At 74.4% G+C, this 54,882-nt stretch carries 56 protein-coding genes (1 of these 56 only partly in view); 29 read left to right on the top strand and 27 right to left on the bottom strand.

The genetic code is table 11. The features are described 5' to 3' along the window. From IE170_RS23230 to IE170_RS23215, 4 genes are all read left to right on the top strand, one after another. On the top strand, positions 1-682 hold the 3' portion of the coding sequence (locus IE170_RS23230; protein ID WP_189811390.1) for an ABC transporter permease. It extends 32 nt beyond the left edge of the window; the window shows 682 of its 714 coding nt (coding positions 33-714); its start codon lies beyond the left edge, outside the window; the stop codon is at positions 680-682. A 2-nt stretch (positions 683-684) separates the two neighbouring features. Then, positions 685-1,350 (top strand): ABC transporter permease, encoded by a 666-nt coding sequence (locus tag IE170_RS23225; RefSeq protein WP_189811389.1) that lies wholly within the window; start codon positions 685-687, stop codon positions 1,348-1,350. A gap of 42 nt (positions 1,351-1,392) precedes the next feature. Beyond that, entirely contained in the window at positions 1,393-2,370 is a 978-nt protein-coding gene (locus tag IE170_RS23220) for an ABC transporter substrate-binding protein (RefSeq protein WP_189811388.1), read from the top strand. Between the two features lie 89 nt (positions 2,371-2,459). Next, the gene (locus IE170_RS23215) at positions 2,460-3,515 is read left to right on the top strand and encodes a hypothetical protein (RefSeq protein WP_189811387.1); all 1,056 of its coding nucleotides are present in this window, start codon (positions 2,460-2,462) and stop codon (positions 3,513-3,515) included. A gap of 94 nt (positions 3,516-3,609) precedes the next feature. On the opposite strand, the gene IE170_RS23210 is transcribed toward IE170_RS23215, so the two are convergent. The 4 genes from IE170_RS23210 to IE170_RS23195 form a co-directional block, all read right to left on the bottom strand. Continuing rightward, positions 3,610-3,936, bottom strand: a complete 327-nt coding sequence (locus IE170_RS23210) for a hypothetical protein (protein WP_189811386.1) — start codon at positions 3,934-3,936, stop codon at positions 3,610-3,612. A gap of 71 nt (positions 3,937-4,007) precedes the next feature. Continuing rightward, positions 4,008-4,223 (bottom strand): hypothetical protein, encoded by a 216-nt coding sequence (locus tag IE170_RS23205; RefSeq protein ID WP_125541766.1) that lies wholly within the window; start codon positions 4,221-4,223, stop codon positions 4,008-4,010. 44 nt (positions 4,224-4,267) lie between these two features. Then, positions 4,268-5,173 carry an arylamine N-acetyltransferase family protein gene (locus IE170_RS23200; RefSeq protein ID WP_189811385.1) on the bottom strand — a complete coding sequence of 302 codons (906 nt, stop codon included), beginning with the start codon at positions 5,171-5,173 and terminating at the stop codon, positions 4,268-4,270. Between the two features lie 30 nt (positions 5,174-5,203). Then, a complete protein-coding gene (locus tag IE170_RS23195) occupies positions 5,204-6,346 on the bottom strand; it encodes an NADH-quinone oxidoreductase subunit D (RefSeq protein WP_189811384.1) in 1,143 nt (380 codons plus the stop codon). A 31-nt stretch (positions 6,347-6,377) separates the two neighbouring features. Here IE170_RS23195 and IE170_RS23190 point away from each other — a divergent pair, with 31 nt between their 5' ends. Continuing rightward, positions 6,378-6,869 carry a PH domain-containing protein gene (locus IE170_RS23190; protein ID WP_189811383.1) on the top strand — a complete coding sequence of 164 codons (492 nt, stop codon included), beginning with the start codon at positions 6,378-6,380 and terminating at the stop codon, positions 6,867-6,869. After that, a complete protein-coding gene (locus IE170_RS23185; protein ID WP_189811382.1) occupies positions 6,866-8,266 on the top strand; it encodes a PH domain-containing protein in 1,401 nt (466 codons plus the stop codon). Before IE170_RS23190 ends, IE170_RS23185 begins: the two co-directional genes overlap by 4 nt. Positions 8,267-8,280: 14 nt before the next feature. Here the strand turns inward: IE170_RS23185 and IE170_RS23180 are convergent, their stop codons facing one another. Continuing rightward, the gene (locus tag IE170_RS23180; RefSeq protein ID WP_189811381.1) at positions 8,281-8,955 is read right to left on the bottom strand and encodes a response regulator; all 675 of its coding nucleotides are present in this window, start codon (positions 8,953-8,955) and stop codon (positions 8,281-8,283) included. Between the two features lie 23 nt (positions 8,956-8,978). Beyond that, entirely contained in the window at positions 8,979-10,178 is a 1,200-nt protein-coding gene (locus IE170_RS23175) for a sensor histidine kinase (RefSeq protein ID WP_189811380.1), read from the bottom strand. Positions 10,179-10,284: 106 nt separating this feature from the next. On the opposite strand from IE170_RS23175, the gene IE170_RS23170 reads away from it, so the two are divergent. Further along, positions 10,285-11,259: an SAM-dependent methyltransferase gene (locus tag IE170_RS23170; RefSeq protein ID WP_189811379.1), complete on the top strand. Its 975-nt coding sequence runs from the start codon at positions 10,285-10,287 to the stop codon at positions 11,257-11,259. A 105-nt stretch (positions 11,260-11,364) separates the two neighbouring features. On the opposite strand, the gene IE170_RS23165 is transcribed toward IE170_RS23170, so the two are convergent. After that, the gene (locus IE170_RS23165; protein WP_189811378.1) at positions 11,365-12,918 is read right to left on the bottom strand and encodes a M28 family metallopeptidase; all 1,554 of its coding nucleotides are present in this window, start codon (positions 12,916-12,918) and stop codon (positions 11,365-11,367) included. 173 nt (positions 12,919-13,091) lie between these two features. Then, a complete protein-coding gene (locus tag IE170_RS23160) occupies positions 13,092-14,213 on the bottom strand; it encodes a DUF5937 family protein (RefSeq protein WP_189811377.1) in 1,122 nt (373 codons plus the stop codon). A 107-nt stretch (positions 14,214-14,320) separates the two neighbouring features. Here IE170_RS23160 and IE170_RS23155 point away from each other — a divergent pair, with 107 nt between their 5' ends. Next, a complete protein-coding gene (locus IE170_RS23155; RefSeq protein ID WP_189811376.1) occupies positions 14,321-14,530 on the top strand; it encodes a hypothetical protein in 210 nt (69 codons plus the stop codon). A gap of 39 nt (positions 14,531-14,569) precedes the next feature. On the opposite strand, the gene IE170_RS23150 is transcribed toward IE170_RS23155, so the two are convergent. Genes IE170_RS23150 through IE170_RS23130 form a run of 5 tightly spaced genes read right to left on the bottom strand, consistent with a single transcriptional unit; the run spans position 14,570 to position 20,029 of the window. Then, positions 14,570-15,379, bottom strand: coding sequence for a type III pantothenate kinase (locus IE170_RS23150; protein WP_114053567.1), 810 nt, complete (start codon positions 15,377-15,379; stop codon positions 14,570-14,572). A 3-nt stretch (positions 15,380-15,382) separates the two neighbouring features. Beyond that, complete coding sequence (gene nadC, locus IE170_RS23145) at positions 15,383-16,351, bottom strand: carboxylating nicotinate-nucleotide diphosphorylase (protein ID WP_189811375.1); 969 nt, start codon at positions 16,349-16,351, stop codon at positions 15,383-15,385. Then, positions 16,348-18,081, bottom strand: coding sequence for an L-aspartate oxidase (locus IE170_RS23140; protein ID WP_189811374.1), 1,734 nt, complete (start codon positions 18,079-18,081; stop codon positions 16,348-16,350). Before IE170_RS23140 ends, nadC begins: the two co-directional genes overlap by 4 nt. Further along, a complete protein-coding gene (gene panC / locus IE170_RS23135) occupies positions 18,078-19,082 on the bottom strand; it encodes a pantoate--beta-alanine ligase (RefSeq protein ID WP_189811373.1) in 1,005 nt (334 codons plus the stop codon). Before panC ends, IE170_RS23140 begins: the two co-directional genes overlap by 4 nt. Beyond that, positions 19,079-20,029, bottom strand: a complete 951-nt coding sequence (locus IE170_RS23130) for a Rossmann-like and DUF2520 domain-containing protein (RefSeq protein ID WP_189811372.1) — start codon at positions 20,027-20,029, stop codon at positions 19,079-19,081. The genes panC and IE170_RS23130 overlap by 4 nt, the downstream gene beginning before the upstream one ends. Before the next feature lie 98 nt (positions 20,030-20,127). On the opposite strand from IE170_RS23130, the gene IE170_RS23125 reads away from it, so the two are divergent. From IE170_RS23125 to IE170_RS23095, 7 genes are all read left to right on the top strand, one after another. Beyond that, positions 20,128-21,276, top strand: a complete 1,149-nt coding sequence (locus IE170_RS23125; protein WP_189811371.1) for a threonine aldolase family protein — start codon at positions 20,128-20,130, stop codon at positions 21,274-21,276. Positions 21,277-21,349: 73 nt separating this feature from the next. Then, positions 21,350-21,535 carry a DUF397 domain-containing protein gene (locus IE170_RS23120; RefSeq protein ID WP_114053572.1) on the top strand — a complete coding sequence of 62 codons (186 nt, stop codon included), beginning with the start codon at positions 21,350-21,352 and terminating at the stop codon, positions 21,533-21,535. A gap of 100 nt (positions 21,536-21,635) precedes the next feature. After that, on the top strand, positions 21,636-22,316 hold the full coding sequence (locus IE170_RS23115) for a serine/threonine-protein kinase (protein ID WP_189811370.1): 681 nt from the start codon (positions 21,636-21,638) through the stop codon (positions 22,314-22,316). Between the two features lie 14 nt (positions 22,317-22,330). Then, positions 22,331-22,498, top strand: a complete 168-nt coding sequence (locus IE170_RS23110; RefSeq protein ID WP_185902668.1) for a hypothetical protein — start codon at positions 22,331-22,333, stop codon at positions 22,496-22,498. 110 nt (positions 22,499-22,608) lie between these two features. After that, the gene (locus tag IE170_RS23105) at positions 22,609-23,085 is read left to right on the top strand and encodes a BlaI/MecI/CopY family transcriptional regulator (RefSeq protein ID WP_229885092.1); all 477 of its coding nucleotides are present in this window, start codon (positions 22,609-22,611) and stop codon (positions 23,083-23,085) included. A 9-nt stretch (positions 23,086-23,094) separates the two neighbouring features. Further along, the gene (locus IE170_RS23100) at positions 23,095-23,625 is read left to right on the top strand and encodes an amino-acid N-acetyltransferase (RefSeq protein WP_189811369.1); all 531 of its coding nucleotides are present in this window, start codon (positions 23,095-23,097) and stop codon (positions 23,623-23,625) included. Between the two features lie 164 nt (positions 23,626-23,789). After that, positions 23,790-24,128 carry a histone-like nucleoid-structuring protein Lsr2 gene (locus IE170_RS23095; protein ID WP_114053576.1) on the top strand — a complete coding sequence of 113 codons (339 nt, stop codon included), beginning with the start codon at positions 23,790-23,792 and terminating at the stop codon, positions 24,126-24,128. Here the strand turns inward: IE170_RS23095 and IE170_RS23090 are convergent. Further along, positions 24,107-24,676 carry an SCO3374 family protein gene (locus tag IE170_RS23090; RefSeq protein ID WP_189811368.1) on the bottom strand — a complete coding sequence of 190 codons (570 nt, stop codon included), beginning with the start codon at positions 24,674-24,676 and terminating at the stop codon, positions 24,107-24,109. The two genes, IE170_RS23095 and IE170_RS23090, sit on opposite strands and share 22 nt — an antisense overlap. 450 nt (positions 24,677-25,126) lie before the next feature. Between IE170_RS23090 and IE170_RS23085 the strand changes: the two genes are divergently transcribed. Next, positions 25,127-27,652, top strand: coding sequence for an ATP-dependent Clp protease ATP-binding subunit (locus tag IE170_RS23085; protein ID WP_189811367.1), 2,526 nt, complete (start codon positions 25,127-25,129; stop codon positions 27,650-27,652). A gap of 449 nt (positions 27,653-28,101) precedes the next feature. Continuing rightward, positions 28,102-28,710 (top strand): M23 family metallopeptidase, encoded by a 609-nt coding sequence (locus IE170_RS23080; RefSeq protein ID WP_189811366.1) that lies wholly within the window; start codon positions 28,102-28,104, stop codon positions 28,708-28,710. Between the two features lie 58 nt (positions 28,711-28,768). Here IE170_RS23080 and IE170_RS23075 read toward each other — a convergent pair whose 3' ends face one another. From IE170_RS23075 to IE170_RS23045, 7 genes are all read right to left on the bottom strand, one after another. Further along, positions 28,769-30,046 (bottom strand): LamG domain-containing protein, encoded by a 1,278-nt coding sequence (locus tag IE170_RS23075; protein WP_189811365.1) that lies wholly within the window; start codon positions 30,044-30,046, stop codon positions 28,769-28,771. A 69-nt stretch (positions 30,047-30,115) separates the two neighbouring features. Beyond that, positions 30,116-31,429 (bottom strand): two-component system sensor histidine kinase CseC, encoded by a 1,314-nt coding sequence (cseC, locus tag IE170_RS23070; RefSeq protein WP_189811364.1) that lies wholly within the window; start codon positions 31,427-31,429, stop codon positions 30,116-30,118. After that, positions 31,426-32,130 (bottom strand): two-component system response regulator CseB, encoded by a 705-nt coding sequence (gene cseB / locus IE170_RS23065; protein WP_189811363.1) that lies wholly within the window; start codon positions 32,128-32,130, stop codon positions 31,426-31,428. The genes cseC and cseB overlap by 4 nt, the downstream gene beginning before the upstream one ends. 102 nt (positions 32,131-32,232) lie before the next feature. After that, positions 32,233-32,868: a hypothetical protein gene (locus IE170_RS23060; protein ID WP_189811469.1), complete on the bottom strand. Its 636-nt coding sequence runs from the start codon at positions 32,866-32,868 to the stop codon at positions 32,233-32,235. A 38-nt stretch (positions 32,869-32,906) separates the two neighbouring features. Next, positions 32,907-33,479 (bottom strand): SigE family RNA polymerase sigma factor, encoded by a 573-nt coding sequence (locus IE170_RS23055; protein ID WP_189811362.1) that lies wholly within the window; start codon positions 33,477-33,479, stop codon positions 32,907-32,909. A 171-nt stretch (positions 33,480-33,650) separates the two neighbouring features. After that, complete coding sequence (locus tag IE170_RS23050) at positions 33,651-34,604, bottom strand: iron-sulfur binding domain-containing protein (RefSeq protein ID WP_223855528.1); 954 nt, start codon at positions 34,602-34,604, stop codon at positions 33,651-33,653. A 22-nt stretch (positions 34,605-34,626) separates the two neighbouring features. Further along, on the bottom strand, positions 34,627-35,241 hold the full coding sequence (locus IE170_RS23045) for a phosphatase PAP2 family protein (protein ID WP_189811361.1): 615 nt from the start codon (positions 35,239-35,241) through the stop codon (positions 34,627-34,629). Between the two features lie 168 nt (positions 35,242-35,409). On the opposite strand from IE170_RS23045, the gene IE170_RS23040 reads away from it, so the two are divergent. After that, positions 35,410-36,204: a hypothetical protein gene (locus tag IE170_RS23040; RefSeq protein WP_223855645.1), complete on the top strand. Its 795-nt coding sequence runs from the start codon at positions 35,410-35,412 to the stop codon at positions 36,202-36,204. 314 nt (positions 36,205-36,518) lie between these two features. Here IE170_RS23040 and IE170_RS23035 read toward each other — a convergent pair whose 3' ends face one another. The 3 genes from IE170_RS23035 to radA all read right to left on the bottom strand — a co-directional run bounded on the left by IE170_RS23035 (position 36,519) and on the right by radA (position 39,679). Then, positions 36,519-36,746: a hypothetical protein gene (locus IE170_RS23035; RefSeq protein ID WP_189811359.1), complete on the bottom strand. Its 228-nt coding sequence runs from the start codon at positions 36,744-36,746 to the stop codon at positions 36,519-36,521. Positions 36,747-36,992: 246 nt separating this feature from the next. Further along, positions 36,993-38,117 carry a DNA integrity scanning diadenylate cyclase DisA gene (disA, locus tag IE170_RS23030; RefSeq protein ID WP_189811358.1) on the bottom strand — a complete coding sequence of 375 codons (1,125 nt, stop codon included), beginning with the start codon at positions 38,115-38,117 and terminating at the stop codon, positions 36,993-36,995. A gap of 128 nt (positions 38,118-38,245) precedes the next feature. Then, positions 38,246-39,679: a DNA repair protein RadA gene (gene radA / locus IE170_RS23025; protein ID WP_189811357.1), complete on the bottom strand. Its 1,434-nt coding sequence runs from the start codon at positions 39,677-39,679 to the stop codon at positions 38,246-38,248. 138 nt (positions 39,680-39,817) lie between these two features. Here radA and IE170_RS23020 point away from each other — a divergent pair, with 138 nt between their 5' ends. Both IE170_RS23020 and IE170_RS23015 read left to right on the top strand, forming a co-directional pair. Further along, complete coding sequence (locus tag IE170_RS23020; protein WP_189811356.1) at positions 39,818-41,515, top strand: BACON domain-containing protein; 1,698 nt, start codon at positions 39,818-39,820, stop codon at positions 41,513-41,515. Between the two features lie 88 nt (positions 41,516-41,603). Continuing rightward, complete coding sequence (locus IE170_RS23015; protein ID WP_189811355.1) at positions 41,604-41,816, top strand: antitoxin; 213 nt, start codon at positions 41,604-41,606, stop codon at positions 41,814-41,816. Positions 41,817-41,867: 51 nt separating this feature from the next. On the opposite strand, the gene IE170_RS23010 is transcribed toward IE170_RS23015, so the two are convergent. After that, the gene (locus IE170_RS23010) at positions 41,868-42,722 is read right to left on the bottom strand and encodes a DUF3109 family protein (protein ID WP_189811354.1); all 855 of its coding nucleotides are present in this window, start codon (positions 42,720-42,722) and stop codon (positions 41,868-41,870) included. A gap of 64 nt (positions 42,723-42,786) precedes the next feature. On the opposite strand from IE170_RS23010, the gene IE170_RS23005 reads away from it, so the two are divergent. The 4 genes from IE170_RS23005 to ilvD all read left to right on the top strand — a co-directional run bounded on the left by IE170_RS23005 (position 42,787) and on the right by ilvD (position 47,258). Beyond that, a complete protein-coding gene (locus IE170_RS23005; protein ID WP_189811353.1) occupies positions 42,787-43,716 on the top strand; it encodes a Ppx/GppA family phosphatase in 930 nt (309 codons plus the stop codon). A gap of 100 nt (positions 43,717-43,816) precedes the next feature. After that, positions 43,817-44,635, top strand: a complete 819-nt coding sequence (locus tag IE170_RS23000) for a sugar phosphate isomerase/epimerase family protein (RefSeq protein ID WP_189811352.1) — start codon at positions 43,817-43,819, stop codon at positions 44,633-44,635. Next, positions 44,632-45,279, top strand: a complete 648-nt coding sequence (locus tag IE170_RS22995; RefSeq protein ID WP_189811351.1) for a TetR/AcrR family transcriptional regulator — start codon at positions 44,632-44,634, stop codon at positions 45,277-45,279. Before IE170_RS23000 ends, IE170_RS22995 begins: the two co-directional genes overlap by 4 nt. A 125-nt stretch (positions 45,280-45,404) precedes the next feature. Further along, positions 45,405-47,258 (top strand): dihydroxy-acid dehydratase, encoded by a 1,854-nt coding sequence (gene ilvD / locus IE170_RS22990; RefSeq protein WP_189811350.1) that lies wholly within the window; start codon positions 45,405-45,407, stop codon positions 47,256-47,258. A gap of 63 nt (positions 47,259-47,321) precedes the next feature. Here the strand turns inward: ilvD and IE170_RS22985 are convergent, their stop codons facing one another. Then, a complete protein-coding gene (locus IE170_RS22985; protein ID WP_229885091.1) occupies positions 47,322-49,517 on the bottom strand; it encodes a serine/threonine-protein kinase in 2,196 nt (731 codons plus the stop codon). A 108-nt stretch (positions 49,518-49,625) separates the two neighbouring features. Here IE170_RS22985 and IE170_RS22980 point away from each other — a divergent pair, with 108 nt between their 5' ends. The 5 genes from IE170_RS22980 (at position 49,626) to proC (ending at position 53,180) form a co-directional block, all read left to right on the top strand. Then, entirely contained in the window at positions 49,626-49,928 is a 303-nt protein-coding gene (locus tag IE170_RS22980; RefSeq protein WP_189811349.1) for a peptidase, read from the top strand. A 107-nt stretch (positions 49,929-50,035) separates the two neighbouring features. Then, positions 50,036-50,572 (top strand): hypothetical protein, encoded by a 537-nt coding sequence (locus IE170_RS22975; RefSeq protein ID WP_189811348.1) that lies wholly within the window; start codon positions 50,036-50,038, stop codon positions 50,570-50,572. A gap of 64 nt (positions 50,573-50,636) precedes the next feature. Next, on the top strand, positions 50,637-51,479 hold the full coding sequence (locus IE170_RS22970) for an ABC transporter ATP-binding protein (RefSeq protein ID WP_223855529.1): 843 nt from the start codon (positions 50,637-50,639) through the stop codon (positions 51,477-51,479). Beyond that, positions 51,476-52,249: an ABC transporter permease gene (locus IE170_RS22965; RefSeq protein ID WP_189811347.1), complete on the top strand. Its 774-nt coding sequence runs from the start codon at positions 51,476-51,478 to the stop codon at positions 52,247-52,249. The genes IE170_RS22970 and IE170_RS22965 overlap by 4 nt, the downstream gene beginning before the upstream one ends. A 121-nt stretch (positions 52,250-52,370) precedes the next feature. Continuing rightward, positions 52,371-53,180, top strand: coding sequence for a pyrroline-5-carboxylate reductase (gene proC / locus IE170_RS22960; RefSeq protein WP_189811346.1), 810 nt, complete (start codon positions 52,371-52,373; stop codon positions 53,178-53,180). Between the two features lie 60 nt (positions 53,181-53,240). On the opposite strand, the gene trpS is transcribed toward proC, so the two are convergent. Beyond that, the gene (gene trpS / locus IE170_RS22955) at positions 53,241-54,239 is read right to left on the bottom strand and encodes a tryptophan--tRNA ligase (RefSeq protein ID WP_189811345.1); all 999 of its coding nucleotides are present in this window, start codon (positions 54,237-54,239) and stop codon (positions 53,241-53,243) included. Positions 54,240-54,882 lie beyond the last annotated feature (643 nt).

Here is a 54,882-nt window from a genome sequence, read left to right as displayed (position 1 = left end):
CTGGCTGTGCTGGGAGTACGTCGCCTCCCGCTCCGAGGAGCTCACCGACGCCGCCGTCCAGCACGTGTGGATCACCGCGGCCTCCGTCCTCATCGGCCTCGCCGTGGCCGTGCCGCTCGCCCTGCTCGCCCGCCGGGGCCGGCGCTGGGCCGCGCCCGTCCTCGGCCTCACCACCCTGCTCTACACGATCCCCTCGCTGGCCATGTTCTCGCTGCTGCTGCCGCTGTTCGGGCTGTCGGCCGCCCTCGTCGTCACCGGCCTCGTGCTGTACTCGCTGACGATCCTGGTCCGCAACACCCTCGCCGGGCTGGAGGCCGTCCCCGACGAGGTCCGGGAGGCCGCCCGCGGCATGGGGTACGGGCCTGCCCGGCTGCTGTGGCAGGTCGAACTGCCGCTCGCGGTGCCCGCGCTGCTCGCCGGGGTGCGGATCGCGACCGTCTCCACCGTCGCCCTGACCACCGTCGGCTCCATCGTCGGCAAGGGCGGCCTCGGCAACCTCATCGCCCCGGCCGTCAGCAGCAACTTCAAGGCCCAGGTGCTCACCGCCTCCCTGCTGTGCGTCCTGCTGGCCCTCGCCGCGGACCTGCTGCTGCTCGGCGTGCAGCGGCTGCTCACCCCGTGGGCGCGCGCGGCGGGCGCCGGCGACGGGCGGCGGCGGCGACTTCGCAACGGGGAGGTCTGAGCGTGGGCGTACCGGGCAGGGTCTTCGACTGGCTGGCCGACGGTGCCAACTGGTACGGCGAGAACGGCGTGTGGCACCGCCTCGGCGAGCACGCCCTGGTCAGCGGAACGGCACTCGTGCTGGCCTGCGCCCTCGCGCTCCCCGTCGGCCTGTGGCTCGGCCACACCGGCCGCGGCGGCGCCCTGGCCGTGAACCTCTCCAACATCGGGCGCGCCGTGCCGGTGTTCGCGGTGCTCGCGCTGTTCATGGTCTCGCCGCTGCGCAGCGCGGGCCACGTCCCGACCGTCGCCGCGCTCGTCCTCTTCGCCGTCCCGCCCCTGCTGACCAACGCCTACGTCGGCGTGCGCGGGGTGGACCGGTCCGTGGTCGAGGCCGCCCGCGGCATGGGCATGTCCGCGGGCCAGCTGCTCCTGCGCGTCGAACTGCCGCTGGCGCGGCCGCTGGTGATGACGGGGGTGCGGTCGGCCGCCGTCCAGGTCGTCGCGACGGCCACCATCGCCGCGATGGTCGGCCAGGGCGGCCTCGGCCGGATCATCACGGCCGGGTTCAACACCTACAACACCGCCCAGGTCGTGGCGGGCGCCCTCCTCGTGGCGGGCCTCGCTCTGCTGGTCGAGGGCGTCCTCGTCGCCGTCGACCGGCTGTTCCCGCGCCCGGCGGCGCGCTGACGCGGCCTTCCCGCCCGTACCCCAACCCCTGGAGGAGCACCCATGAGCAAGCCCGTCCGCACTTTCGGCGCCGCCTTCGGGGCGCTCGCCCTGGCCGCCTCGCTCACCGCCTGCGGCGGGGACAGCCTGGAAAAGAGCAGGGACGGCGCGGCGGCCTCCGGCGGGGCGGTCGGCGGGAAGGGCACCCTCGTGGTCGGGGCCGCCGGGTTCACCGAGTCGAACGTGCTCGCCGAGCTGTACGCGCAGGTGCTGCGCCACGCCGGCTACAGCACCTCGGTCACCACGGTCAACAACCGGGAGCTGTACGAGCCTTCGCTGGAGAAGGGCGAGATCGACGTCGTGCCCGAGTACGCCGCCACCCTCGCCGAGTTCCTCAACGCCAAGGTCAACGGGCCGAACGCGCCGCAGGAGAAGCCCGTCGCGTCCAGCGACGCCGCGGCGACCGTCGCCGCCCTGGAGAAGCTGGCGGGCCCCCTCGGCCTGAAGGTCCTCCCGGCGGGCGGTGCGGTCGACCAGAACGCCTTCGCCGTGTCGAAGGAATACGCGGCGAAGAACAACCTGAAGACGCTCTCCGACCTCGGCAAGTCCGGCCTGCCGGTGCGGATCGCCGCCGGCGACGAGTGCTCCGTACGGCCCTTCTGCGCGCCGGGGCTGAAGACGGCGTACGGGATCACGGTCTCCGGCATCGACCCGAAGGGCGTCGGCACCCCGCAGGCCAAGCAGGCCGTCAAGGACGGCGCGGCGCAGCTGGTGCTCACCACGACCACGGACGCCACGCTCGACAGCTACGGCCTGGTCCTGCTGGAGGACGACCGGAAGCTCCAGAACGCCGACAACGTCCTGCCCGTGGTCAATGCCCGGGACGCGGGCGCGCCGGAGGTCGCGGCGGCCCTCGACGGCCTGACCAGGACGCTCACGACCGCCGACCTCGCCGACCTCAACCGCCGGGTGGACGCCCTGCGGGAGAAGCCCGCGGACGTCGCCAGGGCCTACCTGAAGGCCAAGGGCCTGGCCGGCTGACGGGTGCGCGGGCGCGGCGGGCAACGGGCGGGGAACAGATTGCCCGCCGACACCCCCACAGGACCCCCACGCCCTGTAAATTTCTGGCCATGCCCCGTGGACGCCACCGCAACCCCGAACCCCTGCACCGGCTGCTCACCCCGACGGCCGTCGCCGGTGTGTCCCTCGCCGGCGCGGCCGCGGCCTGGCTCGTCGACCAGCTCGTGGTGCTGCGGCTGCTCGCGGCCCTCGCGGCGGCCGCGGGCATCGCGGGAGCCGTCCTCATGCGCAGCTGGGACCGCGCCGCGGGCCGGCGCGTCGCCGAGCTGGCGCGCGAGCGCGTCAAGGACGAGTGGCGGACCGAGGAGCGCATCGCCGAGCTGGAGGCCGCCCTCGAAGAGGCCCGGGTCCTGCGCGGCAAGCTCGACGCCAAACTGCGGGCCAAGCGGGTCGAACTCGCGGGCCTGCGCGGTGAGCACGCGGCGCTCCTGCGCCGCTACGCCACCGCCGAGACCGAGCGGGCCAGCGCACTGGAGGGCCGCCGCCTCCTGGCCATCGAGGCCACCGCGGCCCCGGCCGACGCCCCCAAGGAGCTCCCGGCGGTCACCGAGGAGCGCACGTCGAGCGGGGCGCCCACCTCCGTCGGGTACGCCCGCGCCCACGCGGCCCTCGCCGCCCTGGCCCGCAAGGCCGAGGAGCGCGCCGCCGGTCCGGCCGCCATCGAGGCCGGGCCCGCCCCGCAGGCGACGCCCGCGGAGGGCGCGTCCCTGCCGGCGCGCCGCCCCGCCGCGCCCGTGGCCCCGTACCAGGCCGCTCGCCGGCCGGCGCCCCGCACGATGGGCGGCTTCGACTTCTTCGGCACGAAGAACGCCGACCGGGCGCGCGCGGCGATCGAGTCGGTCCAGGACGAGGACCTCGCGGACGTGGTCGGCGCCGAGGCCCTCGAAGCGCACAAGGCGGAGTCCGAGGCCGACCGGGCGGCCGCGGCACCGCAGGCCCGCCCGGACGCCGGTGAACAGGCCGCCGGCGAACGGGCCGACGCGGGCCGGGGCGAGGCCGGCCGCGCCGAGACGGCGCAGGACGAGGCCGGCCAGGTCATCGACCTGACCGAGCACGACGAGACCGAGCCGATCGACGTCGTCCGCCTGCGCAGCGCCATCTCCTGAGCCGCCCCTCCCGGACCCGGCCGGCGACCGGCGGGCCCGGGAAGGGACGGCCCGGCCGCCGCGACCCCCGTACGCGGCGGATCCTGCGCTCCGGTCAGGGCCGGGCCAGGACGATCGAGGCGGCGAGCAGCTGCAGGCCCACCTGGGCGCCGCGGGCCGCCGAACGGAACCGGAACGGTGCGGCCACCGCCGCCGCGAAGGCGGCCGCCGCGGCGCCGCAGACCCACAGGAAGGCCTCCCACGGGAACGGCGGGCAGCCGCCGTACACCAGGCACCGGCCGCCCGAGTCCGTGGCCAGCGCCACGAGCTTCGTGGCGCACAGCAGGGGGAGGAACATCACGAAGGCGATGACCGCGCCCCGCCGGATCCGGGTGGCGCGGGCCGCCTGCGCGGTGGGGGAGGTCTGCCGGTACCAGGTCATGCGGCCATGCTGTCCGGCGCGGCGGGCCTCCGGCATCCGTCCGCCTACTCAGCCACCGGGGCCCGGCCTACTCAGAAGAGCGGCAGCTGGCCCGGGAGTTCCGGCAGGACGAAGCCGTCCAGTGTCGGTGCGGACGCGCCGAGCACCACCCGGGCCCGGGAGCCGGGGCAGGACACGAGGGTGCCCCGGTCCCGCCCGGCCGGCGGGTCGTGCCGGGCGATCCGGCCGGCGGTCACGGCGCAGTCGCGCCCGCAGGAGGGGCAGGCGCGTCGGGGTGAGTGGGACATGCCCCCAGTCTGCCCTGGGCCACCGACAGTCCGCCCGGGGCCGGCTACGAGCCGCCGGCCTCCGCCCGGGAGGCGAGCCACGCCTCGTGCGCCCGGTCGACCCGCTCCCACAGCGCCGCCCGGTCCTGCGCGGTCAGCGCGCCGAGGTCCCGGCCGAACACCCCGCCGACCACCGACCAGAACTCGCCCGGCGTTCCCAGCACCCGCTCGGTGTTCCCCTTGACCGGGTCGATGCGGTGCAGGACCCGCCCGCGCAGGGCGTCGACGCCGTCCGCGTCGCGCCGCAGCATCGCGAAGGTGCGGACGAAGCCGGAGTCCTCCGCGGTGGAAAGCCGCGCGTGGACGGCCTCGAAGTCGGCCGTCGCGGCCGGCGCCGACAGGAAGTTCACCACCGGGCACGGAGCGGCCTCGTTCGTGTAGCGCCAGCCGGGCGCGTCCCCGCCGAGCGGCTCCAGCCCGTACGCGAACGCCCCCTGCCGGTGGGTGCCGGCCCGCAGCGGCAGCGGCTCGTGGGGCCCGTCGCCGAGCCCGGCGTCGACGAAGAACTCCCCGCCGTCCACGCGGACGGTCAGCGCCAGGTGGTCGCCGCTGACGTCGCGCCGCTCGCGGTCCGCGGCCCCGAGCACGCCCCCGAGGTGCCGCGTCACGTCGAAGCCGAGCTCCTCCAGCAGCATTGCGAACGCGCCGTTCAGGTGGAAGCAGTAGCCGCCGTGCCCGGCGGCGAAGCGGCGCGCGGACAGCGCCGGGTCGATGCCGGGCGGCCGGCCCAGCTGGATGTCGATGTTCTCGTACGGGACGCGCTCCAGGTGGGCGCGCTGCAGCGCGAAGAGGGTCTCGGCGGTCGGGCGGGGCGGCCGGGCGAAGCCGAGCCGCCGCAGGTACCCGCCGATGTCCTCCGCGGGCGCGCCGCCGCTGTCGCCGGCGGGGCCGGTGCATATGCCTGAGGTCATCCCCGCACCCTAACGGGCCGCGGGCGCCCGCTACTTGTCGATATCGCCGACGACGAAGAACAGCGAGCCGAGGATCGCCACCATGTCGGCGACGAGGGTGCCGGGCAGCAGCACCGACAGCGCCTGGATGTTGTTGTAGGAGGCCGAGCGCAGCTTCAGCCGGTACGGGGTCTTCTCGCCCTTGGAGACGAGGTAGTAGCCGTTGATGCCGAGGGGGTTCTCGGTCCAGGCGTACGTGGCGCCCTCGGGGGCCTTCAGCACCTTCGGCAGCCGCTGGTTGATCGGGCCGGGAGGCAGCTCGGCCATCCGGTCCAGGCAGGCGTCCGCCAGGTCGAGCGCGTTGTGGGTCTGGTCGAGGAGGCACTCGAAGCGGGCCAGGCAGTCGCCCTCGGTCCGGGTGACCACCTCCAGGACGTCCTGGAGCTCGCCGTACGCCAGGTACGGCTCGTCGCGGCGCAGGTCGAAGTCGACGCCGGAGGCGCGGGCGATCGGGCCGGAGACGCCGTACGCGTGGACCGCCTCGGCCGACAGGACGCCGACGCCGCGGGTGCGGCCGCGGAAGATCTCGTTGCCGTGCACCAGCTTGTCGTAGACGTCCATGCGGCTGCGGACGTCGGCGACGGCGGCGCGGGTGCGGGCGGCCCACCCGGCGGGGAGGTCCTCCTTGAGGCCGCCGACCCGGTTGAACATGTAGTGCATGCGGCCGCCGGAGACCTCCTCCATGACGGCCTGGAGCTCCTCGCGCTCCCGGAACGCGTGGAAGATCGGCGTGATGCCGCCCAGCTCCAGGGGGTAGGAGCCGAGGAACATCAGGTGGTTCAGGACCCGGTTCAGCTCGGCGAGCAGGGTCCGCGTCCAGACGGCCCGCTCGGGGACCTCCATGCCGAGCATCCGCTCGACCGCCATGACCACGCCGAGTTCGTTGGAGAACGCCGACAGCCAGTCGTGGCGGTTGGCGAGCATGACGATCTGCCGGTAGTCGCGGGCCTCGAAGAGCTTCTCCGCGCCGCGGTGCATGTACCCGACGACGGGGTCGGCGCTGACGATCCGCTCGCCGTCCAGGACCAGGCGCAGCCGCAGCACGCCGTGCGTGGAGGGGTGCTGCGGCCCGATGTTGAGCACCATGTCGGTGCTCTCCGCCGCGCCGCCGATGCCGACCGTGGTCTCCGTCATGCGGGCATTGTCTCAGCCATAGGCTGGAGTCATGGAAACGGGGACGAAGGACGAGGCGGGCCGGCCCGAGTGGGTGCGGCTGCCCGGGGGGCTGCTCGGCCTGAGGCGGCTGCTGCTGGTGGTGTGGACGGTGCCTCTGGCCGTCGTGAGCGCCGTGGCGTCCGCGCTGCTCGCAGGGCCGGCGTGGGCGGTGTGCGGGGTGTTCTGGCTCGCGGTCCTGGCCTGGGGCTGGTGGCTGCTGGAGCGGAACTGGCGTTCCTGGCGGTACGCCGAGCGCGCCGACGACCTGCTGATCGGCCGCGGAGTGCTGTGGCGGGAGGAGACCGTGGTCCCGTACGGGCGGATGCAGCTCGTCGAGGTGGCCTCGGGACCGCTGGAGCGCCGCTTCGGGCTGGCCTCCCTCCAGCTGCACACGGCGGCCGCGGCGACGGACGCGAAGATCCCCGGGCTGGCGCCGGCCGAGGCCGAGCGGCTGCGGGACCGGCTCACCGAGCTGGGCGAGGCCAGGTCGGCGGGGCTGTGACCGACGGACCCGGCCCCTCCGGCCTTCCCGCCCCCGCCCCCGCCCCCGCACCCACCCCCGGCCCGGCCGCCGCCGTGCCCGCGGCGCCCCCGGTCGGCGGCGAGGGCGCCGAGCGGCGGCTGCACGTGCTGACGCCGCTGCGCCGCGCCTGGGTGCCGATCGCCGCCACCTTCGGCATCGCCGCCCAGCAGGGCGACCGCGTGGCGGAGTGGGCCGGCGGCCTCTCCCCGGTGGTGCGGGCCGCCGTGCTGGCCGCGTTCGTCGCGTTCTTCGCCGCGTACGGCTTCCTGAGCTGGTGGTTCACCCGGTACGCGGTCACCGCCACCGAGCTGCGCATCCGCAGCGGGCTGCTGTTCCGGCGCACCGCCCACATCCGGCTCGACCGCATCCAGGCCGTGGACGTCACCCGCCCGCTGCTGGCCCGCGTCGCGGGTGTGGCCAAGCTGCGGCTCGACGTCATCGGCACGGAGGCCAAGGACGAGCTGGCCTTCCTCGACGAGCGGACGGCCGTCGCGCTGCGCGCCGAGCTGCTGGCCCGCGCGGCCGGCTTCGCTCCCGAGCAGGCCGCCGGGGTGGGGGAGGCCCCGCAGCGGGAGCTGCTGCGGGTGCGGCCCCGGGACCTGGCGGTGGCGCTCGCGCTGACGCTGTCCGCCTGGGCGGCCGTGCCCGCTGCGGCGGCCGCCGCGTGGCTCGTGTCGTGGTACGCCGACGGCCCGTGGGCGTTCGCCGCGCTCCTGCCCGTCCTGGCGGCGGCCTGGGCGGGTACGTTCGGCCGCTTCCTGGAGGAGTACGACTGGCGGGTCGCCGAGTCCCCGGACGGGCTCCGCCTGGACCACGGCATGCTGGACCGCGCCCACGAGACCGTCCCGCCTGGGCGGGTGCAGTCCGTGCGGATCGTGGAGCCGCTGCTGTGGCGGCGGCGCGGCTGGGTCCGCGTCGAGCTGTCCGTCGCCGGGTCGAAGAACGGGGTGCTCGTCCCCGTGGCCACGCGGGCCGCAGCCCGTGAGCTGATCGCCCGGATCCTGCCCGGCGCCGACCCGGAGGCCCTGGAGTTCGCGCCCGCGCCGCGCGGCTCGGCGCGCTGGGTGGTGCCGGTGTGGTGGAAGGGGTACGCGCTGGCGGTCTCGCCGGAGGTCTTCGCGGCGCGCCGCGGCCGGCTGTGCCGGCGTACGGACATCGTCCCGCACGCCAAGGTGCAGAGCGTCCGCCTGACGCAGGGGCCCTGGGAGCGGGCCCGCGGCGTGGCCGACGTCCACGTCGACCACGGGGCCTCCGGCACCGTCACCGCCCGCCTGCGCGCCGCCGACGAGGCCGCGGAGCTGCTCGCCGCCCAGGCGGACCGCTCCCGGACCTCCCGGGCGGATGCCCGCCCGGACCGCTGGATGACCTCGGGCTGAGGCCGGGCCGGGGGCTACGCCGCGCCGCCCCCGGCCCGGACCAGCCCGGATTCGTATGCGAGGACGACGACCTGCACGCGGTCGCGCAGGTTCAGCTTGGTCAGGATCCGGCCCACGTGCGTCTTGACCGTCGCCTCCGACAGCACCAGCCGGGCCGCGATCTCGCCGTTCGACAGGCCCTGCGCCACCAGCAGCATGACCTCCCGCTCCCGCTCGGTCAGCCGCTCGATCTCCTTGTTCTGCGGCTCCTGCGCGCTGCTCGGCAGCATCGGGGCGAACCGGTCCAGGAGCCTGCGGGTCGTCGACGGCGCCACCACGGCGTCACCGCTGTGCACCGAGCGGATCGCGGCCAGCAGCTCCGCCGGGGGCACGTCCTTCAGCATGAAGCCGCTCGCGCCGGCCTTCAGCCCGGAGAAGGCGTACTCGTCCAGGTCGAAGGTGGTCAGGATGATGACCTTCGGGTGTTCGGGGGCCCCGCAGATGCGCCGCGTCGCCTCCACCCCGTCCAGGCGGGGCATGCGCACGTCCATCAGCACCACGTCCACCTTGGTGGAGCGCAGCACCTCCAGCGCCTCCAGGCCGTCGCCCGCCTCGGCGACGACCTCCATGTCGGGCTGGGCGGCGAGCACCATCCGGAAGCCCGTGCGCAGCAGCACCTGGTCGTCGACCAGCATCACTCGGATGGACATCAGTTACCTCGACCTCGTCCTCGTCAACTCTTCTTGAGCGGAAGCAGCGCGCTGATCCGGAAGCCGCCGCCGGGACGCGGACCCGCGTCCAGGGTTCCGCCGACCATACCGACCCGCTCGCGCATGCCGATCAGCCCGTGCCCGGCGCCGTCGGCGCCGCCGTCCTCGTACATCTCGTGGGCCGCGCCGCGGCCGTCGTCCTCGACGAGCAGGCCGAGGCCGTCGTCGAAGTAGACCAGGCGGACGCTCGCGCTCGCCTCCGGGCCGCCGTGCTTGCGCGTGTTCGTCAGCGCCTCCTGCACGATCCGGTACGCGGTGAGCTCGACGCCCGTGGGGAGCTTGCGCGGCGCGCCCTCCACCTCGAAGTCGACGTCGAGGCCGGCCGCGCGGACCTGCTCGACGAGGACCTCGATCTGCTCCACGTCCGGCTGGGGAACGTAGTCCTCGGACTCCTGCGGCTCGCCGGTGCGCAGCACGCCCAGCAGGCGGCGCATCTCGGCGAGCGCTTGGCGCCCGGTGCCGGAGATCGTCTGGAGGGCCTCCTTGGCCTGCTCCGGGGCGACGTCCATGACGTACGCCGCCCCGTCGGCCTGGACCACCATCACCGAGACGTTGTGCGCGACGACGTCGTGCAGCTCGCGGGCGATCCGGGCGCGTTCCGCCGCCACCGCGACCTTCGCCTGGGCCTCGCGCTCCTTCTCCAGCCGCTGGTTCCGCTCGACGAGCTCGGCGTAGTAGGCGCGGCGGGTGCGCAGCGAGTCGCCGAGCACCCAGGCGAGCGCGAAGGGGACCATGGCGAACAGCGTGAACAGGACGTTCGCCGTGCTGTCGCCCTTGTCGACGGGGAAGCGCAGCGAGTACAGGGGGGCCGCGGCCAGTCCCGTGCCGAAGGCGGCCCGGGACAGGGCCCGCGGGACGGCGGCCGAGGCGGCCACCGTGTAGAGGACGACGAGCATGCCGAAGTCGGCGGTGTGGATGGGGACGCCGGCCAGCAGCTGGTAGGCGCCGGCGCCGACGGCCACCGCGAACACCGACCGGGTCCACCGGCGGCGCAGGGCGACGGCCGCGCCCATGGCGACGACCGAGGGGACCGCGAGGAGTTTGGCGGCGGTGCCGGAGCCCGAGCCGGCGACCTCGAGCAGCGCGATCCCGCACAGGAGGACGGCCCAGAAGGCGTCGACCCCCGTGGGGTGTCTGCGGAAGAAGTCGTAGAGGCGCTGCACGTAATCAGGGTAGGAAGACGGGATAGGTGCTGGAGTCAACCACAGGGGCGATCCGTCCTCCGGACGTGTACTCCGCAAGGTGGAGGTCGAGCTTAGCCTGTGGGGGATGAGCACTGAGGGCGGACGCCGCGGCCCGGTCGGCTGGCGCGCGGCGATGGAGGCGGCGCTGTACGGGCCGGGCGGTTTCTACGTGCGCCCGGGCGGGCCGGGCCCCGCCGGGCACTTCCGGACCTCCGTCCACGCCTCCCCGCTCTTCGCCCGGGCCGTGGCCCGGCTGCTGTGCCGGGTCGACGGGCAGCTCGGCCGGCCGGACCGGCTGGACCTGGTCGACGTCGGCGCCGGGCGCGGGGAGCTGCTGGCCGGGGTGCTGGCGGCGCTGCCGGAGGAGACGGCCGCGCGGGTGCGCCCGTGCGCGGTGGAGAAGGCGGAGCGGCCGGCCGGGCTGGACCCGCGGATCACCTGGGCGGCCGAGCCGCCGCGGGGCGCGGTGGGGCTGCTCTTCGCCAACGAGTGGCTGGACAACGTCCCGCTGGACGTGGCCGAGGACGGGCGGTACGTGCTGGTGGGCCCGGACGGGGCGGAGACCCCGGGCGGGCCGGTGGGAGGCGCCGACCGTGAGTGGCTCGCGCGCTGGTGGCCGGGCGGCGGCCGGGCCGAAATCGGCCGGCCGCGGGACGAGGCGTGGGCGGCGGCCGTCGCCACGCTGGAGCGGGGCCTGGCGGTGGCCGTCGACTACGCCCACACCCGTGCGGGCCGGCCCCCGCACGGCACGCTGACCGGTTTCCGGGACGGCCGGCAGGTCCCGCCCGTGCCGGACGGCGGCTGCGACGTCACCGCCCACGTCGCCCTCGACTCCTGCGCCGGGCCGGGCGCGGTGCTGCTGACCCAGCGGGAGGCGCTGGCCGCGCTCGGCGTCTCGGGGGCCCGGCCGCCGCTGGCCCTGGCCTCGACCGACCCGGCCGCGTACGTACGGGCGCTCGCGGCGGCCGGGGAGGCGGCCGAGCTCACGGCGCGCGGCGGCCTCGGCGACTTCGGGTGGCTGGTCCAGCCGGTCGGCGTGGAGGCCTGGCCGCAGGACTGAGCGGCCTTTCCTCGGACGCGCGGCGGGGCCGGGCGGTGACGTGCACCGCCCGGCCCCGCCGGACCGTTTCCGCAGACCGGCCCGTTTCGGCGTTGCTGCTTCCGGCTACTCGGTGACCTCGTGCCCGTGGCCGTCGTGGAGGCCGCCGCCGCTGCCCGCGTTGCCGCCGGTCGGCTGCGAGACCACCGGGCGCGACAGCGGCGCCAGGTCGTGGGCGTAGTGGCCGACCGCGTCCGCGATCACGTCCACGTTGACGTCCAGGGCCTTCTGGTCGATGTTGGACAGGTCGTCACCCGCGGCGTGGTAGTTCGGGTCGTAGGCCTTGCCGGCCTCGCCGCCGAACTTCGCCGCCTGCGCCGCGGTCTTGATGCCCTCGGCGCCGGTGAAGGTGCCGCCCGAGGGGATGCCGACCTCGATGAACGGGCCGTAGTCGGAGCGGCCGGTGAAGTCCGTGCCCTCGTGCGGGATGTTCTTCGAGTCCAGGAAGTCCGTGATGCCCCGCTCCAGCTGGGCGGAGCCCTCCGGGCCCGGGCCGGCGCCGACGCCGTCGGAGTCGTCGCCGTCGTAGACGAAGTAGGCCGCGTTCGGCGAGCCGATCATGTCGAAGTTGAGGTACAGCTTGATCTGCTTCTTCTGCGCCTCGGTCAGGCCGCCGACGTACGCCTCGGAGCCGAGCAGGCCGAACTCCTCGGCCGACCACCAGGCGAACTTCACCTTGTTCTTGACCTTGTTCTGGCTGCTCGCCAGGCGCTGCGCCACCTGGAGGATGCCCGCGGAGCCCGAGCCGTTGTCGTTGATGCCGGGGCCGGCCGCGACCGAGTCCAGGTGCGCGCCGAGGAAGACGGTGTTGTTCTCGTCGCCGCCCTTCGTCTCCGCGATGACGTTGAACGTCTTGCGCTGCTCGCGCAGCTCGCGGATGTCCAGGGTGACCTCGACCGGGCCGGCCGCGGCCTCGGCGGCGAGCTTCTCGCCGTCCGCCTGCGTGACGCCGCCGGTCGGGATCTTCCCGGCGGCCGGGTCGCCGAGGGTGCCGTTGAGGGCCCCGTCGGTGTTGTTGTAGATGACCGCGCCGACCGCGCCGGCCGCCGCCGCGTTGGCCTGCTTCACCGCGAAGGTGCAGCCGCCGCGCTTGACCAGGGCGATCTTCCCGGTGAAGGTGCCCGCCGCGAAGTCCCCGGGCTCGCAGCCGTTGGTGCCGTCGGCGTCGACGGGCGCCGCGGCGAGCTGCGCCGTGACGCCGCCCTCGGGGCCGCTCGCGGTGTACGTCATCAGGTGGATGGGCACGTCGCGGCCGTTCGCGCCGTTCACCTTCAGGGATTCCGCGACCGTCTCGACGTACGTGAACTCGAACTCGTTGCGCGAGACGTTGTAGCCGGCGTTCCGGAGCACCGATTCCACGTACTGGGCGGACTGCACGTGGCCCTTGGAGCCGGCCACGCGGTTGCCGCTGTTGTAGTCGGCGATCGACTGGAAGACCTTCAGGTGGTTGTAGGCGCCCTTGCCGGTCGAGTCCTTGACCAGCTTCCTGGCCAGGGCGTCGGCCCGGGCGGCGTCGCTCTGCGGGCTGGTCGCCCCGGCCGGGCCGGCCAGGAGCAGGGGGGAGGCGAGGGCGGCGGCAGCCAGGGCGGCGGTCGCGGCAGCTATACGGCGTGACGGCATGAAGGTCCTTCCACGACGGGTGCGAGCGGACACACGGAAGCGAAACGCGCTACGTGGGGGGAGTGGTGGACGCACGTTATAGACGGGGAGGCGGATCTGGCCAGAGTTTTCACTGATTCCGGTTTGTGAATTCCATATATCGGTACATCCGTATGGTTCGAAACCGGCCGTCTCTACCGCAGGACGCCCTCGATGAAGTCGGGTCCGATCCGGGCAACCGCCCCCAGATCCAACTGGTGCTGGGCATAGCGCCCCTGACGGCGCGTATGCAGCAGACCCGCCTTCTTCAGGGCCGAAAGGTGGCGGGACACCTCCGGAGGGGTGATTCCGTGGACCCGCGCCAGCTCGCTCGTCGTGTACGGGGCCCGGGCCAGGCTCCGGCACAGCATCATCCGCATGGGGTGCGCCAGTGCCTCCATTCGGCGCACGAGCGTCTCGACCGAGCCGGGGGAGGGGAGTTCGGGCCGGCGCACCGGGTAGTGGACCACCGGCCGCCAGCCGGGGGCGTGCAGCACGAGCAGGTGCGGCCAGCCGAAGTGCGTGGGGACGAACACCAGTCCGGGGCCCATTCGGGGGTCGGTCGCGGTCGCGGTGCCGTGCACCATCTTGTCCGCGGTGATGACGGTCCGCCCCGGATCGACGCTCAGGGCCCCGGAGACCTCCTCCAGCGCGGCCGCCAGCCCCTTGCGGCGCAGCACCTCCGCCTTGTGCCGGGCGTCCGCGGCCTGCTCCGGCTCCACCCGGCGCCACGTCTGCGCGAAGAACGCCTCGTCGCAGTCCTCCAGCAGCCGCCGCAGCCACACCCGCACGGCCGCGGTGTCGTCCAGCAGCCGCAGCGAGAACTCCAGCCGGCCGGGCCCGCGCGCCGCGGCCGTCTCCAGCACCCTGGCCCGCGCCCCCGCGTCGGTCAGCGGGGACGGCCCGCCGCCCTCGTTGTACAGCGCCAGCCAGCAGTGCTCCAGGGCTGCCATGACGAACCGCTCGTCGTCCAGCCGGTCGAGGACGTCGAGTTCCTCGGCGAGCGTCGCCGCGGGCAGGCCGCAGCCGCCGGGGATCCCCGCGAACGCCATGAATATGTCGGAGAACGAGCTGCGCCACATGAAGTCGCCCTCCAGCAGCCGGTCCGCGATGCACGGGTCGAGGCCGGCGGTCGTGGCGGCGGTCCAGGAGGCCAGCTCCGGGTGGTGGGCGGGCTGGGACAGCGCGTGCAGGGCCATGCACAGCTCGGCGAGCGGGGACGGCGCGAACGCGATGCGGTCGTCGGGGAGGCCCGCGATGTCGATGGTGACGCTCATCGGCCCATTCTGGCCTTCAACCGCCCCTGACCAGGCAGGACCCCGGTCGATTGACGGCGCTTGCCAATCGTCGTGCGGTCCGGCCCCGGCGGGTCCAGGGTGGAGGGATGACAGCGATCGAGCAGTACCTCATCGACACGTACCGGGCGGCCAGGCACCAGGACGCCCCGCCCCCGCCGCCGGGCCGCCACGACGTGGCCGCCGTGCGCGCGGCCCGTACGTACGCACAGTTCCGGGCGGTCGTCGACGGCCGAGCGGCCGGACACCCCTGGCGCGCGGCCGTCCGCCGCCTGCTGACCCGCCCGCGGCCCTGCTGACGGCGGGGCCGCGGGCCGGGCCCGCGGTCGCCGGGCGCGTCAGCCGAAGTTCGGCGCGTTGCGCTCGTAGACCAGGCGAAGCCCCACCAGCGTGAGCCACGGCTGGTGGTCGTCGATCACCGAGGACTCGCCCAGCACCATCGGCGCCAGGCCGCCGGTCGCGATCACGCGCACGTCGTCCGGGTCGCCGTGCGGGCCGGCCAGCTCGCGGGCCATCCGGGTCACGACCCCGTCCACCTGGCCCGCGAACCCGTACACCACGCCCGACTGCATCGCCTCGACGGTGGACTTGCCGATCACGTGCCGCGGTCGGGCCAGCTCGATCTTGCGGAGCTGCGCGCCGCGCACGCCGAGCGCCTCCATCGAGATCTCAATGCCGGGGGCGATCACCCCGCCCACGTACTCGCCGCGGGCGGACACCGCGTCGAAGGTGGTCGCGGTGCCGAAGTCCACCACGATCGCGGGGCCGCCGTACAGCTCGACGGCCGCGACCGCGTTGATGATGCGGTCCGCCCCGACCTCCTTGGGGTTGTCCATCAGGATCGGCACGCCCGTCTTGATGCCGGGCTCGACCAGCACCGCCGGGACGTCGCCGTAGTAGCGGCGGGTCACCTCGCGCAGCTCGTGCAGCACCGACGGCACCGTCGAGCAGATCGCGATGCCGTGGATGCCGTCGCCGAGCTCGCTGCCCAGCATCGGATGCGTGCCCATCAGGCCCTGCATCAGGACGGCCATCTCGTCGGCCGTGCGGCGCGGGTCGGTGGAGATCCGCCAGTGCTCGACGATCTCCTCCCCGTCGAAGAGGCCGAGCACCGTGTGGGTGTTGCCCACGTCGATGGTGAGCAGCACCGGTTACACCGCCTCGCGCAGGTCGAGGCCGATGTCGAGGATGGGCGAGGAGTGGGTCAGCGCGCCCACCGCGAGGTAGTCGACGCCCGTCTCGGCGTAGGCGCGGGCGGTGTCCAGGGTGAGCCGGCCGGAGGACTCCAGGACGGCGCGGCCGGCCACGAGGGTGACGGCCTCCTCCGTCTCGGGCACCGTGAAGTTGTCCAGCAGGATCAGGTCGGCCCCCGCGTCGAGGACCTCGCGGACCTGGTGCATCGTGTCGACCTCGACCTCGATCGGCACCTCCGGGAACGCCTCGCGCACGGCCCGGAACGCCTCCGCCACGCCGCCCGCGGCGACGACGTGGTTGTCCTTGACCAGCGCGGCGTCCGACAGCGACATGCGGTGGTTGACGCCGCCGCCGCAGCGGACCGCGTACTTCTCCAGGGAGCGCAGGCCCGGCGTCGTCTTGCGGGTGTCGCGGACCTTCGCCTTCGTGCCCTGGAGGACGTCCGCCCAGCGGCGGGTGGCCGTCGCGATGCCGGACAGCCGGCACACGATGTTCAGGGCGCTGCGCTCGGCCGTCAGCAGGTCCCGGGTGCGGGCCCGCACCGACAGCAGCACGTCGCCCTTCTTCACCGCGTCGCCGTCCTCGGCGTGCCGTTCGACCTCGAAGGACTCGGTGCAGACGACGGAGAAGACCGCCTCGGCGATCCGCAGGCCGGCCACGACGCCGTCCTCGCGGGCGACGAAGTCGGCCACGGCCTCGGCGTCCTCGGGCACGGTCGCGACCGTGGTGACGTCCTCGCCGCCGTCGAGGTCCTCGGCCAGCGCCATGTGGGCGATGTCCTCGACCTCGACGGGGTCCAGCCCGGCGTCGGCCAGCAGCTGGGCGAGCGCCGGGTCCAGGCCGCTCTCCTCGCCGTCGCCGCAGCCGCAGCCGTCGCCGCAGCCGCCTTCGTTCTGCTCGATCAGGGGGAGTTCGGGGGTGCTCACGTTGACTGCTCCTGGCTCAGGGGGTGCTGTACGGACGGGAAGTCCGCGGAGTCGGTGGTGGTGACGACCAGGGCCCGCTTCTCGGTGGCGGACAGCCTGACGACGAGGTGGCGGCGCCAGGCGGCGTCGTCGCGGTCGGGGAAGTCCTCGCGCCAGTGGCAGCCGCGGGTCTCCTCGCGCCGCAGCGCGGCGGCGACCAGGACCCGGGCCACGCACAGCAGGTTCGTGGCCTCCCAGGTCTCGGTCCCCGGCACGGCGGTCTTGCCGTCGGCCTCCTGGGCCGACAGCGCGGCCGCGTACAGGTCCTCCAGGGCGGCGGCCGCCCGGCGCAGCGACGCGGCGGAGCGGAGCACGCCCGCCCCCTCGGTCATGATGCGCTGGACCTCCTGGCGCGCCTCGGCGGGCTGGAGCGGGCCGGTGGAGGGGACCGGGATGCCCGGGCCGGTGCCGGCGGGCCGCGTACGGGCGATGTCCTCGGCGATCCGCTCGGCGAAGACCAGGCCCTCCAGCAGCGAGTTCGAGGCCAGCCGGTTCGCGCCGTGGACGCCGGTGCAGGCGACCTCGCCGCACGCGTACAGGCCGGGCACCGTGGTCCGGCCGTGCAGGTCGGTGCGGACGCCGCCGGAGGCGTAGTGCGCTGCGGGCGCGACCGGGATCGGCTCCGTCACCGGGTCGATGCCGTGGGCGCGGCAGGCGGCGAGGATCGTCGGGAAGCGCTGCTCCCACATCCCTGCGCCGAAGTGCCGGGCGTCCAGGTACATGTGCTGCGCGCCCTGCTCCTGCATGCGGCGCATGATGCCCTTGGCGACGATGTCGCGGGGCGCGAGCTCGGCCAGCTCGTGCGCGCCGACCATGAAGCGGACGCCGTCGGCGTCGACGAGGTGCGCGCCCTCGCCGCGAACCGCTTCCGAGACGAGCGGCTGCTGGCCCTCGGCGTCGGGCCCGAGGAACAGCACCGTCGGGTGGAACTGGACGAACTCCAGGTCGGAGACCTCCGCCCCGGCGCGCAGTGCGAGCGCGACGCCGTCACCGGTGGACACCGACGGGTTGGTGGTCGCGGAGAACACCTGGCCCATGCCGCCGGTCGCGAGGATCACGGCGGGTGCGTGGACGGCGCCGACGCCGTCGTGCTGGCCCTCGCCCATGACGTGCAGGGTGACGCCTGCGGTGCGGCCCTCGGCGTCCTGGAGCAGGTCCAGGACCAGGGCGTTCTCGACGGTGCGGATCCCCGCGGCGTGCACGGCCTCGACGAGCGCCCGGGAGATCTCCGCCCCCGTGGCGTCGCCGCCGGCGTGCGCGATGCGGCGCCGGTGGTGGCCGCCCTCGCGGGTCAGCTCGATCTCGCCGGTCTCCGCGGACGTGTCGAAGCGGGCCCCGGAGGCGATCAGGCGCCGCACGGCGTCCGGCCCCTCGGTGACCAGCAGCCGCACCGCCTCCCCGTCGCACAGTCCGGCGCCCGCGACGAGGGTGTCGTCCAGGTGCTGCTCGGGGGTGTCGCCCTCGCCGAGGGCGGCCGCGATGCCGCCCTGGGCCCACCGGGTGGAGCCGTCGTCCAGCCGGGCCTTGGTGACGACGACGGTGCTGCGGCCCGCGGCGGCGCAGCGCAGTGCGGCGGTCAGGCCGGCCACGCCGGAGCCGACGACCACGACGTCGGCGTCGAGGGCCCAGCCGGGTGCGGGCGCGTGCAGCCGTATGCCGGTGCCTGCGGCGGCTGCGCCAGGGGTGCTCACGAGTGTGCTCCGAACTCCAAGGGGATGTTGTCGATCAGCCGGGTGGCGCCGACCTTCGCGGCGACGGCCAGCACGGCCCGCCCGGTGAAGTCCGGGCCGACGTCGGTGAAGTCCTCCGGGTCGACCAGGGCCAGGTAGTCCAGCACCAGCGGCGGATCCAGCCGCCCGGCCTCCTCCAGCACGTGCAGCGACGCGGCGCGGACGGCGTCGGGCAGGCCCGTCCCCGCGGCGGACACGGCGTGCGCGTCGGCGGAGGCCCTGATCTCCCCGAGCCGGGCGAGGGCGGTGGCCCGCTCGTCGCTGGCGGGGGAGGCCTCGGCGCGGGCGCGCAGCGCGGCCTGCGCGGCGAGCCGGTCGCGGCCCGCGAACAGGGCCCGGGACAGGGCGAGCGCGGTGCGCCGCTCGGCCGTGTTCAGGTAGCGGTTGCGGGAGGACAGGGCGAGCCCGTCCTCCTCGCGGACGGTCGGCACGCCGACGATCTCGACGGGGAAGTTCAGGTCGGTCGCCATCCGCCGGATCAGGGCGAGCTGCTGGGCGTCCTTCTGGCCGAAGAAGGCCAGGTCGGGGCGGGTGAGGTGGAGCAGCTTGGCGACGACGGTGAGCATCCCGTCGAAGTGCCCGGGCCGGGTGGCGCCCTCCAGCCGCGCGCCCATGGGCCCGGAGCTGATCCGGACCTGCGGCGCGCCGCCGGGGTAGACCTCCTCCACGGCCGGGGCGAACACGGCGTCGGCGCCGGCCTCCCGGGCCAGGACGAGGTCGGCCTCCAGGGTGCGCGGGTAGCGGTCGAGGTCCTCGTTCGCCCCGAACTGCAGCGGGTTGACGAAGACGGTGACGACGACCTGCCCCTCGGGCCCGGCCTGCTCGCGCGCGGTGCGGACCAGGGTCGCGTGGCCCTCGTGCAGGGCGCCCATCGTCATGACGACGGCCCGCGGGCCGGAGCCCGCCCGCGGCAGCTTGGCCAGCTCCTCGGCGGTGTCGATCAGCAGCAGGTCGCGGCTCACCGGCCGTCGCTCCCTTCGGCGCCGCCCGCGGCGTCGGCGCTGTCCGCGAGGACCCCCAGCAGGTCCTCGGCGAGTTCGGGCTTGAGCAGTCCGTGCGCCAGCGCCCGGTCGGCCGTCGTACGCGCCATCGCCAGGTATCCGGCGACCGTGCCCGGGGCGTGCTTGCGCAGCTCGGACACGTGCGCGGCGACCGTGCCGGCGTCGCCGCGGGCCACCGGCCCGGTCAGCGCGGCGTCCCCGGAGCGCAGGGCGTTGTCCAGGGCGGCGCCCAGCAGCGGGCCGAGCATCCGGTCCGGGTGCTCCACCCCGGCCTTGCGCAGCAGCTCCATCGCCTGCGCGACCAGCGTGACCAGGTGGTTCGCGCCGAGGGCCAGGCCCGCGTGGTACAGCGGGCGCGCCTCCTCCGCGATCCACTCCGGCTCGCCTCCCATCTCGATGACCAGCGCCTCCGCTGCGAGCCGCAGCTCCTCGGGGGCCGTGACGCCGAAGGAGCAGCCGGCGAGCCGCTGGACGTCGACTTCGGTGCCGGTGAAGGTCATCGCCGGGTGGAGGGCCAGCGGGAGCGCGCCGGCGCGGCGCGCCGGGTCCAGGGCGGCGGCCCCGTACCGGCCCGAGGTGTGCACGAGCAGCTGCCCGGGCCGGACCGCGCCGGTCTCGGCGAGGCCCTGCACCAGCCCGGGCAGGGCGTCGTCGGGAACGGTCAGCAGCACCAGGTCGGCCAGCTCCAGCACCCGCGCGGGCGGGACGAGCGGCACGCCGGGCAGCATCCGCTCCGCGCGGCGGCGGGACGTTTCGGAGACGCCGGAGACGGCGACGGGCCGGTGGCCGGCCAGCCGCAGGGCGCAGGCCAGCGCGGGGCCGACGCGGCCGGCCCCGACGACGCCGACGGACAGCCGGGCGGGCCGGGCGGACGGATCCGGGGGTTCCGTCGGATGGGGTGCGTTCACGCGGGAAGGGCCTTCCGTTCCAGTCCGCGGGGGGTACCGGACGATACGCCGCCATGCTAGCCCCTGGCCGCCGGGCGCGATCAGGGATGATCTGGGCCATGACGGATGACATCGAGCGGGCGAACCGGCTGGTGGCGGCCGCCCGCACCGCGCGGCGCACGCTGTGGCGCGGCGCGCGGGAGGCCACGGTCGGCGAGCTGCTCGCCGGCCTGGCCGCCCCCGACCCCGACGAGCCGGCGGACCTGTACGGCGACGGGGCCGTCGCCCGCCTGGAAGAGCGCGTGGCACAGCTGCTCGGCATGGAGGCCGCCGCGTTCTTCCCCTCCGGGACCATGGCCCAGCAGATCGCCCTGCGCTGCTGGGCCGGCCGCACCGGCAGCCCGGTCGTGGCCCTGCACCCGATGAGCCACCCCGAGGTGTGGGAGGGCGGCGCCCTGTCGCTGGTCTCCGGGCTGCGCACGGTCCACCCGACGCGGGAGCCGCGCCAGCCGACCGCCGAGGAGGTCGCCGGGCTGGCCGAGCCGTTCGGGACGCTGGTGCTGGAGCTGCCGCTGCGCGACGCGGGCTTCCTGCTGCCGTCCTGGGAGGAGCTGGAAGAGCTCGTCGACGCGGCGAGGGAGCGGGACGCGGTGGTCCACTTCGACGGGGCCCGGCTGTGGGAGTCCACCGTCCGCTTCGGGCGGCCGCTGCCCGAGATCGCCGGGCTCGCCGACTCCGTCTACGTGTCCTTCTACAAGTCGCTCGGCGGCCTCGGCGGGGCCGCACTCGCCGGGCCGGCCGCGCTGGTGGAGGAGGCCCGGGTGTGGCGCCACCGCTACGGAGGCCAGGTCTTCCGGCAGTTCCCGCAGGCCCTGTCCGCGCTCGCCGGACTGGAGGGGGAGCTGCCCCGGCTGCCGGAGTACGTCGCCCACGCGCGGACCGTCGCGCAGGCCCTGCGGGAGGGCTTCGCCGCCGCCGGGACGCCCTGGTTCCGGATCCACCCGGAGGAGCCGCACACCCACCAGTTCCAGGTGTGGCTGCCGTACGAGGCGGACCTCCTGACCGACGCGGGGATCCGGCTGGCGGAGGAGACCGGCACGATGCTGTTCCGCAGCTGGTCGCCGGGGCCCGTGCCCGGCCTGTCCGTGACGGAGGCGGAGGTGGGCGCACCCGGCCTGGAGTGGAGCGCCGACGACGTCGTCCGCGCCGTGGCCGCCTTCGCCACCCGCCTGGAACCGGCCACGACGCACCGAATTCGGCCGAAGTAGCCGAACGCGGCCCGCCCCGGAGTTACCGTCCCACCACGGGAAGTACCAGCCCGTCCCTCGGAGGAGAGACCACATGACCGCTCACCCCGCCTGGCAGAAGTCCTCGTACTGCGGCGACGGCGATGCCTGCGTCTACGTGTCCGCCGCCCCCGGCCACCTCGTGCGCGTCGCCGACCTGAGCGACCCGGCGCACCTCGTCCTGGCCACCACGCAGGCCGCGTGGGCCGATTTCCTGCGGGCCGTCAAGGAGCACGGCTGACGCAGGGCCGCCGCCCGGGGGCCGCGGGCCCCCGCCCCGCCGCCGCGCCGCAAACGCGACGATCAGGGGATTTTGTCCGATTAGCGCGTATCTTCGGCCCATGCCCACGCCCTACGGAACCCGCGGCGGCATGGCGTTCAGCGCCGCCGAGGTGCGCGTGCTCAGGCGCACCCTCGCCCGTGCCCTCCAGCCCTCACCGGCCCCGCCGACGGCCGCCGAGGTCCAGGACTGCCTGCACCTCGCGCAGGCGGTGGACGACGCGGTCCGGGAGGCGGGCCGGCTCAGAGCGTTCCTCCTCGCCGACCTCGACCGCTACCGCAGAGCCCTTCCCGGCAGCCGCTCCGGCTACCTGGAACTCCTCGCGGACGCCCTCGCCGCCGGCTGCGAGCCGCTCCCGGAGGACCTGGACGCCCTGCGCGGCCTGCGCCCGCACCCGGCCGCCGAGTCCCTGCTGGAGCGGATCCGCACCGCGGCCGAGCGCCCCCGGCACCGCCGCCGCCCGGTCGTCGGGCCGCCGCGCACCCGGCTCCTGGCACTGGCCGGCGGCCGGGAGGGCGGCGGCCAGGAGCCGCCGCGGCCCAAGCCCGGCCCGAAGGAGCCGGGCCGGCCCCAGCGGCCCGCGGAGCGCCCGGGCGAGCGGCCCGCGGAGCGCCCGGGCGAGCGGCCCGCGGAGCGCCCGGGCGAGCGGCCCGCGCAGCGGCCCGTACCGACACCGGGCGAGGTGTTCCCGCCGCGCCGCAGGCCGACCCCGCCCCCCGCGGCGGACCTGGCCGCCGGGTAGCTACGCTGGGGGGCATGGACTACGTTTCCGCGCTCCTTCCCCCCGTCGTCATGGCCGCGTTCTTCATCGCCCTCGTCGTGACGATCGTGAAGAGCCAGGGCGGCGCCAACAAGGCGAAGGAGGACGCGGCCGTCGACGCCGCGCTCTCCCGCGCCGAGTCCGCCCGGCAGTCGCAGCCCTGACGGGCCGAGCACCACCAGGGCGTACGGCCTTCCGGCCGTGCGCCCGATTTTTGCGCCTTTTCCGCGCGCATGGCCGGGCAATTCCGTACATTCCGCACTATCGTGCAGGTGTGCCCCGGCCCCTGGGAGAACTCGAAGACGCCGTCATGACGCGGGTGTGGCAGTGGAACCGCCCCGTCACGGTGCGGGAAGTCCTGGAGGACCTCCAGCAGGAACGGTCCATCGCCTACACCACGGTCATGACCGTCATGGACAACCTCCACCAGAAGGGCTGGGTCCGCCGCGAGTCCGAGGGCCGCGCCTACCGGTACACGGCCGTCTCCACGCGGGCCGCCTACTCCGCCGCCCTCATGAACGAGGCCTGGGCGACCAGCGACAGCCCGGCCGCCGCCCTGGTCGCCTTCTTCGGCATGATGTCCGCCGAGCAGCGAGAGGCGCTCCGCGACGCCATCCGCATCGTCCAGCACGACGACGAGGCGGCCGCGGACCCCGCCCCGGAGGCCCCGGCCGCCGCCGCCGGGCCGCCCCCGCAGGAGCCGCCCGCCGGGGAGGGCTCCGCCGGGCAGGCCCCCGCACCGGGGCGATAGCGTCCGGCCATGGCCGAGTTTTCCGCTGACCCCGCAGAAACGGTGACGATCCGCCGTGCCCGTACCCGTGATGTCCGCGCGCTGCGCCGGCTGCTGGACCAGTACGTGCACCAGCGGATCCTCCTCGACAAAGCCCCCGTCGTCCTTTACGAGGACATCCAGGAGTTCTGGGTCGCCGAACGGGACTCCGACGGCCTGGTCGTCGGCTGCGGCGCCCTCCACGTGATGTGGGAAGACCTCGCCGAAGTCCGCACTCTCGCCGTCGACCGCGACGTGAAGGGGGGCGGCGTCGGCCACCGCCTGCTCGTGCAGTTGTTGGAGACCGCCCGCGCCCTCGGCGTCAGCCGGGTTTTCTGCCTCACGTTCGAAGTGGACTTCTTCGCGAAGCACGGCTTCGTCGAGATCGGGGAGACCCCGGTCGAGACCGATGTCTACATGGAGCTCCTCCGTTCCTATGACGAGGGTGTCGCCGAGTTCCTGGGTCTCGAACGGGTGAAGCCGAACACGTTGGGCAACAGCCGCATGCTTCTGCGTCTCTGATCGATCACCGCGGCTTTTCCCGGGCTCCGCGCACCTGTGGCCTATGTCCGAATCGCGTACGTTTCCCTCCCCGTTGCGGTCCTGAACCTCTCCCGGGGGGTTTGTGTTTTCCCGGGAAAAGCGGTTTCCTTTCCGCGTACTGCTTTTCGATGAAAGGAAATCCGGTGGCACAGAAGGTTCAGGTCCTTCTTGTCGACGACCTCGACGGTGGCGAGGCGGACGAGACCGTGACGTTCGCTCTGGATGGCAAGACCTACGAGATCGACCTCACCACCGCCAACGCGGAAAAGCTCCGTGGTCTGCTCGAGCCGTACACCAAGAGCGGGCGCCGCACCGGCGGCCGTGCCGCCGCCGGCCGCGCCAAGGGCCGCGCCGCCTCCGGCTCCGGCCACCCGGACACCGCGGAGATCCGCGCGTGGGCCAAGGCCCAGGGGATGAACGTCAACGACCGCGGGCGCGTCCCGGCCGAGATCCGCGAGGCCTACGAGAACGCCAAGGGCTGACCGCGCAGCGGCGTGCGCCGCCGCAGCCGCGCCCGGTGGCACTCCGTCGCCGCCGCGGCGACCAGGCGCACGAGATCGGGCCGGTCCGCGGCCCCGCCGCCCCGCCCGGGCCCGGGCAGGGCCGGCAGCAGGGCCTCGCACCCCGGTCCGGGGGGCCGCAGCCACACGGCGGCCCCCCGGCGCATTCCCCGCGGCCACCGCCCCGGCGGGACCGGGGCGGTGAAGGCACCGCCCCGACCCAGGGCGGTGAGGTCCAGGGCGACCCCGCCCCACTCCAGCCAGTCCAGCAGCCCGTCCAGCTCGTCCGCGCTCCCCGCGGCCAGCAGGAAGCGCATCCGGCCGCCCTCCAGGGCGACGGGGCCCGTGGGAACGGTCCGCCGCAGCAGCTCCGCCCCCGCATCGGACGGCAGCTCCAGGGCGTCGAACCGGACCCCCGTGGGAAGGGCGCCGGGCGGGCCGCCCACCACGGGCCAGCCGAGGACGTCCCCGTACCAGGGGGCGAATCCGGCCTCGGGGGCGGAGCGGGGCGGCGGAACGGTGAAGGCCATGCCCGGAGCAACTCCGGGGGCCCCTCCGGGTTACGCTGGGCTTCCCGACAGGTGCGGAACGTAAAGCTCCCCGCCGGCGCGGTCCCGCATTCGGGACGGAATCGTGTTCGCCCGTAGCGGAGGGATGCGGTGCCGCGGGCATGGAGTGTCAGTGTGCACGGGTAAGACATTCCTAGTGGATCGGGGCGACACGCTGATTTGAGCGGTTCCGTTCGCCATCGGCGTACACGTGTGACGGGTATCTGCCTGGCCTGCGGGAACATCGTCTCGCACCATCGGGTTGGAGCAGTTGTCGGCTGTTGCAGCCGGTTTTCCCCACGGACACGGGGGTGAGCCGCGGACGGATGTCGGCAGTTGGAATGAGCTGTCCCGCCCCGCGGGACTAGCATGCGGAAGGACAGGGCGGGGACCGACCCCGAACTGCCCGACCGCTCTGAGGAGCGATAAACGATGTTCGAGAGGTTCACCGACCGCGCGCGGCGGGTTGTCGTCCTGGCTCAGGAAGAAGCCCGGATGCTCAACCACAACTACATCGGCACCGAGCACATCCTCCTGGGCTTGATCCACGAGGGTGAGGGTGTCGCCGCTAAGGCCCTGGAGAGCCTCGGGATTTCGCTCGAGGCTGTTCGCCAGCAGGTTGAGGAGATCATCGGCCAGGGCCAGCAGGCCCCGTCCGGGCACATCCCCTTCACCCCGCGGGCGAAGAAGGTCCTGGAGCTTTCGCTCCGAGAGGCCCTCCAGCTCGGCCACAACTACATCGGCACCGAGCACATCCTGCTCGGCCTGATCCGCGAGGGCGAGGGCGTCGCCGCCCAGGTCCTGGTGAAGCTGGGCGCCGATCTCAACCGGGTCCGTCAGCAGGTCATCCAGCTGCTCTCGGGCTACTCCGGCGGAGGCAAGGAGTCGGCCACCGCAGGCGGCCCGGCCGAGGGCACCCCCTCGACCTCGCTCGTCCTGGACCAGTTCGGCCGCAACCTCACCCAGGCGGCCCGCGAGTCCAAGCTCGACCCGGTCATCGGGCGCGAGAAGGAGATCGAGCGGGTCATGCAGGTGCTGTCCCGCCGCACCAAGAACAACCCGGTCCTCATCGGCGAGCCCGGCGTCGGCAAGACCGCCGTCGTCGAGGGCCTGGCGCAGGCCATCGTCAAGGGCGAGGTGCCCGAGACCCTCAAGGACAAGCACCTCTACACCCTGGACCTGGGCGCCCTGGTCGCGGGCTCCCGCTACCGCGGTGACTTCGAGGAGCGCCTGAAGAAGGTCCTCAAGGAGATCCGCACCCGCGGCGACATCATCCTGTTCATCGACGAGCTCCACACCCTCGTCGGTGCGGGCGCCGCCGAGGGCGCGATCGACGCCGCCAGCATCCTCAAGCCCATGCTGGCCCGCGGCGAGCTGCAGACCATCGGTGCCACCACGCTGGACGAGTACCGCAAGCACCTGGAGAAGGACGCGGCCCTGGAGCGCCGCTTCCAGCCGATCCAGGTGGCGGAGCCCTCGCTCCCGCACACCATCGAGATCCTCAAGGGCCTGCGCGACCGCTACGAGGCCCACCACCGCGTCTCCATCACGGACGAGGCCCTCGTGCAGGCGGCCACCCTGGCCGACCGGTACATCTCGGACCGCTTCCTGCCGGACAAGGCGATCGACCTGATCGACGAGGCCGGCTCCAGGATGCGCATCCGCCGGATGACCGCGCCGCCGGACCTCCGCGAGTTCGACGAGAAGATCGCGGGCGTCCGCCGGGACAAGGAGTCGGCGATCGACTCGCAGGACTTCGAGAAGGCGGCCTCCCTCCGCGACAAGGAGAAGCAGCTCCTCGCCGCGAAGGCCAAGCGCGAGAAGGAGTGGAAGGCCGGCGACATGGACGTCGTCGCCGAGGTCGACGGCGAGCTCATCGCCGAGGTACTCGCGACCGCGACCGGCATTCCCGTCTTCAAGCTGACCGAGGAGGAGTCCTCGCGCCTGCTGCGCATGGAGGACGAGCTCCACAAGCGCGTCATCGGGCAGAAGGACGCCATCAAGGCGCTCTCCCAGGCGATCCGCCGCACCCGTGCGGGTCTGAAGGACCCGAAGCGCCCCGGCGGCTCCTTCATCTTCGCCGGCCCGTCCGGCGTCGGTAAGACCGAGCTGTCGAAGACGCTCGCCGAATTCCTCTTCGGCGACGAGGACGCGCTGATCTCCCTCGACATGTCGGAGTTCAGCGAGAAGCACACGGTTTCGCGCCTCTTCGGTTCGCCCCCCGGCTACGTGGGCTACGAAGAGGGCGGCCAGCTCACCGAGAAGGTGCGCCGCAAGCCGTTCTCCGTCGTCCTCTTCGACGAGGTCGAGAAGGCCCACCCGGATATCTTCAATTCCCTTCTCCAGATCCTGGAGGACGGTCGCCTGACCGACTCCCAGGGCCGGGTCGTGGACTTCAAGAACACGGTCATCATCATGACCACCAACCTGGGCACCCGGGACATCTCGAAGGGCTTCAACCTGGGCTTCGCCGCCCAGGGCGACGTCAAGACCGGCTACGAGCGCATGAAGGCCAAGGTCAACGAGGAGCTGAAGCAGCACTTCCGCCCCGAGTTCCTGAACCGTGTCGACGACACGGTGGTCTTCCACCAGCTGTCGCAGGACGACATCATCCAGATCGTCGACCTGATGATCGCCAAGGTGGACGAGCGCCTGAAGGACCGCGACATGGGCATCGAGCTGAGCGGTGACGCGAAGCTCCTGCTCGCCAAGCGCGGCTACGACCCGATCCTGGGCGCCCGCCCGCTGCGCCGGACCATCCAGCGCGAGATCGAGGACATCCTGTCGGAGAAGATCCTCTTCGGCGAGCTGCGTCCCGGCCACATCGTGGTCGTCGGCAAGGAGGGTGAGGGCGAGGAAGCCAAGTTCACCTTCCGCGGCGAGGAGAAGTCGGCCCTGCCGGACCTCCCCCCGATCGAGGCGACGGGCTCCGGTCCGGACCTGAGCAAGGGCGCGTGACCGCGCGGCCCGCACAGGCGGCCTGACGCACCAGGGGCGGCCCCGGAACCACTCGGTTCCGGGGCCGCCCCTTTTGCATGGGCGGCGCCTCCGCGGGCACTCCGCGCCCGCTTCGAGGGCGCTCTCCGGGCCGCGAATCCGGCGCCCGCAGGGTCCGTACGGGCCATCGGCCGGTGACAAGGGGCACAGGGCAAAACGGACGTCCTATGACCTTTCGTAGATCCAGTGTCCGATTTGCCCCCACCTCGACCGGGGCATCAGTGCTGGCAGCGGGCGGTCTACGGCCTGCGTCACACGGCCCCCGGCTACGAGCCGGGGTAGTAAAAGGGACGTTTGGGGATGGCGTGGGGCGCGGGTTACCAATGAGGGGCAAGCCCGGCACCCGGTCGCACAGCGTGCCGGGCCGCCTGATGCCTGACTGCCCCTGTCCCCGGCCCCGGAGGTCATCCATGTCCGCGAAGCGCGTCACCACCCCCCGTACCCGTCTTGCCATCGGCGCAACCGCCATCGGTGCGGCCCTGGCCCTGGGTGCCGGGACCGGCTCCGCGTTCGCCGACGAGGCCCCCACCAGCCTGACCGCCACCGCCGAGCTGGTCGCCGCGCAGGCGTCCGCCCAGGCCTCCTCCGCCGCCAAGGCCGGCGCCTGGCAGAAGCCGCTCTCCACCTACACGCTCAGCGCCACGTACGGCAAGGGCGGCAACCTGTGGTCGCGCAAGCACTCCGGCCAGGACTTCGCCGTCCCGGTGGGCACCCCGGTCAAGTCCGTCTCCGCCGGCGTCGTCGTCAAGGCCGGCCCCAACGGCGGCGGTGACGGCCCGGCCTACGGCAACGCCGTCGTCATCAAGCACGCGGGCGGCACCTACTCGCAGTACGCGCACCTGTCCAAGGTCCAGGTGAAGGTCGGCCAGAAGGTCGCGAAGGGCAAGCAGATCGCCCTCTCCGGCAACACCGGCAACTCGACCGGTCCGCACCTCCACTTCGAGATCCGCACCACCCCGAACTACGGCTCCTCCGTGAACCCGGTCGCCTTCCTGCGCGCCGCCGGCGTCACCCTCTGACCCGGAGCCTCCTGCGGAGGGCACGGCAGGCCCGGCGGGGATTCCCCGCCGGGCCGGCTCAGTAGAGCAGCCAGGCCCCGGTCGGCTCGACCGACGCAAGCGCCTTGCCCGGCTTCAGCGTGTCGACCTGCGCCGCCGACAGCGCCTTGTCGTAGGTCTGGATGCTGTCCATGGCCCCGTTCCACGCGGCCGTCCACTTGTCCTCGTGCCGGGCGCGCGCCAGCTGCAGCGGCCCCTTCGCGTCGTGGATGCCGGGAACCGCCGCCTCACCGGCCTTCTTCCCGTTCACGTACAGGGCGATCTGCTTGCGCTCGGCGTCGTAGGTCGCGGTCAGCTCGGCGAAGGTCTTCTCCATCTTCGAGCTGGTGCCGCTGACGACGACGGTCGTGGCGTCCGCGCCCTGGTCCCCGGTCTGCACGCGGAACACCCAGGCCGGCTTCCCGTTCACCTGGTCCAGGCCCAGTGCGAACGACGACGACTTCTCGTTGCCCTGGCTGACGGCGATCTGCCGGCCCTTGTCGGAGCGGACCCAGACGCGGGCCGAGACGGTGAAGCTCTTGGACGTGTCGACGACCCGCTTCTCGGACTCCGCATAGGAGTTCTCGCCGCCCTTGGTGCGGACCTCGAAGCGCTTGTCGATCGGGAAGACGCCCGCGTCGGGGCCCATCTTCAGCGGCGCCTTCCCGGCGCGGTCCCGGATCTGCGTCGGGTCGTCCTTGACGGTCGGGCTGTTGTCCGCCGGCTTCTTGCTCTTGGAGCCGCTCGGCGAGGGCGAGGCCGGTTCCGAGGCCGCCGGCTGGTCGTCGGCCGCCTGCTGCTGCTCCCCGCCGCCGTCGCCGCCGAGCAGCCAGAACGCGCCGCCGCCCGCGAGCAGCGCCAGCACGGTCGCACCGCCGACGATCCCCCACGTCCTCTTCTTGCGCCGCTCGGCCGCCGTGCGGTCGGCCAGCGCCTCCCAGTCGGGCTGCTCGGACTGCTGCGGGAAGAACGGCGCCGGCGCCGGGGTCTCCTGGACGGGCAGCCCGGCCGGCGGCCACTGCGAGGGCGGCACGTGCGGGTTCTGCTGGAACGGCCCGCCGGGCGCACCCGGAGCGCCCGGTGCGCCGGGCCCGTCCTGCCGGTACGGGTTCGGGGCGTCCGCCTGCGGGAAGCCGTAGCCGCCCTGCGGGGCGGCCCCGCCCGGCGGCGGGCCGAAGCCGCCGCCCGCCGGGGGCTGTCCGGGCGGGAAGCCGTAGCCGCCGCCGGGTGCCGGCGGGACCGGCGGGAACCCGTAGCCGCTGTTCCCCGGAGCGGGCTCGGGCTGCGGGGTGGTCGGGGGATTCTTGCCGTCGGTCATGCCAGGGATGCTAGAACACGGCGCCGTACAGGAGTACGACCCGGTCCCGATCCCCTTCGGGGCGTCCGCTCACTCCGGCAGCCGGACGATGGGGAAGCTGCCCGTCGCCGTCGGGGCGTGCTCCGGCAGCCACAGGACGGCCACCGCGCCCGCGGCGGAGCCCTCCTGGTCCGAACCGCCCGGGGCGGCCACGTTCCGGAACGTCAGCCGGGCGCCCAGCACCCGTGCCTGCCCCTCCGCGATCGTCAGCCCCAGCCCGTGGCCCCCGCCGGCCCGGTCGGTCGACCCGGTGCGGAACCGGCTCGGGCCCTCCCGCAGCAGCGCTTCGGGGAAGCCGGGGCCGTGGTCGCGGACCCGGACCACCCGGCCCTCGACGTCGACCTGGACCGGCGGGCGCCCGTAACGGGCCGCGTTCGCCAGCAGGTTGCCGAGGATCCGCTCCAGGCGCCGCGGGTCGGTGCTGACGATCTCGTCCGCGACGATCCGTACGGTCGCCTCCGGCATCTGCGCCGCCACCCGGCGCCCGACGAACTCGCCCAGCGCCAGGTCCTGGAGCTCCGCCCGCTCGGACGCGCTGTCCAGCCGGGCCACCTCCAGCACGTCCTCGACGAGCGCCCGCATGGCCCGCGCCCGGTCCAGGACCAGCTCGGTCGGCCGGCCCGGCGGCAGCAGCTCCGCCGCCGTCAGCAGGCCCGTCACCGGGGTCCGCAGTTCGTGCGCGATGTCCGCGGTCACCCGCCGCTCGGCCTCCAGCCGCTGCTGGAGGGCGTCCGCCATGGCGTCGACCGCGCGCGCCAGGTCGTCGGTCTCGTCGCGGACGACGCCGCCGACGGCGTCCCGGACCCGTACGTCGGGGTCGCCGTGGGCGACGCGCTGCGCGGCGGCGGCGGCCTTCCGCAGCCGGCGCGAGATCTGCCCGCCGATGAGCACGCCGAACGCCGCGCCGGCGACGACGGCGGTCAGCGAGCCGACGACCAGAGCCCGGTCGAGGTCGCGGACCAGCTTGGCGCTGTCCTTGAAGGTGGTGTGCAGCGAGAGGACCTGGCCGTTGCCGAGCGGCACCGCCGCCCACACCTCGGGCAGGCCCCTGCGCGGCTCCTGGATGTAGGTGCCGCGCCGGCCCGACTTGGCCTTCTCCCGCAACTCCGCGGGCAGGTCCGGGTCGTTGAGCTTGGCGCCCATCGGCGGCTTGCGGCCCGCCTCGACGTTGCGGGCGATGAACTGGACGCGGTCGAGCTGCACCTCGCGGGCGCTGTCGAGCATCGAGGTCCGGGCGCCGCTGTGCACGACGAGGCTCAGGGCGACGACGACGAGCGCGGCGACGGCGGCGATGGCCGAGGCGATCTTCCAGCGGATGCCCGTGCGGAAGGTGAAGCGTCTCATCCCTTGAGCTTGTATCCGAAGCCGCGGACCGTCTCGATCCGGTCCTGTCCGATCTTGGTGCGCAGGCGCTGCACGTGGACGTCGACGACGCGGGTGTCACCGCCCCAGTCGTAGTCCCAGACCCGTTCCAGCAGCCGGTCCCGGGAGAGCACGGTGCCGGGCGCGGAGGAGAACTCCAGCAGCAGCCGCATCTCGGTCGGGGTGAGCGCCACCGGGGCGCCCGCCCTGCGGACCTCCATGCCCTCGGTGTCGACCTCCAGGTCCCCGAAGGCGAGGATCCCGTTCCCGGGGCCGTCGTCGCCGGGCCCGCCGGCCCCGTTCGGGCCGCCGGCGTGCCCGAAGCGGCGCAGGACGGCCCGGATCCGGGCGACGAGGACGGCGCCGTCGAACGGCTTGGTGACGTAGTCGTCCGCGCCGGCCTCCAGGCCGAGGACCACGTCGATGGAGTCGGCGCGCGCCGACAGCATGATCACGGGGACGGTGGACTCGTCGCGGATGCGGCGGCACAGGCTGACGCCGTCCATGCCGGGCACCATCACGTCGAGGAGGGCGATGTCGGGCCGGCGGGCCCGGAAGGACTCCAGGCCCGACAGGCCGTCGGGCATGGCGGTGACCGTGAACCCGTCGCGCTCCAGCGCCAGGGTGGTGGCCTCGCGGATGACGTCGTCGTCCTCCACGAACAGGACATGGGTCTCGGCCATGCGCACGCCTCGCCTCGGTATCTTCGCTTCGTCGGTGGGCCGCCCGGGCCCGGGTCTGGGGTCTGCCGGCGCCGGGTCGCCCCCGGGTGCCGGCGCGGCGCCTCAGCCCTTCGGGCTGACTGCCGGGGCGGGCAGGGCCCCGCCGTCGATGTTGCTGTAGTCGGTGTGCACGCGGTCGTGCTCGGTGAACCTCTCCCCGTCCCAGCGGTAGGTGACCACGTCCTCGCCGGAGGGGTAGGCGAGCGGGTCGCTCTTGCCGTACACCGGCTTGGTGACGACCAGGTCGCCCCGGTCGATCTCCGCGTAGACGGGCGGCTGCTCGTCCGAGAACACATTCTCGTACCTGCCGTCCTCGGCCCGGTACACGTACGAGCCGCGGCCCAGGGCGTCGGCGCAGGACAGCACGTTGACCACGATGTCGGCGGCCGGGCCGCCGGTGACCTTCCCGTAGCTGACGTCGACCGGGTACTCCTTGCCCGTGCAGGGCTTGAGATCCCGCTTGACCTGCGGGTTCACCTTGGGGTCGGCCATCAGCAGGGCGACCGGGTCGACCTTCTGGTACGGCTTCCCCGACCCGCCCGGCGCGCTCGGCGCGGAGCTCGCAGGGGCCGGGGGCGAGCCGCTCTTCGCGACGGTCTCCGTGCGGGCGGGGCCGCCGTCGCGCAGCCCCGTCCCCGCGGCCGAGCACCCGGCCGCGAACAGCACGGTGCCGACGAGGACGACCGTCCCCGCCGACATCAGTACCAGCGGCCCTCTGCCGCTCAGGAGTTGGCCGTTCAGGCCGCGCACCGCTCACGCCTCTCGTACCGGATGGTGGGGTCACCGCGGTGGTCACCGCGCTCCAGCGCGCGCATGTCCAGGTTCCGGCTCTCCAGCTCCTGCCGGAGCCGGGCCAGTGCGCGGTGCAGGGTGCTCTTCACAGTACCCGTGGACATGCCCAGCGCGGCAGCGGTCTCCTCCGTGCTCATCTGCTCCCAGTGCCGCAGCACGACGACGCTGCGCTGCTTGGGGGCGAGCACCTTCAGGATGTCCATCAGTAGGGCGCGGTCGGCGCGCTGCTCGGTGCCGTCCTCGACGGAGGCGTCCGGGAGCTGCTCGGTGGGGACCTCCTCCAGCTTGCGGGCGCGCCACCACTCGGTACGGGTGTTGATCATGACGCGGCGCAGGTAGGCGTCGGCCAGGGACTTGTCGGCGATGCCGTCCCAGCGGCCGTACGTGCGCACGAGGGCGGTCTGGAGCAGGTCCTGGGCGTCGACGGGGTCCGGGACCAGGCGGCGGGCGCTGCGCAGCAGCGCGTCCTGCCGGGTGCGTACGTACTCCTCGAAGCCGAGTACCTCGCCGTGCGCCATCTCCGACCGCCTCCGTTCCGTGCACCGCTCGTCCGCTGCAATGGACCCGAAGGTACGGAGGCGTTGTCACGAGCCTGTGCGGGCCAGCCTGCGGTGGGCGCACGGACACCCATAGGTTGTGTAACAACGCCTGTGAGCTGGGCTTTCCCCGAGAGAAGCGGAATGGATCAGTCAGCCGGAGGCGGGATGCTGCGGCAGCCGGTACACGCCACCGGGCAGCGGCTCCACCAGCCCGTCGGAGACCAGCCCGTCCAGTGCGCGGGCCCGCTGCACGGGCTCGTTCCACACCGTGTCCAGCACCGACTGCGGAACGGGTCCGACCGCGTCCCGCAGCACCGCGAGGAGCTTGCCCCTGACCTGCCGGTCCGTCCCCGCGTACGTCTGCCCGCGCCGCGGCGGCCCGTCGTGCGCGGGCTTGCCGGCCAGCCGCCACGCGCACTGCCCGGCCACGGGGCAGCGGGCGCAGTCCGGGTTGCGGGCCGTGCACACCAGGGCGCCGAGCTCCATGGAGGCCGCCGCCCAGCGGGCCGCCGTCGCCTCGTCCTGCGGCAGCAGCTCGCGGGCCAGGCGCCGCTCGGCCGCGGTCGTCGCGTTCGGCGGGTACTCGACGCCGGTCCTCGCCCGGGCGAAGACCCGGCGGACGTTGGTGTCGAGCACGGCGTGCCGCTGCCCGTACGCGAACGAGGCCACCGCGGCCGCCGTGTACTCGCCGATCCCGGGCAGTGCGAGGAGCTGCGCGTGGTCCTGCGGCACATCGCCGCCGTGCCGCTCCGTTATGGCCACGGCCGCGCCGTGCAGCCGCAGGGCGCGCCGCGGGTACCCGAGCCGCCCCCAGGCCCGCACGGCCTCGCCGGGGGCCTCGGCGGCCAGGTCGGCGGGGCGCGGCCAGCGGGCCAGCCACTGCCCGTACACGGGCAGGACCCGGCTGACGGGCGTCTGCTGGAGCATGAACTCGCTGACCATCACGCCCCACGGGCCGGCCTCGGGGCGGCGCCAGGGCAGGTCGCGGGCGTGCTCGTCGAACCAGTCGATGACCGGCGCGTGCAGCGGGTGGGGTGCCGCCGGGGCGCCGGCGGCACCGGTGGAGCCGGCGGGTGCGGTGGTGGTCGTCCGGGATGCAGTCATGGCTACCGCATCCTGGCACGTTTCAGGCCCTGCGTGCGGAGCCCGGACCGGTGAACCACATGGCCGCCGGGTTGCCGCTCGCCCGCATGGAGGCGGCGATCCGGCCCACCGGCCCGGTCAGCGCCAGGACGAAGAGGGCGGCGACGATCCCGCCGCCCACCAGGCCGACGGCCACGTCGTGCGGGTAGTGCACGCCGACGAAGACCCGGGAGTACGCCATCAGCGCCGCGATCGGCAGGGTCAGCAGCACCAGCCGGCGCAGAGCCAGGGCGAGGGCGACGGCCGCTGCCCCCGCGATGGCGGAGTGGTTGCTGGGGAAGGACCAGTCGCCCGGCTCGGGGCACACGGAGAGCGAGGCGGCCGCGTTCGCGACGGCCCGGCAGGGCCGCTCCTCCTGGACGAAGACCTTCACGGTCTCGGAGACCACGTACGCGAACGCGGTGGCGAGGGGGGCGAGCACCGCGAGGGCGACCGCCCGGGTGTTGCGCTGCCCGCGGCCGCGCCACCACACGGCTATGAAGAGGAAACCGAATATCAGCAGCCCGAGTTCGGTCCACACCTCGAACGCCGTCTGCACCCAACCGGGTGCGGAGCGGGCGGAGTCGGTGATGTCGCGGTAGAGGTCCGAGGTGTCCATGGTGACCGACCGTACTCAACGCGCGCGGGCGCCCGCGTGCCACCCCTGGCTGATTGTCCTCCCCCGCCGTCCGCCTCCAGGATGATCATCGGCAGAACCGGGCGGATGTGCGGCATGTGGGGCGCGGTTCGGGCCCCGGATTCTCGTAGAGTTCCGTCCGTGGGATCTATGCGCAATCCGGTCGGGCCGCTCCCCTCCTCCATCTACTGGCGACGGAGGGCCGTCCTGGCGTCCGTCGTGGCGCTCATCGCGCTGCTCGCCGTATGGGCCGTCAGTTCCGGTGGCGGCAACTCCAGTACGAACGGGAAGGGCCAGGACGGTCCCGACCCGGCGGCCTCGATCACGCCCGGGCCCTCGGGCACGGGGCCGGCCATCAGCCAAGCCCCGGGCGGGCGGCCCGAGTCGGGCGGCGGAACGGCCAAGAACGGTGAACCGGGCTCCGGTTCGGGCGGCGGCGCGGCCTCCGGCGCCGACCCCGGCTCGGCGGCGGGCGCGGGCGGCGGCGCCGGTACGGCCGGCGGCGCGGCGGCGGCGCAGGTGCCGGCCGACTCCCCGCTGCCGACGTGCTCGACGAGCGCCCTCCAGTGGGAGGTCAAGAGCGCCAAGAACGAGTACGAGGCGGGCGAGAAGCCCCGTCTGGAACTGATCGCCCGCAACATCACCGGATCCACCTGCAAGGTCGACCTCGGCCCGAAGCAGGCCGTCGTGACGATCCTGCAGGCGAGCACCAGCAAGGCCGTGTGGTCGTCGGCGGACTGCCCGCAGGGCGCGGGCGGCGCGTTCTTCCGCGTGCCGGCGCAGGGCGAGGCCAGGCACGCCGTCGAATGGGACCGCAAGCCCAGCGCCGCCGACCAGTGCCAGACGCCCCCGCAGGGCGCGGCCGTCCCCGACACCTACGTGGTGGAGGCCAAGGCCCCGGGCCTGCCGGTGGCGCGGACCTCGTTCGTGCTGAAGCCGGAGTAGGGCTTCTCGGATCCCTCCGGTCGAGCCCGCGCCGTCCGGTGCCGTGCATCGCGAGGGGGGCGAGGCGCGGTGCCGGGCGACGCGGGTCCCGGAACACCTCCCCGCGGTGGCCGGGGGAGCGGGCTCCGAAAAACAGGCCCTAGGGCCTTTCGCCAAACTCCCGCCTGCCCCGCGGCGCCTGGCACGCGCTCTCGCCGCACCGGGCGAAAGCCCGAGTACGTCCGGTACGCGGGCTTCCGCCCGGCACGCCGAGAGCACGCACCAAACGCCGCGGGGCCGCCCTCCGGGCGACGACGGGAGTTTGACGACAGGCCCTAGGCGCGCGGCGTCCGCCGGCCCACGCCCCACTCGCCGAGGGGCTCGACGGCGCCGGGGTCGGACACGGACAGCTCGTGGCCGAAGGCCACGGTCGCCCGCGGGGCGGGGTTGGTGACGGACTGTCCGCGCTCCGCCGGGGACGCCTGGCCGGTGGCCGCGGCCGCGAGGACGACACCGCCGGCCACGGCCACGGCGCCGGCAAGCAAGGTGATCTTCTGCTTCATGCTGGCTCTTGCCTTTCGCTCTGCTCGACATGTGCCGCTCTTCCGTCCCGGACCACCGAGGTGGCCGGGACGGGGCGCTGTGCGCCGGTGGCGGGGTTGTCCGCCGGCGCGGGGGCAGCGCCCCTGCGGCAGATCCAGTCGATCACGGTGGACGGGGAGGCCCCAGGCAATTCCACCGGCAGAAATGCGGGCGGCGTTGTTTTGCAGGGCCTCGCAATCCCCGTGCCGCCGCCGTGAGCGGCTCCGTCAGACGTAGCGTTCCAGGATCGAGGACTCCGCCAGGCGGGAGAGGCCCTCGCGGACGCTGCGGGCGCGGGCCTCGCCGACCCCGTCGACGGCCTGGAGGTCGTCCACACCGGCCGCGAGCAGCTTCTGCAGCCCGCCGAAGTGCTCCACGAGCCGCTCGATGATCGCGCCCGGCAGCCGCGGCACCTTCGCCAGCAGCCGGTAGCCGCGCGGCGACACCGCCGAGTCCAGCGTCTCCGGCGAGCCGGTGTACCCCAGCGCCCGGGCCACGATGCCCAGCTCCAGCAGCTCGGGGTGCGTCAGCGCGTCCAGGGCCGGCAGGGCCTCGTCGACGGTCCGCGAGCGCTTGGCGGTCGGCTCGGGCACGTAGTCCCGGATGACGAGCTCCCGCTCCTGCTCGATCCCGACCGTCAGCTCGTCCAGCTGGAGCGACAGCAGTCGCCCGTCCGTGCCCAGCTCGACCACGTACTCCGCGATTTCCGTCGCGATCCGGCGGACCATTTCCAGCCGCTGCGCGACGGCCGTGACGTCGCGCACCGTGACGAGGTCCTCGATCTCCAGCGCCGACAGCGTGCCCGCGACCTCGTCCAGCCGCAGCTTGTACCGCTCCAGCGTGGCGAGCGCCTGGTTGGCCCGGGACAGGATCGCGCCCGACTCCTCCAGGACGCGGCGCTCCCCGTTCACGTACAGGGCGATCAGCCGCATCGACTGCGAGACGGACACGACGGGGAACCCGCACTGCTTGGAGACGCGGTCCGCGGTGCGGTGCCGGGTCCCGGTCTCCTCCGTCGGGATCGACGCGTCCGGGACCAGCTGCACGCCCGCCCGCAGGATCTTGGTGAGGTCCTTGTCGAGGATGAGCGCGCCGTCGAGCTTGCACAGCTCCCGCAGCCGGGTCGCGGTGAACTCCACGTCCAGGACGAAACCGCCCGTGCACATCGCCTCGACGGCCTTGTCCATGCCGAGGACGATCAGGCCGCCGGTGTTGCCGCGGACGATCCTCTCCAGGCCGTCGCGCAGGGGCTGACCAGGTGCGACCGCGCTCAGGGAGGCACGCATCATGGCCTCCTGCCTGGAGCTCGCGCCCGACTTCCCGGATGCTGCTGCCCCGTCCTTGGCTGCCACTGCACTCCTCCGGTCGCGGGTTGCGCCGCCTGCGTAGGGCCGGGCGGACCAGCACAAAGTCTACCGGCGCCCGCTGCGCGCCCGCCGTGGCTTCGCCAGGCGCGCCCCGGGGGACCCCCGCACACGCCCTACCGCAGGCCCTCCCGGGGCTGTTCGCGGGCCGTCTCGCGGGCCGTCTCGCGGGAGCGCCGACGGGGCAGAACGCGCAGGGCATCGCCCATGTCCGCGACCTCCGTGACCTTCATGCCGGCGGGCACCTTCCCCGGGTCGGCGGGCACCAGCGCGTGCGTGAACCCGAGCCGGTGCGCCTCGGCGAGGCGCCGCTGCACGCCGGTGACCCGGCGCACCTCGCCGGCCAGCCCGACCTCCCCGATGGCGACGAGGTTCTTCGGCAGCGGGACGTCGCTCGCCGCCGAGGCGAGGGCCAGGGCGACGGCCAGGTCGGCGGCCGGCTCGGTCAGCTTCACCCCTCCTACGGTGGCGCTGTAGATGTCGCGCTTGCCGAGGGCGGTGATCCGGCCGCGCTGCTCCAGCACGGCCAGCATCATCGAGACGCGGGAGGTCTCCAGCCCGGAGGTGGTCCGCCGCGGGGAGGGGATCTGCGAGTCGACGGTCAGCGCCTGCACCTCGGCGACCAGCGGCCGCTTGCCCTCCAGGGTCACGGTCAGGCAGGTGCCGGGGACGGCCTCGGCGCGGCGGGTCAGGAACAGCCCGCTGGGGTCGGCGAGGCCGGTGATGCCCTCGTCGTGCAGTTCGAAGCAGCCGACCTCGTCGGTGGCGCCGTACCGGTTCTTCACGCCGCGCACCAGGCGCAGCCGGGCGTGCCGGTCGCCCTCGAAGCCGAGGACGACGTCCACCAGGTGCTCCAGCAGCCGGGGGCCGGCGATGGCCCCGTCCTTGGTGACGTGTCCGACGAGCAGCGTCGACATGCCGCGCTCCTTGGACGCCCGGATCAGGGCGCCGGCGACCTCGCGGACCTGCGCCATGCCGCCGGGCGCGCCGTCGATCTCGGGGGAGGCGACGGTCTGGACGGAGTCCAGGACCAGCAGCGAGGGGTTCACGGCCTCGATGTGGCCGAGGACGGCCGACAGGTCGGTCTCGGCGGCGAGGTAGAGGTGGTCGCTGAGCGCGCCGATGCGGTCGGCCCGCAGCCGCACCTGGCTCGCAGACTCCTCGCCGGTGACGTACAGCGTGCGGTGGGAGGGGCCGGAGGCCTTGGCCGCCACGTCCAGCAGCAGCGTCGACTTGCCGACGCCCGGCTCGCCGGCGAGCAGCACGACGGCGCCGGGGACGAGGCCGCCGCCGAGCACCCGGTCCAGCTCGTCGACGCCCGTGCTGCGGGCGGCCGCCGTCCTGCCGTCGACCTGCGCGATCGGCAGCGCGGCGGTCGAGACGCGGCCGGGCGCGGTGGTCCGCACGGCGGGCGCCCCCATCTCCTCGACGGTGCCCCAGGCCTGGCACTCGGGGCAGCGGCCGAGCCACTTGGCGGTGGTCCAGCCGCACTCGGTGCAGCGGTAGGAGGGCCGGTCCTTGGCGGACGAGCGGGATGTACGGGCAGCCATGGCGCCCACCGTAACGGCAGGGGCCGACAGCCAGGCGTCAGGCGGGCGGTCAGCGGCTGTTCGATCTCGTCACCCGTAAGGGCTAAAACAGCGCAAGGCTTCACGGCTCGCGGCGGGCTGCCGCCTACCTTCGCCAGGGTGAGCAGCATCAACCAGGAAAGCCCCGCCCGGCGCTCCGGCGCACAACGGGCGCACGGGCGCACGCCCCCTGAGGGGCGCGAAGGAGAACAAGCGCCCCCCTTCCGGCACGAGCCGTACCTGGACGGCCTGTTCACGTACTGCCTGTCCGTCCTGTGCGACCACGACACGGCAACCGACGTCCTCGCCGACGTCCTGGCCGTGGCCGAGCGGCACCCCGGCCGCTGCCCCGACGAGAGCGACCGCCGCGCCTGGCTCTACGCCCTCGCCCGCTGGGCCTGCCTGCGCCGCCTCGCGGAACGGCAGGGCAGCCGGCATGGGGCGCACAGCGCCCGGCGCACGCCGGAGCACGCCGGAGCCCACCGCGCCCCCGACGACCGCCCCCGGGACACCGCCGCCGCGCACCGGCGCACCGAGCTGGCCCGGCTCGCCTGGCCCGAGGCCGCCGGCACCACGCCCGAACAGCGCGAGGCCCTCGAACTCGCCGTCCGGCACCGCCTCGGCGTGCCCGAACTCGCCGCAGTCCTCGGCACCCCCGAGGCCGGCGCCCGCGAACTGCTGGCCGGCGCGGCCTGCGAGGTGGAGCGTACCCGCGCCGCCCTCGCCGTCGTCGAGACCGGCGGCTGCCCCTCCGTCTCCCGGCTCACCGGCGGCGGGCAGCTCCTGCTGTCCACCACCCTGCGCGCCGAGCTCGTCCGCCACGTGGACGACTGCCCGCGCTGCCGCCGCCTCGCCGAGCGCGTCGACGCCGCCTCCCCCTGGCCGGGCTCCTGCGGCGTCGAGGCGGCCCTCCCGCTCGTCCAGGCCCCCCGTACCGCCGTGCACGCCGCGCTCCAGCGGCCCGGCCGGGGCCGCGGCCGGCCCGCCCCGCGCTTCGACCGCACCGGCTTCCCCGTGGACCCGCGCGACCGGGCCGCCCGCCGCGACCGGCTGCGGGCCCGGGCCGTCACCACCACCGTCGTCGCGACCGTCGTCGCGGCGCCCGTGCTCGCCCTGTGGGCGGCCCACCGCGGCGGCCCCGGCACCGGCGCGCCCGCCGGCGCCGACGCCACGCGGATCTCCGCCAGCGAGGCGGAGCTCCCGCCGGGCCGGGCCGGCGGCGGCCCGATGCGCGCGTACGAGAACGCCGGCGCGAGCGGCCGCACCACCGGCGCCCCCGGCTTCGCCGTGCCCTCCCCGGCCGTCTCCGTCGAGGTGATCAGCACCGGCGCCCCGGCCGCCCCCGACCGGCCCGGCGCCCCGGGCCGGCTCACCGTCTCCGCCTCCGCCGACGGCGCCACGACCGTGCTCACCCTGACCGCCTCAGGCGGGGCCCCGGTGCACTGGCGGCTCTCCTCCGACGGCCCCTGGCTCCGCGCGAGCCGCACCGCCGGCACCCTGGCGCCGGGGGACTCCGCCCGCATCCTCATCACGGTGGACGGCGCGTCCGAGCCCGTCGGCCCCTGGACCGCCCGCGTCGGCGTGGACCCGGGAGGCGCCGTCGTGGCCGTACGCGGCAGCGGCCGCCCCGCACCGGCCGGCAGCGAACCCCCGGCCCCCGAGCCGACGCCGACGCCGACCCCGACGCCCACCCCCGAGCCGACTCCCACGCCGACACCCGAGCCGACGCCCTCCGGGACGCCCGAGCCGACGCCCACCGCCACGCCCGAGGACCCGGGAGGAACGGTTCCCCCACCCCCCGCCGACCCCGCTCCGTGACCGCCGCGCGACGCCCACGAGGTGCGCGCGGGGATCACCGCGGCCACCCTGGAACCAGTGGGGGACCCCGGAGGACCAGGAGGTCCGGATGAGCGTGCTGGACAAGCTGAAGCAGATGCTGAAGGGACACGAGTCCCAGGCCGACCAGGCCATCGACAAGGGCGGCGACATGGTCGACAAGAGGACGCAGGGCAAGTACGCCCGGCACGTCGACACGGCCCAGGACCGGCTCAAGGACCAGTTCGGCACCACCGGCCGCGACCAGAACCCGCCCCCGCCGCCCGCCCCGCCGCAGGGCTGACCGCCCGGCGCCCCCGGAAGGCCGGCCCGGCAGCCGGGCCGGCCGCCCGCGCTATACCGCCGCCGTCGGCCCCGGCGGGTCCGCCGGGTGCGGCGCCATCGGCAGCAGCGACGCCAGCCGGGCTTCGCACAGCCGCACCAGCTCCGCGTACGCCTCCGCGCCCATCAGCTCCACCAGCTCCGCCCGGTACGACACGTACACCGGCTGTCCGGCGCCGTGCGCCGACGTCGCCGACGTGCACCACCAGTGCAGGTCGTGCCCGCCCGGCCCCCAGCCCCGCCGGTCGTACTCGCCGATCGAGACCTGCAGCACCCGTGTGTCGTCCGGCCGGTCGATCCACTCGTAGGTGCGCCGGATCGGCAGCTGCCAGCACACGTCCGGCTTCGTCTCCAGTGGCTCGCGGCCCTCCCGCAGGGCCAGGATGTGCAGCGAGCACCCCGCGCCCGCCGGGAACCCCGGCCGGTTGAGGAAGATGCACGCCCCCTCCCAGCGGCGGGTCTGCCGCTCCCCGTCCTCGTCCTTCTGCACCCACCCGGTGCCGGTGCCCACGTCGTGGAACTGCCACAGCTCCGGGGAGAGCCGGGCCACGTGCTCCGCCACACGCTTCTCGTCGTCCTCGTCCGAGAAGTGCGCGCCCAGCGTGCAGCAGCCGTCCGAGGCCCGGCCGGCCTGGATGCCCTGGCAGCCGCTGCCGAAGATGCACGTCCAGCGGGACGTCAGCCACGTCAGGTCGCAGCGGAAGACCTGCTCCTCGTCCGCCGGATCCGGGAACTCCACCCAGGCCCGGGGGAAGTCGAGGCCGGTCTCGTCGCCCGCGGCCGGAGCGGGCCCGACCGCCTCGGCTTTCTTGCCGCTCTTGCCGTGCTTGCCGCTCTCGGGCTTGCCGGCCTTCTTGGTGTGTGGCACGCAACCAAGCCTATGCCGCCTTTCGGCCACCCTCCGCTCCCGCCGACCAGTAGCGTTTCCCCGTATGAGACTCGGTGTCCTGGATGTGGGGTCGAACACGATCCACCTGCTGGTGGTGGACGCGCACCCCGGCGCGCGCCCGCAGCCGGCGCACTCGCACAAGGTCGAGCTGCGGCTGGCCCAGCTGCTCGACGCGCACGGGGCGGTCACCCCCGACGGCATCGAGCTCCTCGTGTCGGCGATCACCGGCGCGGTACAGGCCGCCGAGGACAAGGGCTGCGAGGACGTCCTGCCCTTCGCGACCAGCGCCGTACGCGAGGCCACCAACGCCGACGAGGTGCTGGCCCGGGTCAAGGCCGAGACCGGCGTGGACCTGCCCGTCCTCAGCGGCGAGGACGAGGCCCGGCTCACCTTCCTCGCCGTACGCCGCTGGTTCGGCTGGTCGGCGGGCCGGCTGCTCGTCCTCGACATCGGCGGCGGCTCCCTGGAGATCGCGTACGGCATCGACGAGGACCCGGACGCGGCCGTCTCCCTCCCGCTCGGCGCGGGCCGCCTCACCTCGGCCTGGCTGCGGGGCGACCCGCCGGACCCGGCCGACGTCCGCGCCCTGCGGCGGCACGCCCGGGCCCAGATCGCCCGCGTCGTCGGCGAGTTCAGCCGCTTCGGGACCCCCGACCACGTCGTGGCCACCTCCAAGACGTTCAAGCAGCTGGCCCGTATCGCGGGCGCCGCCCGCTCCGCAGACGGCCTCTACGTCCAGCGCGACCTCTCGCGCAAGGCGCTGGAGGAGTGGGTGCCCAAGCTGTCCGAGATGACCGTCGAGCAGCGCTCCACCCTGCCGGGCGTCTCCGAGGGCCGCGCCGCCCAGCTGCTGGCCGGGGCGCTGGTCGCCGAGGGCGCCATGGACCTCTTCGGCATCGACGAGCTGGAGATCTGCCCGTGGGCGCTGCGGGAGGGCGTCATCCTGCGCCGCCTGGACCACCTGCCCACCTGATGCCGTGACCGGCAGGGCCCGCCGGCCGCCCCGGCCCGCGCCCCGGCCGGCCGCGGCGGCCGGTCTGCCCCCGGCCGCGCGGGGCCCGTACCCTGTCCCCGTGGCAGAACCCGTCCGAGTCCCGACCGCGAAAGTCGCCCTCTCCACCGCCTCCGTCTACCCGGAGTCGACGGCGACCGCCTTCGAGATCGCCGCACGCCTCGGCTACGACGGCGTGGAGGTCATGGTCTGGACGGACCCGGTCAGCCAGGACGTCGACGCGCTGCGCCGCCTCTCCGACCGCCACGGCGTGCCGATCCTCGCCGTGCACGCGCCCTGCCTGCTGATCACCCAGCGCGTCTGGTCGACCGACCCGTGGATCCGGCTCCGGCGGGCGCAGGCCGCCGCCGAGCGGCTCGGCGCGAGCACCGTCGTCGTCCACCCGCCGTTCCGCTGGCAGCGCCAGTACGCCCGGGACTTCGTCACCGGCATCTGGCGGATGGCCGACGAGACCGACGTCCGGTTCGCCGTCGAGAACATGTACCCGTGGCGCTACCGCGACCGCGAGATGCTCGCCTACGCCCCCGAGTGGGACGTCACCAAGGACGACTACCGCCACTTCACCGTCGACCTGTCGCACACGGCGACCGCCCGCACCGACGCCACCGCGATGGTCGACCGGATGGGCGACCGCCTCGCGCACGTCCACCTCGCCGACGGGAACGGCTCCGCGAAGGACGAGCACCTCGTCCCCGGCCGCGGCACCCAGCCCTGCGCCGAGCTGCTGGAGCGGCTCGCCGCGAACTCCTTCGACGGGCACGTCGTCATCGAGGTCAACACCCGCCGGGCCATGTCCTCCGCCGAGCGCGAGGCCGACCTCGCCGAGGCCCTCGCCTTCACCCGGCTCCACCTCGCCACCGCCCCGGCGCGCCGCCCGTGACCGGGGCCGCACCCGACGCGCCGGACGGGCCGCAGAAGCCCGCGCGCCGCCGCGGCCCCGGCCGCCCCCGGCAGGACGAGGCCGCCGAGGGCCCCGGCACCCAGGAGCGGATCCGGCTCGCCGCCCGCTCCGAGTTCGCCGCGCGCGGCTACGACAAGACCTCCGTACGCGGGATCGCCAAGGCCGCCGGCGTCGATCCGGCGCTCGTCCACCACTACTTCGGCAGCAAGGACGACCTCTTCGCCGCCGCCGTCGAGCTGACCATGGAGCCGGCGCTCGTCGTCCCCGCCGTCGTCGGAGAGGGCCCCGACGGCATCGGCGAACGCCTCGCCCGCTACTTCCTCGGCATCTGGGAGAACCCCGCCACCCGGGCCCCGCTCCTGGCCGTGATCCGCTCCGCCCTCACCCACGAGGCCGCGGCGAAGGTCCTGCGCACCCTGGTGCTGCGGCGCGTCCTGGAGCGGGTCGCCGCCGACCTCGACGTCCCGGACCCGACCTTCCGCGCCGAGCTCGCCGCCTCGCACATGGTCGGCATCGCCATCCTGCGGTACGTGGTGCGGGTCGAGCCCCTCGCGTCCGCGGACCCGGAGGCGATCGTCGCGCTCGTCGCGCCCACCCTGCAGCGGTACCTGACCGAGGACTGACCCTCCCGTCCCGGCATCCGGACCGGCTGTCCGCATCCCGGTCCGGAGGCGTAGCCTCGTAACCGAGCCATATCCGCAGTCGCGGCGGCGCCCCGGCGCCACCGCACTCATGGGGAGTGAACCCGATGCCCGAGCTGAGGTCCCGCACTGTCACCCACGGCCGCAACATGGCGGGCGCCCGCGCCCTCATGCGTGCGTCGGGCGTAGCGAGCGAGGACATCGGGAAGCCGATCGTCGCGGTCGCCAACTCCTTCACGGAGTTCGTCCCCGGCCACACCCACCTCGCCCCCGTCGGCCGGATCGTCTCCGACGCCATCCGCGCGGCCGGAGCCGTCCCCCGCGAGTTCAACACGATCGCCGTCGACGACGGCATCGCCATGGGCCACGCCGGCATGCTCTACTCGCTGCCCTCGCGCGACCTGATCGCCGACTCCGTCGAGTACATGGTCGAGGCGCACTGCGCCGACGCGCTGATCTGCATCTCCAACTGCGACAAGATCACCCCGGGCATGCTGATGGCCGCGATGCGCCTGAACATCCCGGTCGTCTTCGTCTCCGGCGGCCCCATGGAGGCCGGCCAGGCCACCCTCGTCGACGGCACCGTCCGCAAGCTCGACCTGATCGACGCCATGGTCGACGCCTCCAACGAGAACGTCTCCGACGAGGACGTCCTGCGCATCGAGGAGAACGCCTGCCCCACCTGCGGCTCGTGTTCCGGCATGTTCACCGCCAACTCGATGAACTGCCTCGCCGAGGCCATCGGCCTCGCCCTCCCCGGCAACGGCTCCGTCCTCGCCACCCACACCGCCCGCCGCGCCCTGTACGAGCAGGCCGGCCGGACCGTCGTCGAGATCACCAAGCGGTACTACGAGGACGGCGACGAGTCCGTCCTGCCCCGCAACATCGCCACCCGCGAGGCCTTCGAGAACGCCATGGCCCTCGACATCGCCATGGGCGGCTCGACCAACACGATCCTGCACCTGCTGGCCGCCGCCCAGGAGGCGGGCCTCGACTACGACCTGAGGGACATCGACGCCGTCTCCCGCCGCGTCCCCTGCCTGGCGAAGGTCGCCCCGAACGTCGCCCCCGGCGGCACCTACTACATGGAGGACGTCCACCGGGCCGGCGGCATCCCCGCCATCCTCGGCGAACTCCACCGCGGCGGCCTCCTCAACAAGGACGTCGGCACCGTCCACTCCCACAACCTGGAGGACTGGCTCGCCACCTGGGACGCCCGCTCCGGCACCGCCTCCGACGAGGCGATGGAACTGTGGCACGCCGCCCCCGGATGCAAGCGCTCCGCGACCGCCTTCTCCCAGTCCGAGCGCTGGCAGACCCTCGACCTCGACGCCGAGAACGGCTGCATCCGCTCCGTGCAGCACGCGTACAGCAAGGACGGCGGCCTCGCCGTCCTCAAGGGCAACATCGCCGTCGACGGCTGCGTGGTGAAGACCGCCGGCGTCGACGAGTCGATCTGGACCTTCGAGGGCCCGGCCGTCGTCTGCGAATCCCAGGACGAGGCCGTCGAGAAGATCCTCTCCAAGCAGGTCAAGGAGGGAGACGTCGTCGTCATCCGCTACGAGGGCCCCAAGGGCGGCCCCGGCATGCAGGAGATGCTCTACCCGACCTCCTTCCTCAAGGGCCGCGGCCTCGGCAAGGCCTGCGCCCTGATCACCGACGGCCGCTTCTCCGGCGGCACCTCCGGCCTGTCCATCGGCCACGCCTCCCCGGAGGCCGCCTCGGGCGGCACGATCGCCCTGGTCGAGGACGGCGACCGCATCCGCATCGACATCCCGAACCGCTCGATCGACCTCCTCGTCGACGAGGCCGTGCTGGAAGCCCGCCGCGAAGCCCTCGGCGGCGTCTACGCCCCGAAGAACCGCGAGCGGAAGGTCTCGGCGGCCCTCCGCGCGTACGCGGCGATGGCGACGAGCGCCGACAAGGGCGCGGTCCGCGACGTCTCCAAGCTGACGGGCTGACGCACACCGGGAAGCCCCGGCCACCGCAGCAGCGGCGACCGGGGCTTCCGCGTGCCCGGGCCGCTACCAGGCGGACGGGTCCGCCGGGTCCGCGGCGAAGACCGTGCCGTCGGGGGCCGAGGCGAAGACACGGCCGGCCGCGGTGACCGGCGGCGGCAGGGCCGCCGTGAAGGTGTTCGGGGCGGGCGCCATGCGGGGCTTCGTCTGGCCGAGCGGGCGGCCCGTGGCCGCGTCCACCGCGAGCAGGCGGCCGTCCGGGGCGGACAGGAAGACGCGGCCGTCCGCGGAGACCGGCCGGGACGCCACCGCGAGGCCCGTCTCCAGCCGCCACTGCTCCTTCACCGGGCCGATCGCCGCGAGCCCGCCCGAGGCGCCGAAGGCGTACACGACGCCGTCCGCGCCGACCGACGCCTGCGTCTGGTAGAGCGGGGTGCCGGGGCGGACCCGCTTCACCGCGCGCGTGCCGAGGTCGATCCGGACGACCGCCTCCGTCCTCCCCTGCAGGTCGCTGTCCAGCAGGAACAGCCCGCCCTGCGCCGCCCCGACCGGCTGCAGCTGTCCGGCCGTGCGCAGCTGCCAGAGGCCCGCGCCGGTCGCCGGGTCCACCGCGGTCACCCGGGTCGCGGAGCCGTCGCCGTCGGGCACGGCCGCGTACAGGGCGGGCCCGCCGGGCTCCGGCGCGCCCGCCCACCACTGGGTGCCGCTCCCCCCGACCTGCCGGGTCCAGCGGACCGCGCCGGTCGCCGCGTCCAGCGCGGTCGCCGTCCCCGACGCCGACACGGCGAGGACGTGCCCGCCCGCCGCGACCGCCCGGCCGCCGCCGGGCAGCGGGTGCCGCCAGCGCTCCGCACCCGTGCCGGGGTCCCGCGCCTGGAGCAGCCCGGCGCCCGGCGCCGCGGTCAGGACGAGCCCTCCCGCGAGCAGCGGGGCCTCCTGCGCGGTCCCGGGTGTGCTTCGGCCGGCGGCCGGGACGCTCCAGACGGCCGTCCCGTCCGCCGGGTCGAGCCGGACCGCGGCCAGGCCCGCGCCCGCGCAGTACACGGCGGCCGTGTCCGCCGCGCACGCGGCGCCCGTACCGCCCTGAGCCGTTCCGCCCGGGGTGACGGCCCACGGGGCGGGCGGCTGCCGCGGGGGCGCGCTGCGGCCGGCGGTGCGCGCGGCCAGCGACTCGCCGCCGTCCGCGCCGGCCGCGTACACGCCGCCCGCCGCCAGGGCGGACGCCGCCAGCACTGCGGCCGCGGCGGCACCGCGCCGCCGCCGTGACCAGCGCCGGAGGGCTCCGCGGCCCTCCTTGCCGCCGTCCGTGCCGGCGCCGCCGGCCGCGTCCGGTTCGGGCGCGCGGCTGCGTACGTGCGTGGCGTCCTCGGCGCCGGCCCGCCCCACCGCCTCCGCGGCGGGGCGGGGCCGCGGCTGCGGGATGAACGCCTGCGTGTCCTCGCCGGTCGGGTAGGCGACCGCCCGCACCTGCGCGATCAGCTCCTCGGCGGTCGGCCGGTCCGCCGGGTCCTTCGCCAGGCACCGCGCCACGACCGGAGCGAGCCGCTCGGGCAGCCCGCTCAGGTCGGGCTCGCCGTGCACCACCTGGTACGCGACCAGGTAGTGGCTGTCGGAGTCGAACGGGCCGCGCCCGGTCGCCGCGTGCACCAGCACCGCGCCCAGCGCGAAGACGTCCGCGGCCGGGCCGACCTCGCGGGGCCGCTGGAACTGCTCGGGCGCCATGTAGGGCGGCGTCCCGATCAGCTTGCCCGTCTCGGTGCGCAGCTGGCTGTCCGCGGGCCGGGAGATCCCGAAGTCGATGACGCGGACCCCGTCGGGCGCCATCAGCACGTTCCCCGGCTTGAGGTCGCGGTGCACGACGCCCGCCCGGTGGATGTCCCGCAGCGCCTCCGCCAGCCCGGCCGCGAGCCGCGTCAGCTCGGCGGCGTCGAGGACCCGCTCGCGGACCCGCTCGGCGAGCGTCGGCGCGTCGATGAACACGGTGGCCATCCAGGGCCGTTCGGCGTCCGGGTCGGCGTCCACGACGGGCGCCGTGAAGGCCCCGCTCACGCGCCGCGCCGCGGCGACCTCCTGGCGGAAACGCGCCCGGAACTCGGGGTCGACCGCATGCTGCGGATGCACGATCTTGACGGCGAGTTTCAGCCCCGACCCGGACGTGGCCAGGTGGACGACGCCCATCCCCCCGGAGCCGAGCACCGCTTCGAGCCGGTACTGCCCGGCGTACTCCGGAAAGCCCACCCAGTCCGCACGCCGCGACTGCACCGCTCCACCACCCCCGCCGGAGCCTAGTCGATGCCCCGTACGCCGCCACAAGGGTCCTGCTACCCTGCGCGAGTTGCGCACCGCAGCATTTCCGGGGGGAGATCACGCATGTCCGTCGAGAACGATTCCGGCCAAGTCCAGAGCCTGTCGTCCGGCTCCGGCTTCCCGACCTTTCCGGTCGCGCCTGGCTACCGGGTGAACGTCCGCAGCGGGCCCGGCACCCACCACTCCATCGTCCGCGTCCTGCCGTACGGCGCGTGGGTCGGCATCCGCTGCCAGTGCAACGGCACGACCGTGACGGGCCCGTACGGCACGTCGGACATCTGGGACTGCATCGGGAACGGCGAGTTCGTCTCCGACGCGTACGTGAAGACCGGCAGCGACGGCTACGTCGCCGGCATCTGCGGCTGACCCGGCCGGCGGCCCCCGGGACGACGGCGCCCCCGGGGCCGCCGGCCACCCGTCCGCCGCGTGAGACACCCCGGCCCGGCCGCGGCCGCCGGGGGATAATCGCCGGTGTGAGCGACGACCAGCCCGAGAAGACCCCCGCCGCGCCGGCCGCGAAGGCCCCGGCGGCACCCGCCGGAGGCCCCGAGCCGGAGCCGATCCGCTTCTTCGGCACCACCTGGCTCCACCACGACGGCGGGTACGCCCTGCGCCGGATCGCCGCCGGCGCCGGCTCGATCATCACGGCCGCCGCCGCGGCCGTCCTGCTCCGCCTCTCCTACGAGGGCCTGGAGATCGGCGACGTCGGCTCGTTCCTGAACGTCTCCGTCGTCGTCCTCTTCGCGATCTGCAGCGCCATCGCCTTCGTCAAGACCTGGGAGTCCTTCGGCCGCCGCCCCGCGCCGTCCTCCGACGAGGCCGCGCTGAAGGGCCTGAAGACCATCGGCTTCATCGGCTCCCTCATCGCGTACTTCCTGCGCTGCTTCGCCGAAGCGCCCGGCGAGGGCCTGCGCCGCGCCGAGTACGAGCGCGCCGTCGCCGAATACGAGCGCCGCCGCAGCTCCCGTACGGGCAACCCGGCCGCGCGCCGCCCCAAGCGCACCAAGTAGCGCGGCCCCCGGCCGGACGACCGGACCGTTGACGCACGGCACACCCAGGCGCAATATTCATCACATGATGAATAACCGGGGGGCCGGTCCCGCCCCGGCCCCGGACCCCGCCCCCTCGTCCGACGCGCACGCCGCCCCCGCCGTCCGCGCCCGCGGCCTCACCGTCCGCCGCGGCACCGGCCGCGCCCCCCGCACCGTCCTCGACGCACTCTCCTTCGACGTCCCCCGCGGCCGCATCACCGGCCTCCTCGGCCCCTCCGGCTGCGGCAAGTCCACCCTGCTGCGCGCGATCGTCGGCACCCAGGCCCATGTCACCGGCACCCTCGACGTCCTCGGACACCCCGCAGGCCACCCCGCGCTCCGCTCCCGCATCGGCTACGTGACGCAGGCCCCGTCCGTGTACGACGACCTGACCGTCCGCCAGAACCTCGACTACTTCGCCGCCGTCCTCGACCCCGGCCGCGCCGCAGCCGAACGCCGCCGCACCGCCGTCACCCGCGCCCTCGCCGACGTCGACCTGGCCTCCCGCGCCGACGCCCTCGCCGGCGACCTCTCCGGCGGCCAGCGCAGCCGCGTCTCCCTCGCCGTCGCCCTCCTCGGCACCCCCGACCTGCTCGTCCTCGACGAACCCACCGTCGGCCTCGACCCCGTCCTGCGCCGCGACCTGTGGCACCTCTTCCACGAGCTCACCGCCGCCCGCGGCGCCACGATCCTCGTCTCCTCCCACGTCATGGACGAAGCCGAACGCTGCCACGACCTCCTCCTGATGCGCAGCGGCCGCATCCTCGCCCAGGACACCCCCGACGCCCTGCGCACCCGCACCGCCGCCGACACCGTCGAAGCCGCCTTCCTCCGCCTCGTCGACGCAGCCGCCGTCCCCGCAGCCGCCCAGGAGCAACCGCGATGACCACCCCCGCCGCGCCCGCCACCCCGCTCGCCGCGCACGCCGCCCGCACCACCGCCACCGCCGCCCGCGTCCTGCGCCAGCTCCGCCACGACCCGCGCTCCATCGCCCTGATGCTGCTGGTCCCCGTCCTGATGCTGACGCTGCTCCGCTTCGTCTTCGACGGCAGCCCCCGCACCTTCGACGGCATCGGCGCGTCCCTCCTCGGGATCTTCCCGCTGATCACGATGTTCCTGGTGACCTCCATCGCCACCCTCCGCGAACGCACCTCCGGCACCCTCGAACGCCTCCTCGCCATGCCCCTGGCCAAGGGCGACCTCATCGCCGGCTACGCCCTCGCCTTCGGCGCCGTCGCCGTCCTCCAGTCCGTCCTCGCCACCGGCCTCGCCCTGTCCCTCCTCGGCCTCGACGTCGTCGGCTCGCCGTGGCTGCTGCTCCTCGTCGCCCTCCTCGACGCCCTCCTCGGCACCGCCCTCGGCCTGTTCGTGTCCGCGTTCGCCGCCTCCGAGTTCCAGGCCGTCCAGTTCATGCCGGCCGTGATCTTCCCGCAGCTCCTGCTGTGCGGCCTGTTCGCGCCCCGCGACACCATGCAGCCCGTCCTGGAACGCCTCTCCGACGCCCTGCCCATGTCGTACGCCGTCGACGGCATGACCCAGGTCCTCACCCACGCCGACATGACCGCCGCCTTCGTCCGCGACGCCGCCGTCGTCGCCGCCTGCGCCCTGCTCGTCCTCGCCCTCGGCGCCGCCACCCTCCGCCGCCGCACCCCCTGACCGCACTGCGGACACCCCCTCGCCGCCGGGCCCGCGGGTGCAAGGATGACCAGGCGGGGAGGGCCCGCCCGCCCGCGCGCCCGCAGCAACAGCAGCAGCCAGCTCGACGAGGTGACACCGCATGACCCAGACAGTCGCAGTCCTCGGTACCGGAAAGATCGGCGAGGCCCTGCTCAGCGGCATGATCCGCGGCGGATGGCCCGCCGGAAAGCTCCTCGTCACCGCCCGCCGCCCCGAACGCGCCGAGGAACTGCGCACCCGCTACGGCGTCGAAGCGGTCGGCAACGCCGAGGCCGCCGAGCGGGCCGACACCCTCATCCTCACCGTCAAGCCGCAGGACATGGGCCGACTCCTCGACGAGCTCGCCCCGCACGTCCCCGCCGACCGCCTCGTCATCAGCGGCGCCGCGGGCATCCCCACCTCCTTCTTCGAGGAGCGGCTCGCCGCCGGCACGCCCGTCGTCCGCGTCATGACGAACACCCCGGCCCTCGTCGACGAGGCCATGTCCGTCATCTCCGCCGGCAGCCACGCCACCGCCGAGCACCTCGCCCACGCCGAGGAGATCTTCGGCGGCGTCGGCAAGACCCTCCGCGTCCCGGAATCCCAGCAGGACGCCGCAACCGCCCTCTCCGGCTCCGGGCCGGCCTACTTCTACTACCTCGTCGAGGCCATGACGGACGCCGGCATCCTCCTGGGCCTGCCCCGCGCCCAGGCCCACGACCTCATCGTCCAGGCCGCCATCGGTGCGGCAGTCATGCTCCGCGACAGCGGCGAGCACCCGGTCAAGCTCCGCGAGGCCGTCACCTCCCCGGCCGGCACCACCATCAACGCGATCGTCGAACTCGAACGGCACGGCGTCCGCGCCGCCCTCATCGCCGCCCTCGAAGCGGCCCGCGACCGCAGCCGCGAACTCGCCACCGGCAGCAACTGACGCCGGGCACAGCCGGGGCGGGGGCGGAGCAGCCCCCGCCCCGGCCCCGCCGCCTCCGCTTCAGGGCGCCAGCAGCCCGATCGCCTCGTACGCGCGGTCCACCACCGGCCGTGCCAGCGCCCTCGCCCGCGCCGCGCCCTCACGCAGCACCCGGTCCACGGCCGCGGGGTCCGCCGCCAGCTCGGCGTGCCGCTCCCGCAGCGGCCGCAGCACCTCCACCACCGCGTCGGCCACGTCCCGCTTCAGCGCCCCGTACCCGCCGTACCCGCCGGCGAGGGCCGCGGGGTCCCCTCCCGTGCAGGCGGCGAGGATGTCCAGCAGGTTCGCGACGCCGGGCCGCCCGGCCCGGTCGTAGACGACGCCGCCGTCGCCGCTGTCGGTGACGGCCCGCATCACCTTCCGCCGCACCGCCTCGGGCTCGTCCAGCAGGAACACCACCCCGGGCCCCTCCCCGAACGACTTGCCCATCTTCGACGCGGGGTCCTGGAGGTCCATCACGCGGGCCGCCACCGCCGGGTGCACCGCCCGCGGCACGGTGAACGTGTGCCCGTACCGCTGGTTGAAGCGGACGGCCAGGTCCCGGGTCAGCTCGACGTGCTGCCGCTGGTCCTCCCCGACCGGCACCTCCTCGGACCCGTACGCGAGGATGTCCGCCGCCATCAGCACCGGGTACGTCAGCAGCGACAGCCGCACCCCCGCCCCCGCACCCCGGGCCTGCGCGGCCTTCTCCTTGTACTGGACCATCCGCCGCAGCTCGCCGTCGGTGGCGGTGCACTCCAGCAGGTACGCCAGCCGGGTGTGCTCGTCGACGTGGCTCTGGACGAAGAGGGTGCACCGGTCGGGCGACAGTCCGGCGGCCAGCAGCAGCGTCGCCGCCTGCCGGCTGAGGCGGCGCACCCGCGCCGGATCGTGGTCGACGGTGAGCGCGTGCAGGTCGACGACGCAGAACAGGGCGTCGTCGGGCTTCTGATCGGCCTCGACCCACTGCCGCACGGCGCCCAGGTAGTTGCCCAGTGTCAGGTGGCCGGTCGGCTTGATCCCGCTGAAGATCCGCGTCATGTCGGTGTCTCTCCCTGTCCGTGTCGGTGTGGTCGGCGCCGCTGGTGGGGCGGCCGGGCCACTCCGCGGATGCGGGGAGGAACGGAAAACGGCCGCCGAGGCGGCGGCCGTGAGCGCGTGCGTGCTCGCGTGGTGGGTCGGCCGCCGTCAGGCGGGCCACCAGCGGAGGTTCGGCACGAGTGCGCGCGTGGTCATGACGGCCACAGTAGCGACCGGAGGGCCGCCCGTCGCGGGAGTTGACACACCCTTCCGTCATCCGTAAGGTTCTTCGAGTTGTCCGACGTGAGCGCCGACCCCGGTCGGTCCCCGGACAGCCATCCCGCACTACACACTCGAACGAACGGCGCACTGTGCCGTCTCGTTTTCATGCGTATTTGCGAATGGGGAATCCGCGTTCCAGGACGCAGCCGCCGATTGGATCGGGGGCGAGGAATCCGCTAACGTCTCACACCGCCGCAAGGGCCAACGGCCCCCAAGGCGAATCCCGCTGACCGGGAGTCAGCCCCGAAAGGGTCTGATAGAGTCGGAACCGCCGGAAAGGGAAAGCGCGAAAGCGAAAACCCCGAAAAGCGAAGCGCGAAAGACTCTGATAGAGTCGGAAACGCAAGAACGAAAGCCCGGAGGAAAGCCCCAGTAAGTGTTA

Source organism: Streptomyces toxytricini, from assembly GCF_014649915.1.
Classification (GTDB): domain Bacteria; phylum Actinomycetota; class Actinomycetes; order Streptomycetales; family Streptomycetaceae; genus Streptomyces; species Streptomyces toxytricini.
This window is presented reverse-complemented; position numbering and strand designations above follow the sequence as displayed.

Excerpts from the sequence above, each read along its gene's own strand:
- IE170_RS23220 (WP_189811388.1), top strand. The coding sequence starts at position 1,393 with ATGAGCAAGCCCGTCCGCACTTTCGGCGCCGCCTTCGGGGCGCTCGCC.
- IE170_RS23215 (WP_189811387.1), top strand. The coding sequence starts at position 2,460 with ATGCCCCGTGGACGCCACCGCAACCCCGAACCCCTGCACCGGCTGCTC.
- IE170_RS23210 (WP_189811386.1), bottom strand. The coding sequence starts at position 3,936 with ATGACCTGGTACCGGCAGACCTCCCCCACCGCGCAGGCGGCCCGCGCC.
- IE170_RS23205 (WP_125541766.1), bottom strand. The coding sequence starts at position 4,223 with ATGTCCCACTCACCCCGACGCGCCTGCCCCTCCTGCGGGCGCGACTGC.
- IE170_RS23200 (WP_189811385.1), bottom strand. The coding sequence starts at position 5,173 with ATGACCTCAGGCATATGCACCGGCCCCGCCGGCGACAGCGGCGGCGCG.
- IE170_RS23195 (WP_189811384.1), bottom strand. The coding sequence starts at position 6,346 with ATGACGGAGACCACGGTCGGCATCGGCGGCGCGGCGGAGAGCACCGAC.
- IE170_RS23190 (WP_189811383.1), top strand. The coding sequence starts at position 6,378 with ATGGAAACGGGGACGAAGGACGAGGCGGGCCGGCCCGAGTGGGTGCGG.
- IE170_RS23180 (WP_189811381.1), bottom strand. The coding sequence starts at position 8,955 with ATGTCCATCCGAGTGATGCTGGTCGACGACCAGGTGCTGCTGCGCACG.
- IE170_RS23170 (WP_189811379.1), top strand. The coding sequence starts at position 10,285 with ATGAGCACTGAGGGCGGACGCCGCGGCCCGGTCGGCTGGCGCGCGGCG.
- IE170_RS23165 (WP_189811378.1), bottom strand. The coding sequence starts at position 12,918 with ATGCCGTCACGCCGTATAGCTGCCGCGACCGCCGCCCTGGCTGCCGCC.
- IE170_RS23160 (WP_189811377.1), bottom strand. The coding sequence starts at position 14,213 with ATGAGCGTCACCATCGACATCGCGGGCCTCCCCGACGACCGCATCGCG.
- IE170_RS23155 (WP_189811376.1), top strand. The coding sequence starts at position 14,321 with ATGACAGCGATCGAGCAGTACCTCATCGACACGTACCGGGCGGCCAGG.
- IE170_RS23125 (WP_189811371.1), top strand. The coding sequence starts at position 20,128 with ATGACGGATGACATCGAGCGGGCGAACCGGCTGGTGGCGGCCGCCCGC.
- IE170_RS23120 (WP_114053572.1), top strand. The coding sequence starts at position 21,350 with ATGACCGCTCACCCCGCCTGGCAGAAGTCCTCGTACTGCGGCGACGGC.
- IE170_RS23115 (WP_189811370.1), top strand. The coding sequence starts at position 21,636 with ATGCCCACGCCCTACGGAACCCGCGGCGGCATGGCGTTCAGCGCCGCC.
- IE170_RS23110 (WP_185902668.1), top strand. The coding sequence starts at position 22,331 with ATGGACTACGTTTCCGCGCTCCTTCCCCCCGTCGTCATGGCCGCGTTC.
- IE170_RS23100 (WP_189811369.1), top strand. The coding sequence starts at position 23,095 with ATGGCCGAGTTTTCCGCTGACCCCGCAGAAACGGTGACGATCCGCCGT.
- IE170_RS23090 (WP_189811368.1), bottom strand. The coding sequence starts at position 24,676 with ATGGCCTTCACCGTTCCGCCGCCCCGCTCCGCCCCCGAGGCCGGATTC.
- IE170_RS23085 (WP_189811367.1), top strand. The coding sequence starts at position 25,127 with ATGTTCGAGAGGTTCACCGACCGCGCGCGGCGGGTTGTCGTCCTGGCT.
- IE170_RS23080 (WP_189811366.1), top strand. The coding sequence starts at position 28,102 with ATGTCCGCGAAGCGCGTCACCACCCCCCGTACCCGTCTTGCCATCGGC.
- IE170_RS23075 (WP_189811365.1), bottom strand. The coding sequence starts at position 30,046 with ATGACCGACGGCAAGAATCCCCCGACCACCCCGCAGCCCGAGCCCGCT.
- cseC (WP_189811364.1), bottom strand. The coding sequence starts at position 31,429 with ATGAGACGCTTCACCTTCCGCACGGGCATCCGCTGGAAGATCGCCTCG.
- cseB (WP_189811363.1), bottom strand. The coding sequence starts at position 32,130 with ATGGCCGAGACCCATGTCCTGTTCGTGGAGGACGACGACGTCATCCGC.
- IE170_RS23060 (WP_189811469.1), bottom strand. The coding sequence starts at position 32,868 with ATGTCGGCGGGGACGGTCGTCCTCGTCGGCACCGTGCTGTTCGCGGCC.
- IE170_RS23055 (WP_189811362.1), bottom strand. The coding sequence starts at position 33,479 with ATGGCGCACGGCGAGGTACTCGGCTTCGAGGAGTACGTACGCACCCGG.
- IE170_RS23050 (WP_223855528.1), bottom strand. The coding sequence starts at position 34,604 with ATGACTGCATCCCGGACGACCACCACCGCACCCGCCGGCTCCACCGGT.
- IE170_RS23045 (WP_189811361.1), bottom strand. The coding sequence starts at position 35,241 with ATGGACACCTCGGACCTCTACCGCGACATCACCGACTCCGCCCGCTCC.
- IE170_RS23040 (WP_223855645.1), top strand. The coding sequence starts at position 35,410 with ATGCGCAATCCGGTCGGGCCGCTCCCCTCCTCCATCTACTGGCGACGG.
- IE170_RS23035 (WP_189811359.1), bottom strand. The coding sequence starts at position 36,746 with ATGAAGCAGAAGATCACCTTGCTTGCCGGCGCCGTGGCCGTGGCCGGC.
- radA (WP_189811357.1), bottom strand. The coding sequence starts at position 39,679 with ATGGCTGCCCGTACATCCCGCTCGTCCGCCAAGGACCGGCCCTCCTAC.
- IE170_RS23015 (WP_189811355.1), top strand. The coding sequence starts at position 41,604 with ATGAGCGTGCTGGACAAGCTGAAGCAGATGCTGAAGGGACACGAGTCC.
- IE170_RS23005 (WP_189811353.1), top strand. The coding sequence starts at position 42,787 with ATGAGACTCGGTGTCCTGGATGTGGGGTCGAACACGATCCACCTGCTG.
- ilvD (WP_189811350.1), top strand. The coding sequence starts at position 45,405 with ATGCCCGAGCTGAGGTCCCGCACTGTCACCCACGGCCGCAACATGGCG.
- IE170_RS22980 (WP_189811349.1), top strand. The coding sequence starts at position 49,626 with ATGTCCGTCGAGAACGATTCCGGCCAAGTCCAGAGCCTGTCGTCCGGC.
- IE170_RS22970 (WP_223855529.1), top strand. The coding sequence starts at position 50,637 with ATGATGAATAACCGGGGGGCCGGTCCCGCCCCGGCCCCGGACCCCGCC.
- IE170_RS22965 (WP_189811347.1), top strand. The coding sequence starts at position 51,476 with ATGACCACCCCCGCCGCGCCCGCCACCCCGCTCGCCGCGCACGCCGCC.
- proC (WP_189811346.1), top strand. The coding sequence starts at position 52,371 with ATGACCCAGACAGTCGCAGTCCTCGGTACCGGAAAGATCGGCGAGGCC.
- trpS (WP_189811345.1), bottom strand. The coding sequence starts at position 54,239 with ATGACGCGGATCTTCAGCGGGATCAAGCCGACCGGCCACCTGACACTG.